The organism is Bacillus spongiae (assembly GCF_037120725.1).
GTDB classification, from domain to species: domain Bacteria; phylum Bacillota; class Bacilli; order Bacillales; family Bacillaceae_K; genus Bacillus_CI; species Bacillus_CI spongiae.
The window spans coordinates 1-57,671 of the sequence record NZ_JBBAXC010000019.1; the positions used below are offsets into that span (position 1 = coordinate 1).

A 57,671-nucleotide genomic window follows, 5' to 3' on the forward strand; every position below is an offset into this window, starting at 1 on the left:
TAACTTTATTTTATCAGAAGTGGTCCTTATTTTAATTCAAAAATAAACAAAGCCGGTGAAATTTTACTTATTGTAAAATTTCACCGGCTTTTTCATCTCAGAGGTGGGTTTTGTCCCAGCCTCATTTTTTATAAAAAGAACGCTTCTCTAAATAATTTTTTGGCATTCATTTGTATCATCACTAGTTTAGTGTATTGTATTAAGACAAAGCTCTATTACTCAAAAGCATATCGATAGAGCCCTAAATATAACGGAAAAAGAAATATTAACCCAATACTCCGTGCCCATATAGGAACTTCTTCATCGGTTGGATAAAATAGTGTAAATAGAATATCCCAAACTAATATGATGACAAAAGCCAACTTCCAAAAGGTTGAGTTGAGCATTTGAATATTTGTTACATACCCGAATAATCCTACCCAAGTAATAATGGAAAGGAAAAAATCAAACTTTAGAGAAGAAGTTTTATTTGCTTCTCTTCTGAAGGCAGCAATTGAAGCTGTTCCAAGCAAGGCTAAATAGAACGTCCATAATGTCATAGCAGTATCCCCTTTATTGTGAAATACTTTTATTATAAAGGGGAGTAATAACGACTACTAGGGAAGAATGTGAGTTTAGTTTAGAATGAGATAAAGTGATTCATTAATTGTTAATAGTAATAATGAGAGTGGTTGAGGAGTTTGAATGACCAAAGAAGCGTGTAAATAACCATCATCAGATTTTATGATACATTGAAAAATCGCCAGCTGCATCTTATAAAGGGAAATATGTGCTATACTAATGAAACGATAATGCAGTGATGATAAGGGGCAAACAGCAATGGATTCGAATAAACAAATGACATTACTACAGCAACAAAAGTGGCGAGTGATTGACCAAACGAGCTTAGGACCGATGTTCGGTGCACTTCAGTCTTTTGCGATGGACGATACACTTTGTACTTCTGTGGGTGTAGGGGATTCAGCACCAACGGCAAGGGCATGGGTCCATCACGATACAATTGTCCTAGGCATTACGGATACGAAACTTCCATATTTACAGAATGGTCTAGCTGAGCTAGAAAAAGAAGGCTACCAATACATCGTACGTAACTCAGGTGGCTTAGCTGTTGTTTTAGATGAAGGAGTGCTAAATATTTCACTTATTTTCCCAGATACGGAAAAAGGGATTGATATTGATCGTGGATATGATGCAATGCATCAACTTATTGTATACATGTTCAAGGACTTTGCTGTAAATATTGAAGCAAAAGAAATTGTCGGCTCGTATTGCCCAGGGAGCTATGATTTAAGCATTAATGGACGTAAATTTGCAGGTATATCTCAACGTAGAGTTCGAGGTGGTGTTGCAGTTCAAGTTTATTTATGTGTAACAGGAAGCGGAAGTAAGCGTGCAGAAGTTATTCAACGCTTCTATGAAGAAGGAAGTAAAGGAATAAAGACCAAATTTGAATACCCTTCAATTCGTCCAGAAGTTATGGCTTCTTTAACAGAACTGCTAGGGGTAAAGTTAAGTATACAGGACGTCATGCTTCGCTTTCTCACAACATTAAAAAGTGTTAGTGAAATGCTACTGCCTACAACTCTAGAAGGAGAAGAACTTGTCCTTTACGAGCAATACTATCATCGAGTAGTGGATCGTAATTCGAAAGCATTAACCATATAAAAAGGAAGCAGATATTTTTATCTACTTCCTTTTCTCCTATTTACAGAATTCTTCGTTCCTTTTAGTCTCGTTCGGACAAGATATTAAAGATACGAAGAATACTTAGTAATAAGTTAATAAAGTTTAAGTATAAACTTAATGCCATTAACGGAATCTCATCTAATGTCATACCGTATTGTTTCATTCGGTTAAAGTCATATAGAACAAACCCACTAAATACGAGAACACCAATAAATGAAAATGCTAACATACCAGAGCTATTAATTGGCACGAAGATATTATAGATACTAATCACAATAAGTGCTAACAATGCAGCGAACAACATGCCTCTTAAGAAAGTTAAATCTCGTTTCGTTGTCGTAGCGTAAAGGGCAAGGCCTGTAAATACCGTAAAGGTCGTTCCTACTCCAAGAAGAACTAAATCAGCCCCCATACTTTGTAAATAATAGTAAATGGCGGGGTACATTGTAATTCCTGAAATGAACGTAAAGGTATATAAAAAAGTATAGGAAATGGCCTTTTTTCTTCTCAAAAAGAAGGCAAACAATAGCATACCAATCTCGATAGCGACAAGTGGAAGAAAGAGAGCGGGAGGAACGAACATACCGGCAATCATACCGAGAACGGCAAAGGCTAATGAGACGGCAAATGCTCTTAATACAGCAGCAAGTGGTGCTTGAACGGCTTCTTGATACATTCAACATTCTCCTCAAATTATCATTTTTTTCTATATATGAAATGATAACGTAATTATGATAAAAAATATAGAGTGAGTTTGTAAATATAAAAGAAGCTGATGAATTCATCAGCTTCTTTTATATTTATATTTGAAGTAATAACGTTACCACTTCTCATTCTTAACTCAAAGAGGGGAATGTTGAAATGGCCTCTTATTACTCTGCCATTTTTTCTAAGTTCCCATTTCGGTCCATCTTGAACGTTGGGGTTTGACGATCCTCTTCATCGAATAATACGAGTTTACGAGCACGGTTCATAATTTGCATAAGTGTTTCGTAGTCTTCCTGCATTGTTACAGAATTTTTTTCGAGTTCATTTACCTTGATTTGTAACTCGTTTTTTTGCTGCTTATGTTCGGCTATTTCGTGCTTTAAGCGTTGGTTTTCACTTTTTAATATATCTGTTTGATAATGTGAAGAGCCAAGATTTTGCAAGAATAGAATGACTTTTTCTAATGTCATATCTCCCTTTGTGTCAGAAGTTATATTACTTTCATCTACTAAATTAATTGGTTCAACGTACTCTTCCGCCTGCATGTCTAAGGAGAAATCTTGTGTCTCAGGCTTGATTTCAGCACTTGTCTCTACTTCCACCTCTAAAGCTTCAAGTTCAGCGAAGGACGGAGTCGGCGGTTGATAGAGTAGTTTTTTCTTGCCTCCTTGATCTTTTCCAAGGATACGTTGGCGTTGTTTTCGTTGCTTTTTTGCTAGTTGAAGAGCTTTTTCATATTGATGACGCACAACGGCATTCCAACGAAATCCGCATGCAGCAGATGTGCGATTCAATTTATCACCAACTTCTTCAAAAGCATTTAATTGGGTACTTCCTTCTCTTACGTGTCTGAGAACTGTTTCCGCTAGCAGTAAGTCATTTTCTTCCGACCAAGCATCTTGTCTTGTTTTCATTAACTCATCTCCCATTTCTTAAGGATTTTTCTTATCAACAGTTTGACCAGAGACGGGTTTTTTTATACCAATATTCGAAAATTCCTATTTTCTAGTAGTTTGGTTGGATAAAACTCATTTTTTTCGTTACGCACCATAAGATGGAACTTGCATTACCTTTCGATAAACTGTACAATTTCCTAAGTGAAGATAGATTAGTATGAAGGTCGTCGAGATCTTTTTTATTTTTTATAAAGAAAGGGTTGTTGTCATATGGCAAACGAATTTCGCGTTTGCGATGACTGTCAAGCCGTTAATTTAAAGACACTGATACCAAAGCTTAAGGAAATAGACTCATGTGCGTCTGTAGAAATTGGATGTCAATCCTATTGTGGTCCAGGTCGTAAAAAAACTTTTGCTTTTGTAAATAATCGCCCCGTAGCGGCTTTGACAGAAGAAGAATTAATGGAGAAAGTGAAAAAGAAATTAAAGAAATAATAATAAGTCAATAGAATAATCGCCTTCCCCAAAATGTTAGGGGAAGGTGATTTTTTATCTCTTGTTTTATCCGATAAAACAGATGTGTGAAGCTGTGTCGAAAAATTTTATATGATGATCTAAGTTTCTATAATCAACAGCCTTTATCGTTGGACTTCGTATTTTATTCAATGTGGGTTGAGATGTATGATGAAGGAAAAATAGTTATAATAGAGTTAACAGAATCAACTTCAGTAGGAAGAGGGTTAACGATGGAGTACGCAAAGCAAAAACTAGATGAAGAAAAAGTATTTAAAGACCCTGTTCATCGCTACATTCATGTGCGTGATCGAGTGATATGGGATCTAATAGGAACAAGAGAGTTCCAGCGACTACGACGAATTAAACAGTTGGGCACGACTTATCTCACTTTTCATGGTGCAGAGCATAGTCGCTTTAACCATTCATTAGGTGTTTATGAAGTTATTCGTCGAATTGTGGATGATGTTTTTGTTGGTCGACCTGAATGGAAACAGGAATTTCGTCTATTGTCTCTTTGTGCTGCTCTTCTTCATGATATTGGGCATGGTCCTTTTTCACATTCATTTGAAAAGGTTTTTTCCCTTGATCATGAACAATTTACTCAGCGAATGATCTTAGAAAACACAGAAGTGAATTCAGTCCTACGTCGTGTAGATGAACAATTTCCTAAAAGAGTCGCAGAAATTATTGAAAAAACCTCTGAAAATAAGCTAGTGGTTAGTTTGATTTCTAGTCAAATTGATGCTGATCGAATGGATTATTTACAGCGTGACGCCTATTTTACGGGCGTAAGCTATGGTCATTTTGATATGGAAAGAATTCTCCGGGTTATGCGGCCTCGTGAAGATCAAGTCGTCATTAAACAAAGTGGTATGCATGCGGTTGAGGACTATATCATGAGCCGCTACCAAATGTACTGGCAAGTTTATTTTCATCCTGTGACGAGAAGTGCGGAGGTTGTGTTAACAAAAATATTGCACCGTGCAAAATGGCTTTATCAAAATGACTATGCATTTGAACAAAGGCCAACTCATTTCTTTTCATTATTCCAAGAAGACATTAAACTAGAAGATTACATCCAACTGGACGAGGCCATTATTCTTTATTACTTTCAAATGTGGCAAAACGAAAAGGATGATATATTACGAGACCTGTCAAATCGGTTTATGAATCGGAATTTATTTAAGTATGTAGAGTATGATCCAGCCAAGGAATATAAAAAAGCGATGGAACTTGAAAAGCTTTTTTACCAAATAGGAATTGATCCAGAATATTATTTGATTGTGGATTCATCTTCAGATTTACCTTATGATTTCTACCGCCCAGGGGAAGAAGAAGAAAGATTACCCATTCATTTATTGACCCCATCTGGAGAACTACAAGAGCTTTCAAGAAAATCACATATTGTAAGTGGGATATCTGGGAAGCGAAGAACTGACCATAAGCTTTATTTCCCACAAGATTTATTAAAAGATGATTCTTCTCATAAAAAAATAAAAAAGCAAATACGTGAGATTTTAGATTTATCATAGAGTAGTTTAGAAGTAGGAGATGAATAATGTGTTAAAAGATCATGCCAAAATACTAGGAGCGCTATTGTCTACTAGTGAAGTAGTTGGCCGAAAAAAGCTGCAAAAGATGATTTATATTTCGAAGAAACTATCGTTTCCTTTTCAAGAAAAATTCCAGTTTCATTTTTATGGGCCTTACTCCGAAGAATTGACACAAAGAGTAGAAGAGCTTTGTGATATGGGCTTTGTCAAAGAAATGAAAGAGAAAAAAGGTGGATATTATCAATATCGCTATACGGTCACAAAAGAAGGGCAAGACTTCTTAGAACACTATGAACAGGATATGCCCAAAATAGACAGGTGCTTCAATAACATGAATGAAAGGCCTTCCCGCTTTTTAGAGCTTGTTTCCACCGTATTATATTTTGATGAGCTTGGAAAAGAGGAAGTCATCGAGAAAGTATTTACGCTAAAGAGTAAGCAAAATTATACATTAGAAGAAATTGATGAAGCCTATGATTATATCCAATCGTTAAACAAGTTAAATGAATAAATAAACCTCGTCTCAAGACGAGGTTTATTTATTGTTATAGACAGTTGTAGAGCGCCGGAAAGAGTTACTTATCAGATAAACGCTTTCCACCAACAGCGTAGTGGTTTTTGCTCATCTCTTCGATGAAGACGACAATGTTTTCTTCTGGGGCACCGGTCGTTTCACTAACTGCACCTGTGACTTTTTCTACTAGTGCTTTTTTTTGTTCTTCTGAACGACCTTCTAGCATTTTAACCGTTATGTATGGCATTGATTCATTCCTCCAAACTTGAAAATTTGATACAATCAAAGTAAGTTGTTCAATACAAGTCTATTTATTTCATGGAAAGAATTCAAGCAACGACAAATATTAATTATCTGAAGGAGTAGAAGGATTTGGATTTTTTAGATAGCATTTTGCGATTTTCGCTAGAAGAATTACCGTTTATTGTCATTTCTCTAATTGTAGCCTTTACCATTCATGAGTTTGCTCATGCGTATACTGCTTATAAATTTGGTGATGATACGGCAGCAAAACAAGGAAGGCTAACATTAAATCCTGCACAGCATTTAGATCCGTTTGGAACCATACTGATTTTAATCGCAGGGTTTGGGTGGGCAAGACCTGTACCAGTTAATCGTTTTAATTTAAGTAGGCCACGATTACATAGTATTCTTGTATCATTAGCAGGACCGTTAAGTAACTTTCTAATTGCTTTCCTATCATACGGGATCTATTTAATTCTCGATAACTTTGGTGGGGTTTCGCAATCGATGATGTTTTTTAGGAGTTTATTTGAAATCATGGGTTATCTTAACGTACTATTATTTGTTTTCAACCTATTGCCATTTCCTCCCCTTGATGGATATCGAATTATAGAGGACATCGTTCCGGCAAGGATAAGACCAATCTTAACGAAATATGAACAATATGGAATTTTACTATTTTTGATTTTCATTATTACTCCACTAGATCAATATTTGATCTGGCCTTTTATAAATGGTGGAATATATATCGTATTTAGTGGTTTTTATAGCATTTATCACTTTATTTTATTGCCTTTCCTATAAAAATTCGAGGAGGAAATAGATATGGAAGAGAAGAAAAAGAAAAAAATGGGCTTTAATATTATAAAAGATGAACCGACAGATGGCCACGGTGGATTTGGTGTGGGTTCGTTAACTTTGGAAAATATTTCACCTGTCTTTGTTGATGTTGAAGAGAAAGATGCCTTTATTGATATCGGCGCCATGCATGCTCGAAGTACGGTCGAAAAGGGAATTAAGTTCACGACGAACCGCGAAGATTCCGAAGGAGGGAAAGCGTATTGGCTCGTGTGGGTAACGATAGATCGCAAAGCCGAAGGCCCTTATTACGCTGGAGTTACAGCGTGTGAAATGGTAGTGAATCGTGAGAAAAGAAGAGGATATAAGCTGTTGCCAGATCACGTTAATAAGATGGATAAGTCGATGAAGAGGCATATTATGGTCGAACATATGGACGATAGCTCTAAAATAGTTTTAGCAGATTTTCTAAAAAATCATAATCAAGAGATTTGGGATTTATCAAGCGAACAATTAAAAAAGGCACTAGCAATATAATTCCTATATTTGGAAAAAGAGTGAACAAAGTATGACATTTATTTGAAAGCTTCGTTCACATCTTGCTCACGCTTAAGAAACAAAGTAAACTAAAAGCACATCAGCACAGATGTAAAGCTAGGACATTGAAAACCTCGGGTTCCGCACAAACCCGAGGTTTTCTTTTTTTATTTTAATCATTCACCAGAACGAATTGTTTAAACATACCTACCTATAAGTGGTTTTGATTATCTTAAGAAGTCCATGAAGCGGTCAAATATAGATTTGTTTTCTTTTTTCTTCTCATTTGTGTCTGTTTTTTTTCTAGATCCAGGTGTCTCGATATGATCGAAACAGTGTTCTTTCGGTTCGGTCCCTTTCACGTAATACGTTTTTCGGGCTACTGGACAATCTTCAGTGGCAAGTTTTCCGTTATGAGGATCGACCATTACACTAATGACGTTATTTGATGGCGTAAAATCTTTAATAGGCGTATCTTGTAAGGCCTCTTCCATAAATTGTGACCAAACATGTTTAGCTGCTGTTAAGTCCGTCCTTAACTCTATCTTACGTCTATCATCGTACCCTGTCCATACACCTGCAGTTAATTGTGGTGAAAAGCCAATCATCCAGTTATCCCAGTTAGTAGTCCCTGACTTCCCTGCATAAGGTCGGGTTAATTCATTTAAAATAGTGTTTCCTGTTATATTGGCGTAGCCTGGTATATTTAAGCTGGGATCAAATGTGCCTTTCATCATATGAGTCATAACAAAAGCGAGATTAGGGTCGAGAATTTGCTCTTTTATTGACTTATGTTCATATAAAATATCCCCATTGGCAGCAACTATCTTTGTGATGAAAACAGGATTAATTTTTTTACCTCCGTTGACAAAGTGACTATATGCTGTAACCATATCTAGGACATTTGCCTCGTACGTTCCGAGAGCAGCAGATGGCTTTGCTTCAATCTTGGTTGAAATCCCAAATTTCTTTGCCGTTTTAACAAGAACGTCTTCCCCTAAAAACATATGAGTTTTTACTGCGAAAACATTGTCGCTCAAACCAATCGCTTGTGGCAAGGTAATCGGTCCATCTGCATAAAGATTCCCATAATTATGAGGGGTATATTCACTTTGTCCATCATCAAATAAAAAAGAAGTCAACTCACTACGCATAGTGGTAGAAGGGGTAAACCCTCTTTCTAATGCTGCGTAATATAAAATGGGTTTAATAGTAGACCCCGGTTGACGATAGGCTTGAACAGCCCGGTTATATTGACTTTCTTCATAATCCAATCCACCAACCATCGCGGTTATATGCCCATTTTTAGGATTGATAGCTGTTAATCCGACCTGAAGCCCGCTATCCGGCATATTTTCACTAATTGATTTTTCAGCAGCTTCTTGATGTTTTGTGTTAAGTGTCGTATAAACACTTAATCCGCCTAAATCTAGAGAGGTCTCATCTATTTTTAGTTGTTTATTCAAAATGTTTTTGACGCCATTTAGGAAATATCCATAATTCTCTTTCACATTATGAGCATGTTGACCAACATACACTAGTTTTTCATTTTTTGCTTGAAGCTGTTCTTCCTTTGTAATGATGTCGTCTTCTTCTAATTCTGCTAAAACGATTTCCTGTCTTTCTTTCGCTTTTTCTTCATTTACTAGAGGGGAATAATGATTGGGAGCCTTTGGCAGGCCTGCTAGCATCGCAGCTTGAGCAAGAGAAAGTTCATTGGCTTCTGTCCCAAAATAAAATTGACTTGCCGCTTCTATACCATAAGCACCATGACCATAGTAGATTGTATTTAAGTACCCTTCTAAAATGTCGGATTTACTATAATACATTTCTATTCGAATTGTAAGAGCTGCTTCTTTCAGCTTGCGTTGCCACGTTTTGTCATGGCTTAAAAAGAGGTTACGAGCGTATTGCTGAGTAATCGTACTTGCTCCTTGAACCTTTGCCATTGCTTTCATATCAGCGATAGCTGCTCCTGCAATTCGCCGATAGTCAAACCCATTGTGATCAAAAAAACTCTTATCTTCAATAGAAATGGTCGACTGAATCAAAGCGGGAGTAATATCATCTAATGATACCCAGTAGCGTTTTTCGCCATTATGACTTTCTCCAATTACTTCACCATCGGCAGAGTAATAGAGTGTGGATTGAGGAACGGCTAGGGGAGGCTTTCCTTTTATTTTGGCGTATAGTAATACACCAATGAAGGCAGACAATACCAAAGAGGTGATAATCATACCAATCATGACAAAAGCTCTAACATACTTTATTGTTCTTTTAAACCTTTTATTCGTTATTAGCTCCATATTTGTCACACCTTCTGTGAATAGTAGAGTTCCATCATTGTATTATTATGATGCTTCAAGCACGGTTTTAAACTTCAAGAAGTTTAAAATTTTGCTTGTAATTTTGCTAGATTCGATTATACTTTTTCTGATGTTTGCATTTAGATTATTAGGGAAGGATAAAGGTGATTTCCTACTAAATACAGAAAATAAACAGTTCAATGAGAAAGGAAGATGAAAAATGGCTGGATTTTGGTTTACTGAAAAACAAACAGAAAATTTCGGAATAACGATGAAAATTAATCGTACTTTACATACAGAGCAAACGGACTTTCAAAAGCTAGAAATGGCGGAAACGGCAGAATGGGGGAACATGCTTTTTCTTGATGGGATGGTTATGACCTCTCAAAAAGATGAGTTTGTTTATCATGAAATGGTAGCACACGTTCCGCTGTTTACTCATCCAAACCCAGAAAAAGTGTTAGTCGTAGGCGGCGGAGACGGCGGGGTTATTAGGGAAGTGTTAAAGCACCCAAGTGTCAAAAAAGCAGTACTCGTTGAAATTGATGGAAAAGTCATTGAATACTCCAAGCGATATTTACCAGAAATTGCTGGGGAGTTAGAAAATGAACGCGTTGAAGTAAAGGTAGATGATGGCTTTATGCACATAGCACAAAGTGAAAATGAATACGACGTGATTATGGTTGATTCAACTGAACCGGTTGGTCCAGCTGTTAATTTATTTTCTAAAGGGTTTTATGCCGGCATTTCAAAAGCATTAAAAGAAGATGGAATTTTCGTTGCACAGACGGATAACCCATGGTTTAAAGCCGATTTAATTCAGACAGTACAACGAGATGTTAAAGAAATCTTTCCGATTACGAAGCTGTATACAGCTAATATTCCAACATATCCAAGTGGGTTGTGGACATTCACATTAGGGTCTAAACAGCATGACCCTCTTCAAGTCGATGCTGAACGTTTCCATGAAATAGATACGAAATATTACACGAAAGAATTACACTCGGCAGCCTTTGTCCTGCCTAAATTCGTAAAAGACCTAACAGAATAGAAAAGAAGGTGTATAATAATGCGATTTGATGAAGCATATTCGGGTAATGTGTTTATCAATAGTCACCCCTCTTATGAGGAGAGTTCAGTGGTACTATATGGCATGCCAATGGATTGGACTGTTAGCTATCGCCCTGGATCTAGATTTGGTCCAGCTCGTATTCGAGAGGTTTCGATTGGATTAGAAGAATACAGTCCTTACGTAGATCGTGAATTACAAGAAGTAAAATATTACGATGCGGGAGATATCCCACTTCCATTTGGTAATCCACAACGTAGCATTGTGTTAATTGAAGAATATATTGACACCTTATTAGCAGACGGAAAAATTCCACTTGGTATGGGTGGAGAACATTTAGTTTCGTGGCCAGTCATGAAAGCAATGGCTAAAAAATATCCGGATCTTGCGATTATCCATATGGATGCTCATACCGATTTACGAGAGGAGTATGAAGGGGAACCACTATCACATTCTACACCTATCCGTAAAATTGCCGAGCATATTGGTCCGAACAATGTATACTCTTTTGGCATTCGCTCTGGAATGAAGGAAGAGTTTCAGTGGGCAAAAGACAATGGAATGCATATCTCGAAATTCGAAGTACTGGAGCCATTAAAAGAAATATTGCCAACGCTCGCCGGTCGTCCAGTTTATGTGACAATTGATATTGATGTACTGGATCCAGCACATGCACCAGGGACTGGTACAGTTGATTGTGGAGGAATTACGTCTAAGGAACTACTGGCTTCCATTCACGCCATTGCTCAATCAAATATTGAGGTTGTTGGTTGTGATTTGGTCGAGGTTGCACCAATATATGATCATTCTGAGCAAACGGCGAACACCGCTAGTAAATTAATTAGAGAAATGATTTTAGGATGGATGTAATCCTGAACAAAAAAAGGGAGCAACTACTATTAGTGTGCTCCCTTTTTGCTAATTAATTTTTCTCCTTTTTTGTGTTTACTTCACAAATGATACAAATATTGTGAGGAAATATTCCTTTTTTTGCACAAGCATACTACCATCTATAGGTGGACTATGTTTTTCCCAAGAAGACAATTTCGGGAATGATTGCATTTTTCGTTAAACCTTTTTATACTTAATTAGTTATAAGGATAAAACTATTAAAAGGAGGTGAATTCATTGACAGAACATAAGCGCGATTACACTCCTGTCAAAATTCACCTAACGACAAGTATTAGCCAAGAAGGTGAGAAGGAAACCATTTCGTTCACTACGTTTGGACGGTACTATCAAAAAGCAGGTGCCTATTTTCTAAAGTATGACGAAGTATTAGAGGAAGGAACCGTTAAGACCATTGTGAAGGTGAAAGAGACAACTGGTTTAATTATGAGAAGCGGTGCATTAAAGATGAGGTTGGCTTTTGATTTAAGGACTAAGATGAATGGTTCTTACGAAAGTGCTCACGGAACCTTTTTATTGCAAACAACAACTAAAAAACTCTCACATACTATGCTTTCTGATACAGAGGGAGAAATCTTGTTAATATATGACCTATCGATGCAGGGAAGTGTGGTCGGAACGTATAAAATGAACATTACATATAAGGAGGATTTGGAAGCGTGAATATTGTTGAACAAGTACAAAAGAAGCTAAAGATAGAAATTAAAGAAGCGGTTTTAAAATCAGGTCTCGCATCTGAAGACCAAATTCCAAATGTGATTTTAGAAGCACCAAAAGAAAAGGCACATGGTGACTATTCTACCAATATGGCTATGCAATTAGCTCGTATTGCGAAGAAAGCACCGAGAATGATTGCGGAAGACATCATTACTCACTTTGATAAAACAAAAGCGTCAATTGAAAGCATTGAAATTGCTGGACCTGGATTTATTAACTTCCATATGAACAATCATTATTTAACAGAGCTCATTCCAACTATTCTAGAGAAAAAAGAACGCTATGGTGAATCCACTGCTGGAAAAGGCGAGAAGATTAATGTTGAGTTCGTATCAGCAAATCCAACTGGAGACCTTCACCTAGGGCATGCGCGTGGAGCAGCTGTCGGAGATTCCTTATGTAATGTATTAGAAAAAGCGGGTTATGATGTGACACGTGAATATTATATTAATGATGCAGGGAATCAAATTCACAATTTGGCCATGTCGGTAGAAGCGCGTTATTTTCAAGCGCTTGGTCACGATAAAGAGATGCCAGAAGATGGCTACCACGGAGCAGACATCATTGGAATGGGCGAAGAGTTGGCGAAGGAATTTGATGATAAATATGTTCAAGTTGATGAAAAAGAACGTTATGACTTCTTTCGATCCTACGGGCTGAAATATGAGATGGCAAAATTAAAAAAAGATCTAGAAACCTTCCGTGTGCCATTTAATGTTTGGTATTCAGAAACGTCTTTATATAACAACGGTAAAATCGATAATGCACTAAAGACGATATCAGAAAATGGACATGTGTATGAAGAGGATGGGGCAACTTGGTTCCGCTCCACCGAATTTGGGGATGATAAGAATCGAGTGTTAATTAAAAACGATGGGTCGTATACGTATTTAACACCTGATATTTCGTATCATCAAGACAAATTTGAGCGAGGTCATGACATATTAATTAATATTTGGGGAGCAGACCACCACGGTTATATTCCACGAATGAAGGCTGCTGTTGAAGCTTTAGGCTTTAACCCAGAGAAACTTGAAGTGGAAATTATTCAGCTTGTTCACCTTTATAAAAATGGTGAAAAAATGAAAATGAGCAAACGGACAGGAAAAGCCGTTACGATGCGTGAATTGGTGGATGAAGTTGGTTTAGATGCGGTTCGGTATTTCTTTGCCATGAGAAGTGGCGATACACATATGGATTTTGATCTGGATTTAGCCGTTTCACAATCGAATGAAAACCCTGTTTATTATGCTCAATATGCTCACGCTCGTATTTGTTCGATTATACGTCAAGCAAAGGAACAAGGCATAGAAGTAGAAGGGAAAGCGGACTTTTCGCTGCTAAGTAAGGAAAAAGAAGTGGACCTACTGAAGAAGCTAGGTGATTTTCCTGTCGTTGTTGCTGACGCCGCATTAAAACGTACACCGCATCGTATTGCAACTTATGTTAATGAGCTTTCATCTGCCTTCCATAGCTTTTATAATGCTGCGAAAGTGTTAGATGATAAGAATCTAGACCTTACACAAGCTCGTTTAAGCTTAATAAGCGCAGTTCAAATTACTTTACAAAATTCATTGGCATTAATTGGTGTTTCAGCTCCAGAAAAAATGTAATGAAACTCTTAAAACGGTTTATATTGTGATTCAATTAGTTGGATAAAGTAGAGGATAATGCGTTCCTTTATTCATTAGTAACAAAATTGGGTTTTGACTGCTTCCACCGTTGTAACGCAAGTGGGGGAGTGGCAATAGGTATAGTACTGCAACAAACGAACCCCATTAGTGAGTATTCAAAAATGGGGGTCCTACCTATAAGAGTATTGAAAAATAAGTGCTTTCTATAACGGAAGGAACTATAAAGGATAAATTGAACCTGACACTTTGTACATCATAATAGATGTGAAATTAGGAAATGCTAATTTTAATCGAAGTGATGGAGGCTACAAAATGAAAGTAATACTACTCGCTATAGTGACAGGCTTTATTGTAGGGTTTATTTTTGCTTTATTAAAGCTCCCAATTCCTGCTCCTCCTGCTTTAGCAGGGGTTATGGGGATCGTGGGTGTATACTTGGGCTTCAAAGCCTATGAGTATGTTCAAACTTTACTTAGTTGAATGGACGAAATTTGTTGTAGTATCTAATCGGATAGGGAAAGGAATAGCAGAGTATTGCTTCTAAAAGAGCTACTCTGCTTTTTCCTTTAGCATTTTTCCACATCCCGTCACTCTATCATTCCACGTGCTAAAAACCTTCATAAAGGAATTTGCTCTTGTCGATATTCTTCTTACATAAGGTTTTGAATGAAGAATTGCTCTTTATTGTTAATAAAGCTAGGGTAGTAGCTAAAAAATGATCTTCTATTTGGAAAGAACTAGGTCCTCCACTTTTATTTTCATTATGCTTTGAGTTAGAGATGAGTACTACAAAAGATACTATAATAAATCAGACATGATATGAGCTATCTGCTCTTTAAAACGAATCCACAGTCCGACGTGCTTTAATTCATCCAAAGTCAATAGATGTGACTTCTTCATATCAATTTCAACTGTTTTCATGACGGTAGAGATAACAGTAGGATCAAACACTAAATTCATCATTTCAAGGTTTATAAAGAAACTTCGTTTATCAAAATTAACTGTTCCTAAATCAGCTATAATATGATCAACAATGATTACTTTTCCGTGAAAAAAGCCATTTTTATACTGATGAACCTGCGCACCGAGCGGGAGAAGCTTACGGAAAAACCTAAATGATGCCTCTTTAACAAGTGGATGATCAGGTTCATAAGGAACAAGAATAGATAGTTTTACGCCACGGTTTAAAGCTGAATATAAAGCCTCCTCTAATACTTTAGAAGGGATAAAGTAGGGGGAACCGATGATTAAAGTATGTTGTGCATTTTCAATAAGATTCTTATAAAAGATTTCTATATTGACACCTTCACTTGGGAAAAGTTGGTGCGTACTTGCTCCTTTATTAAGAGGAGGGAATAGAGAGGAATCCTGAAAGAGAGCTGTATTCCCCCAATCGATAAGAAATTCAGTTTGTAGGTCTTTCGTTCCTTCCCCTGTTATACGGAGGTGATAATCTCGCCAAGGGCAAAGCTTTTCTTTTCCCTCATCAATATACTCTTTTCCAACATTAAAGCCGCCAATATAGGAGATTTCCCCATCAATTACCGTTATTTTTCGGTGATTCCGCTTTTGAATAGAAAAAAGTAGAAAGGGGAGCTTTGGTGTTAAAGAGAATTGAACCTGCACTCCTTTTGATTTGAGACGATCTATGATGTTTCTTTTTATTTTATAGCTCCCTAATCTGTCCATCATTAAGCGTACAGTTACCCCTTCAGAAGCTTTCTTTTCTAATAAGTTAAAAAATTCCTGGCTAAAGGAATCATTTTCTACAATGAAAAACAATGTATGGATACTTTTGTTTGCCTGTTCGAAATCAGCCAACATTTGCTTGAAGAGCTCAGGGCCACTCGCGAAAAATTGAATATTACTCTTTCGTTTTGAGTAAGTGCGCTTTTTTTTGTTCTTTTCATAAAAGTACTTACCTAATGAAAAATCAACGATGATCCATATTCCAAGTATTAATAGGATGAAAAGTATCAGTACCCACCACATAATAATTCCCTCTTTCTTACTAAATATCGCTTAGTATGCCCACATTTAAGATTACTTAAAGAAATTGATTGTAAACTATGTGTTTGTTGAAAGAAAAAATAAGGAAAAGCATAAAACATATTGACTGAATGCTCATTCATTATATAATGGAACTAAGGAACATTCTGAAAATTTTAATGTTTGTAAAAGTTTATACAACAAAGGGGGAAAGGTTATGAAACCTTTAAAGGGGGAGAGTGCTAAATGAATATATTACTCATTGTAAACTGGCTTGCGTTTTTATTTGTAACCGCTTACGCCGTTAGTTTATTTGTATATGTTGTGAAAACGAGAATAGCGTTCATTAAGCTAGGTAAGAAAGTAGAATTCGAACAGAATATTAAAGAGCGCTTAAATAAAATTTGGGTAAATGTATTTGGACAGAAAAAACTATTGAAGGATAAGAAAAGTGGCATTATTCATGTCATGTTCTTTTATGGTTTTATATTAGTACAATTCGGTGCGATCGATTTCATTTGGAAAGGGTTAGCTCCTGGGTCTCACCTTCCGCTAGGTCCTTTATACCCAGGCTTCACTTTCTTTCAAGAAATTGTAACACTTACGATCTTAATTGCTGTAATTTGGGCGTTTTATCGTCGTTATATTGAAAAGCTAGTACGTTTAAAGCGTGGATTAAAAAGTGGACTTGTCCTCATTTTTATCGGAGGGTTAATGTTATCTGTTCTAATTGGAAATGGAATGGGGTTAATCTGGCATGGGGAAGAACTAACTTGGTCTGAGCCAATTGCTTCAGCTATTGCTGCTGGAACAGGATGGTTAGGGGAAACAGGAGCAATCGTTATCTTTTACATTGCCTGGTGGGTTCACTTACTGTTCTTATTAGCCTTCTTAGTTTATGTTCCACAATCCAAGCATGCTCATTTAATTGCTGGGCCTGCAAACGTGTATTATAACCGCTTAGATAACCCTGGTAAACTAAGTAAAATTGATTTTGAAGATGAGACACAAGAAACATTTGGAGTAGGAAAAATAGAAGAATTTACACAGCATCAAATGATTGATTTTTATGCATGTGTTGAATGTGGTCGCTGTACGAACATGTGCCCAGCAACTGGGACAGGGAAAATGCTATCGCCGATGGATTTAATTGTGAAATTACGTGATCATCTTACGAATCATGGGGCAGCAGTGACATCTAAACAGCCTTGGGTTCCAACCTTCGCATTTTCTAATACAAAAGGAAATCAAATTGCTTTAGCGAGTAGTTCTCAAGGGGCGGAAGAGGCAGCTGCAGGGTTGGCATATAGTCCAAGTTTAATTGGAGATGTCATTACTGAAGAAGAGATTTGGGCTTGTACAACTTGCCGTAATTGTGAAGATCAATGTCCGGTAATGAATGAACATGTCGATAAAATTATTGACCTTCGTCGCTATCTTGTTTTAACTGAAGGAAAAATGGATGCTGACGCACAACGTGCTATGCAGAATATTGAGCGTCAAGGAAATCCTTGGGGATTAAATCGAAAAGAGAAAGAAAATTGGAGAGACGCACGCGAAGATGTTGTCATTCCGACTGTGAAAGAACTTAAAAAACAAGGTGAGAGCTTTGAATACTTATTTTGGGTCGGTTCAATGGGCGCTTTTGATAACCGAAGTCAAAAAATTGCACTTTCGTTTGCAAAGCTACTGAATGAGGCAGGTATTAAGTTCGCTATCTTAGGGAATAAGGAGAAAAACTCTGGTGATACACCTAGACGTCTAGGAAATGAATTTTTATTTCAAGAGCTTGCTACCGCAAATATAAAAGAGTTTGAGAAAAATGAAGTTAATAAAATAATTACCATTGACCCACATGCCTATAACATCTTTAAAAATGAATACCCTGACTTTGGGTTTGAAGCAGAGGTCTATCACCATACTGAGCTTCTTGCTAAATTAGTGAAGGAAGGGAAGTTAACCCCTCAATATGAAGTGAATGAAAAGATAACGTTCCACGATTCTTGTTATCTTGGAAGATATAATGAAGTTTATTCACCTCCTCGGGAAATTCTTCAAGCCATTCCAGGTGTGGAACTAGTGGAAATGGAACGTAACCGTGAGAAGGGGATGTGCTGTGGAGCTGGTGGTGGATTAATGTGGATGGAAGAAGATACTGGACACCGCGTTAATGTTGCCCGAACGGAGCAAGCGTTAGAGGTGGAACCATCTGTCATTTCTTCGGGATGTCCTTATTGTTTAACAATGCTTTCAGATGGAACGAAAGCGAAGGAAGTTGAGGAAAACATCTCTACCTACGATGTTGCGGAACTTCTTGAAAAAGCTGTTTACGGAAGTAACGAAGGTGCTCTGCACTAACTTCATTATTTAATAATATCGTGATACTCGCTGTTGCCTGTTAACTAAATCGGGACTCCCGCTCATAACGGGCATCGGCGTTTTAATAGAAATAGGTGACAGGTTCTTTGTATTTGCTATTGTTGTGTTTAACCGCTGATCTGTCTAGCTTATAAAGCTGTGGCAACAACAAATAAATAGGCAGATATATATAAAAATTTAGAATTTTTAGCAAAAAATATATAATTTTTTATGATTCTTTTTTATAATAAAAGAGATAATAAGGAATTTATTGGGGCAAAGCGCCCCGTCTTTCTGAGAATAAAGTGAGCGAGCGTTCAGTCGGTAATTTATGAAAGCGTTTACGAATTAAAAGGAGGAATGAAAATGGGGAAAACAGTTATTTTAGACGGTGCAAGAACACCTTTTGGTAAGTTTGGTGGAGAACTAAGTTCTTTAACAGCAGCTGAACTTGGCGGTATTGCGATGAAAGAAGCATTAAAGCGGTCAAATGTTGAAGGAGAAGAGGTTGGTGAAGTAATTTTTGGTACTGTGCTTCAAGGGGGACAGGGACAGATTCCTTCTCGTCAGGCTGCACGCCATGCCGGAATACCGTGGGACGTTCAAACTGAAACAATTAATAAAGTATGTGCATCTGGTATGAGGAGTGTCACACTTGCGGACCAAATTATTCGTGCAGGAGATGAGGAAATTATCCTAGCTGGGGGTATGGAATCAATGTCGAATGCGCCCTATGTTCTTCCAAAAGCTCGCTGGGGACTAAGGATGGGTGATAGTCAGGTAAAAGATTTAATGCTTCACGATGGTTTGATATGTTGCTTTGAAGGTGTTCATATGGGCATCTATGGAAACCGTACAGCAAAAAAGTTTGAGATATCACGCGAAGAACAAGATAAATGGGCATTAAGAAGTCACCACCGTGCAATTGAAGCTACGGAGAAGGGGGTCTTTGCAGAGGAAGTGGTTCCTGTAGAAATACCACAACGGAAAGGGGATCCACTCATTGTAAAGCATGATGAAGCACCGAGGAAGGATACGACTATGGAACGCCTACAAAAGTTGAACCCGGTGTTTGAACATGATGGATCCATTACAGCAGGAAATGCACCTGGAGTCAATGATGGAGCAGCAGCCCTTGTTCTGATGAGTGAAGAACGAGCTAAAAAAGAAGATAAAACACCACTTGCTGTTGTGATAGGCCATGCTACCGTTGCTGTAGATGCTCAAGACTTCCCGGAAACACCAGGTCTTGTTATTAACAAACTCCTAAAGAAAACGGGGAAAACAGTTGATGAAATTGATTTATTTGAAATTAACGAAGCATTTGCTGCAGTAGCACTTACAAGTGGTAAAATAGCGAATCTTCATGAAGAGAAAATTAATGTCAACGGAGGTGCTGTTGCGCTAGGACACCCAATTGGAGCTAGTGGAGCAAGAATTATTTTAACACTAGCATATGAACTAAAGCGCCGTGGTGGTGGACTTGGTGTTGCGTCTATTTGCTCTGGAACTGGGCAAGGTGATGCCATCATGATTGAGGTACCGAAGTCTAAATAATGAAAACGCAAAGGTAGGGGGGCACTACCGATAAATGGTCAGAATTAAGGGGGAAATGGTATGAATATAAAAAAAGTAATGGTCATCGGTGCAGGGCAAATGGGCTCGGGTATTGCTCAAGTTTGTGCTCAAGCGGGTTTTGAAGTGAAATTGAATGATCTAAAGGAAGAGTATATTGAAAGAGGTATGGCCGTCATTACGAAAAACCTCACTCGATCTGTTGATAAAGGAAGGCTGTCACAAGAAGAAAAAACGAAAATTCTTTCTTATATAACCCCTTCATCTTCATTAGAAGATGCTAGTGATGTGGATATTGTCATTGAAGCGGCAATAGAAAGTATGGACATTAAAAAAGAAATTTTTCAAAAGCTAGATAAAATTGTTGGGAAGGAGGCAATTTTAGCAACGAATACATCTTCACTTCCCATTACAGAAATAGCCGCAGTGACAGAACGTCCTGAAAAAGTAATAGGTATGCATTTTATGAATCCCGTTCCTGTAATGAAATTAGTAGAAATCATCCGTGGGCTGGCGACTGATGATGAAGTATATCAAGCTGTGGAGGACATGACGAAAGCATTGCAGAAGGTACCTGTTGAAGTAAATGACTTTCCAGGGTTTGTTTCAAATCGGATTTTAATGCCAATGATTAATGAAGCGATTTATACATTATACGAAGGAGTTGCGACAAAAGAAGCGATTGATGATGTAATGAAGCTCGGAATGAACCATCCAATGGGTCCGTTGACGTTGGCTGACTTTATTGGTCTTGATACGTGCTTGTACATTATGGAAACGTTACATGACGGATTTGGTGATGATAAGTATCGTCCATGTCCACTTCTAAGAAAATATGTAAAAGCGGGTTGGTTAGGTAAAAAGAGTGGTAGAGGGTTTTACACTTATGAGAGATAACGGCTAATGGATAGAGAAATATGCATTAGCAATCGAAGCGTTAATAGACGAACTAAGGGGGATAACAGATGGATTTACGCTTGACAGAAGAACAAGAGATGATGAGAAAGATGGTACGAGATTTTGCTCAAAGCGAAGTCGCAGCCTATGTAGACAGGATGGAAGAAGGGGAGTTTCCTCGAGAGTTAATTGGAAAAATGGCGGACCTTGGGTTAATGGGGATAACCATTCCAGAAGAGTATGGCGGGTCAGGTATGGACTTTATCTCTTATATTTTAGCTATACATGAGCTTTCGAAAGTAAGCGCTACCATCGGAGTGATTCTTTCTGTCCACACTTCCGTTGGAACAAATCCAATTCTATATTTCGGAAATGAAGAGCAGAAGAAAAAATATGTACCTAAGCTTGCTTCTGGTGAATATTTAGGTGCGTTTTGCTTAACCGAGCCATCTGCTGGTTCAGATGCAGGAAGCTTAAAAACGAGAGCTGTGAAGCAAGGTAAACATTATGTACTAAATGGTAGTAAAGTATTTATTACCAATGGTGGAGAAGCGGATACGTATATCGTATTTGCAAAGACGAACGCTGAGCTTGGAACAAAGGGAATTTCAGCTTTCATTGTAGAAAAAGGGACAGACGGTCTTGTAATTGGAAAAGATGAAGAAAAAATGGGCCTACATGGGTCTAAGACGGTACAACTGACATTTGACAATATGGTCGTACCTGAGGAAAACCTACTCGGACAAGAAGGAGAAGGATTTAAGATTGCAATGGCCAACCTTGATGTGGGTCGAATCGGGATTGCTGCTCAAGCATTGGGAATAGCAGAAGCAGCTTATGAACATAGTGTGGACTACGCTAAAGAACGAAAGCAATTTGGCAAACCAATTGCTTTGCAACAAGGTGTTGGTTTCAAGCTTGCCGACATGGCCACAAATATAGAAGGGGCCAAACTGCTGGTTTATCGTGCAGCAAATCTTCGTGCAAATGATTTGCCATGTGGAAAAGAAGCTTCTATGGCAAAACTATTTGCCTCTCAAACAGCTGTGGCTACAACAATTGAAGCAATACAGGTGTTCGGCGGCTATGGTTATACAGAAGAGTATCCAGTAGAACGATTATTCCGTGATGCAAAAGTAACGGAGATTTATGAGGGTACAAGTGAAATTCAGCGTGTAGTATTAAGCAAACATCTTATAAAATAATCGGCTTAACATACCAGTATGAAGAAAAGTAGGAGGAGAGAAAATGGATTTTCGTTTATCAGAAGAGCATGAAATGATTCGAAAAATGGTACGAGATTTCGCGGTAAATGAAGTGGCTCCTTCAGCATCTGAACGTGATGAGGAAGAGAGATTTGATCGAGAAATCTTTGATAAAATGGCTGAACTAGGATTAACAGGAATCCCTTGGCCAGAAGAATATGGTGGCATTGGTAGCGATTATTTAGCATATTGCATCGCTGTTGAGGAGTTGTCTCGTGTATGTGCTTCTACAGGTGTAACACTTTCTGCACATACGTCATTAGCAGGGTGGCCAATATATAAGTTCGGTACAGAAGAACAGAAACAGAAGTATTTAAAACCGATGGCAAGAGGAAAAGAAATCGGAGGGTACGGTTTAACTGAACCAAGCTCAGGTTCAGATGCAGGTGGAATGAAAACAACAGCACGCTTGGAAGGGGATCATTACATTTTAAATGGTAGTAAGATTTTCATTACAAATGGCGGAATTGCGGATACATATGTTGTATTTGCTTTAACAAACCCGTCTGAGAGACAGCGTGGTACAAGCGCATTCATCATTGAAAAAGGTTTTGAAGGATTTTCTGTTGGGAAGAAAGAAAAAAAACTTGGGATTCGCTCATCTCCAACGACTGAAATCATATTTGAAGATTGTAAAGTACCGAAAGAAAACTTACTTGGCACAGAAGGTGATGGTTTTAAAATTGCGATGAAGACTTTGGACGGTGGCAGAAATGGCATAGCTGCACAAGCAGTTGGTATTGCCCAAGGGGCTCTAGACGCATCGATTGCCTATGCTACGGAACGTGAGCAGTTTGGTAAGTCTATTGCTAGGAATCAAGGTGTATCCTTTAAGCTTGCCGATATGGCCACAAATATAGAAGCGTCAAGACTATTAACCTATCAAGCGGCATGGTTAGAGTCAGAAGGGCTTCCATATGGAAAAGAGTCTGCAATGTCCAAGCTTTTAGCGGGCGATACAGCAATGAAGGTGACGACTGAAGCAGTACAGATTTTTGGAGGCTATGGTTACACAAAAGATTATCCGGTTGAGCGTTACATGCGTGATGCAAAAATTACGCAAATATATGAGGGTACACAAGAAATACAAAGACTTGTTATTTCTAGAATGATTACGAAATAGTTTGTGAGTACGTGTTATAGCTAATGGAACAGAGCATAAAGGGGATAATGCTTTGTTTAATGAAAAAGTAGAGAGAACTTTAGAATTATAAATTTAAGAGACAAACAGTGGCTACTGTCTTGTTTCAATCGGCAGTAGCTACAGCATTAAAATGATGAATGTGTACAAAAATGGGGCATTTTCTATATTGCGGATAAAGGAAATTGGGAGAAAACATGACAGGGGGCATAGAAAGGGTGAGGAAGAAAAGGGAGGTTCACGCTTCTGTTAAAGACCAAAAGCTTATTCAAAGGCGAAGAGACGAGATGATTAGGGGAGCGGTGACGCTTTTCAAAGAAAAAGGGTTTCACCGTTCAACGACAAGAGAAATTGCGAAAGCAGCAGGTTTTAGCATTGGAACGTTATATGAATATATTGGCCAAAAAGAGGATGTCCTGTATTTAGTTTGTGACAGCATTTACGATGGGGTAAAAGAAAAACTAGAAGAAATGAATGTAAATGCAGGGACGATTGAAAATTTAAAGTTAGGGATTGCTCATTACTTTCGTGTAATGGACGAAATGCAGGATGAAGTATTGGTCATGTATCAAGAAGTAAAATCACTATCAAAGGACGCTCTTCCTTATGTACTAAAAAAAGAACTTGAAATGGTCAGCATGGTGGAGGCATTAATCAAAAGTTATATGGATCATGAGCACATTGATTACCGCCAACAAGAAGTACATATCCTTGCACAAAATATTTTTGTTCAAGGGCAAATGTGGGCTTTCAGGCGCTGGACTTTACAAAAGAGCTATACACTAGATGAGTATATAGAATTACAGACCAATTATTTGTTATCTGGAATCCAAATGAAAGCAGGGGATGGAAAGTGAGCACAATAGAAATCTATCAGCCAAAGCATGCTATTCGCTTCGTTACCGCATCAAGTTTATTTGACGGTCATGATGCATCCATTAATATTATGAGAAGAATATTACAGTCTAGTGGAGCTGAAGTCATTCATCTTGGACATAACCGCTCTGTTGAAGAGGTTGTCAATGCTGCTATTCAGGAGGATGTACAAGGAATTTCAGTGTCTTCGTATCAAGGTGGACATGTTGAATATTTTAAATACATGTATGATTTATTAAATGAAAGAGGAGCAGGTCATATTCGTATATATGGAGGCGGCGGGGGGGTTATACTTCCGCGGGAGATCGATGAGCTCCATGAATACGGAATTGCTAAGATTTTTTCCCCAGAGGATGGTAGACAAATGGGTCTACAAGGTATGATTAATCTCATGCTAGAAGAGTGTGATTATTCAACGATTGGTGAAGATGCTCATCAAGAAATAGAAAAGTTAGTAACAGGAGAAATAACGGCGGTTAGCAAGCTTATTACATTAGCGGAAAACGGTGTTAATCAAAAAAGCCAAGCGGCCACAATAGAAAAAATGTTTGAAGAAGTAGAAGCGTTAGCAAATAAAATTCCTGTTTTAGGGATAACCGGAACGGGAGGAGCGGGGAAAAGTTCCCTTACTGATGAGCTAATCCGACGTTTTTTAAATGAAATGCCGAATAAAAATGTCGCTGTTTTATCCATCGACCCGACGAAGCAAAAAACAGGGGGAGCGTTACTTGGTGACAGAATTCGTATGAATGCCATCTTTAGTGATCGGGTTTATATGCGCTCTCTTGCAACAAGAGGATCAAAATCAGAGCTTTCCCTTGCCATTCGTGATGCCATAAATGTTGTGAAAGCAGCTAAATTTGATCTTGTTATAGTTGAAACGAGTGGGATTGGTCAAGGGGATGCAGAAATAACGGAAATTTCCGACGTTTCGATGTATGTCATGACGAGTGAATTCGGTGCACCTTCGCAGCTTGAAAAAATAGATATGATTGACTTTGCAGAGCTAATTGTCGTCAATAAATTTGAACGAAAAGGCTCTGAAGATGCTAAGAAGCAAGTTCAAAAGCAATATCAGCGCAGTCATGAATTATTTGACAAACAGGTAGAAGAAATGCCGGTCTATGGTACGATTGCAAGCCAATTTAATGATCCAGGAACGAATGCTTTATTTGCTGCCCTTGTTGAAAAAATGAATACAAAATTGGGGTTAGACTGGTCTTCGACCTTCTCAAAGGATGTACAAGTTGAAAAGCAAAACGTGATTATTCCACCAGATCGTCGATACTATTTGAGAGAGATTGCTGATACTGTAAAAGGCTATCACCGCCAAAGTGACGAACAAGTCAATTACGCTCGGCAACTGTTTCAAATAGAAGGCACAGAAAAATTATTGGAAGGGAAAGGGGAAGGCCTTGAAATTCTTTCCTCGTTAGCAGCGTTAAAAAAAGAAATAGAAGGAAAACTCACAGCTCAATCCAAAAAAATCCTTCAATCGTGGGAGGACTTGGTTCACCGCTACAAGCAAAATCAATATGTAACCAAAGTTCGTGGGAAAGAAATCATAACAGAACTTAAAACAAAAAGTCTTTCAGGTCTTGAAATCCCTAAAGTTTCTTTGCCTCAGTATAAGGATTATGGAGAAATTCTAAAATGGGTATACCGCGAAAATGCTCCTGGTATTTTTCCATTTACTGCAGGGGTATTCCCATTTAAACGTAAAGGAGAGGACCCGAAACGTCAATTTGCAGGGGAGGGTACACCAGAAAGAACGAATAGGCGCTTTCATTATTTGTCGAAAGATGATGATGCGAAGCGATTAAGTACAGCGTTTGATTCAGTCACATTATATGGTGAAGATCCTGCCTATCGTCCTGATATTTATGGGAAAGTCGGAGAAAGTGGTGTGAGTATTTGTACGCTGGATGACATGAAAAAACTATACGAAGGTTTTGATTTATGCCATCCATCTACCTCTGTCTCTATGACCATTAATGGTCCAGCACCTATTATTTTAGCGATGTATATGAATACGGCTATTGACCAACAACTAAAAATGAAGGAAGAAATGCTTGGTCGTGCCTTAACGAGTGCGGAAGTTGAAGAAGTAAGAATAGCAACTTTAAAGGTGGTAAGAGGTACTGTTCAAGCCGATATTCTAAAAGAAGATCAAGGGCAAAATACCTGTATTTTTTCAACAGAATTTGCTTTGCGTATGATGGGTGATATTCAACAATATTTTATCGACCATCAAGTAAGAAATTATTATTCCGTTTCGATTTCTGGGTATCATATAGCTGAGGCAGGAGCTAATCCAATTTCGCAGCTAGCTTTTACACTTGCGAACGGATTCACTTATGTAGAATACTATTTAAGCAGAGGGATGAAGATTGATGATTTCGCCCCGAATTTATCCTTCTTTTTCTCGAACGGACTCGACCCAGAATATAGTGTAATTGGTCGTGTTGCACGTCGCATTTGGTCGACGGTAATGAGAGATAAGTACGGTGCTAATGAGCGAAGTCAAAAATTAAAATACCATATTCAAACATCAGGGCGTTCTCTTCATGCTCAAGAGATTGATTTTAATGATATTCGTACAACTCTCCAAGCCTTAATGGCTTTGCAAGATAACTGTAATTCGCTTCATACTAATGCCTATGATGAAGCGATTACAACACCAACAGAGGAATCGGTGCGCCGCGCAATGGCGATTCAAATGATTATTTCAAAAGAGTTGGGTTTATCTAAAAATGAAAATCCACTTCAAGGTTCCTTTATTATTGAGGAATTAACCGATTTAGTAGAAGAAGCTGTTTTAACAGAATTTGAACGGATAAATGATCGTGGAGGCGTTCTTGGGGCAATGGAAACTCAGTATCAACGAGGGAAAATCCAAGAAGAATCCATGTATTATGAAATGCAAAAACATTCTGGAGAACTTCCGATTGTCGGTGTAAATACGTACTTAAACCCGAATCCACCTTCCAGTGAAGAATTAAACTCAATGGAAATTGCGCGTGCAACGAAAGAAGAAAAAGAGGCTCAAATTAATCATTTGATGAGCTTCCAGGCTCGCAATCACGAGGAAGCAGAGCAGAAGCTATACGCCCTTAAGCAAGTTGCAATGAACGGTGGCAATATTTTTGAAGAATTAATGGAAACGGTCAAAGTGGCTTCTTTAGGTCGAATTACTCAAGCTCTATACGAAGTGGGTGGACAATACCGCCGAAATATGTAAAGGATTGAAGGCAAGGAGTCGTTTCCTTGCTTTTTCCTTATTTATGAGGGGGAGGGGTAGGGAAAAAGACTCCCTTTTTCCATGTTGAAAATATAAATAGGAATATAAAGTTTGTACCAATAGTTGACGTCGAACAAGCAATACAAAAAGAGATGAAATGGTCTTGACTAAATTTAGGAATGAACTTGGACTATTGTTGAACTGAATAATAAGGTGAGCGACAAGAACTGATTTGGTACTTTAGTTTTGGTTTCAGGCGGATTTTGGAAGCGATTTAATATATAATTAATATTAAATTGCGTCATAATCTTTTATAATAAAAGATAATAGAGGTGGAACAATAGCTATAGGAAGTGATATTGTGAAACGAACGATAATTTTTTTAGTCGCCATTATCATATTTATTTATATAAGCATATATCTTTATAATCAGTTATTGGGTGCCATCCCTTTATTACTATTATCTATTTTATTCTTCTATTTAGCTTATCGAGAAAGGAAAAAGGGGAAAAAAAAAGCGGAAATTCCCGTAAATTAAGAAGTACAAGCTCTACTGAAAAGAAAAAATAAAAGAACCATAGTTTAATCTAGCATAAACTCATTGTAATTGATTATAATGAGTTATATGTTATATTTAGGCTTGTGTTATTATGCCCTTCTACTCCTTAAATAGAGTATGAAATAGAGAAAGGAAGTGCAAGAATGAACCTGAAAGGTTTATCAAAAGAAGAATTAAAAGAAACTTCTTTTATTGAGTTGGCTCATGATATTCTGACAAACAAAAAGCAAGCGATTCCGTTTAGTGAACTACTACAAGAGTTTATGGAATTGCTAGATTTAACTGACGCAGAAGTGGACGATCGTTTAGCACAGTTTTATACAGACTTAAATGTAGATGGTCGTTTCCTTGCTTTAGGTGAGAATAAGTGGGGTCTTCGAGCGTGGTATCCAATTGACCAAATAGAAGAAGAGACGGTTCCAACCATTAAAACTCGTAAGAAAAAAGCAAAGGTAGTTAATGAAGAAGAATTTGACGATATTGCCGTCGAAGAAGAAGAGCTTGATTTTGATGATTTAGATGATTTCGAGGAAGAAGAAAATCTTCTAGATAATGATGACGATGACGATTTTGAAGACGATGACGATGATTTTGAAGGTGACGCAATTATCGAAGGTGAAGAAGAAGACTTTGATGATGAAGAAGATGATGAATAAAGCATTCACTTCTTGACATCTTTTCAATCGGGTTGTACTATTACTTTTGGGCTCCTTAAAAAAGGACGGTAAATAAATGACCAGCGCTCCCTTAATTATTTAAGGGGGCGCTTTTTTATTTTTCACCCTTGGGTAAACTATTGAATAATTAGCTACATTACAATTAATGTAGGTTTATTTTGAAAGGGGAAAGATTGATGACAAAGTATATTTTTGTAACCGGTGGGGTTGTTTCCTCACTAGGTAAAGGGATTACAGCTGCTTCATTAGGTAGACTATTGAAAAACCGTGGATTAAAAGTAACGATTCAAAAATTTGATCCGTATATAAACGTCGACCCAGGGACAATGAGTCCATATCAGCACGGAGAAGTCTTTGTTACAGGGGATGGTGCAGAAACAGACTTAGATTTAGGGCACTATGAGCGTTTTATCGACATCAACTTAACGAAATATAGCAACGTAACAACAGGAAAGATATATTCCACTGTTCTTCGTAAAGAGCGCCGTGGTGATTATTTAGGAGGAACGGTACAAGTTATTCCACATATTACAAACGAAATTAAAGAACGTGTATTCCGTGCAGGGCGTGAGACTAACGCCGATGTGGTGATTACCGAGATTGGTGGAACTGTAGGGGATATTGAGTCACTTCCATTCCTTGAAGCCATTCGTCAAATAAAGAGTGATATTGGTCGTGACAACGTCATGTATCTACATTGTACACTCGTACCATTCATTAAAGCAGCAGGTGAAATGAAAACAAAACCAACTCAACATAGCGTGAAGGAATTACGTAGCTTAGGCATTCAGCCTAATGTTATAGTCGTTCGTACAGAAATGCCAATATCTCAAGATATGAAGGATAAGATTGCGTTATTTTGCGACATTGATTCAAAAGCAGTAATTGAAGCATTAGATGCCGATACATTATACGCTGTACCACTTGCCTTACAAGATCAGCACCTTGACCAAATCGTTTGTGATCATTTGAAATTAAAAACTAATGAGCCGGATATGACAGAATGGAACGGTTTAGTTAATAAGGTTCGTAATCTTGCCCATAAAAGAACCATTGCCCTAGTAGGTAAGTATGTAGAGTTACAAGATGCCTATATTTCAGTTGTAGAGGCATTAAAGCATGCAGGGTATAATTTTGATACAGACGTGCAAGTAAAGTGGTTGAACTCCGAGCTTATAACGGAGGAAAATGTTACTGAGGAGTTATCTGATGTCGATGGTATTCTAGTGCCAGGAGGCTTTGGTGACAGAGGAGTAGAAGGGAAAATCGTTGCTACAAAATATGCACGTGAAAATAAAGTTCCTTTCCTTGGAATTTGCTTAGGTATGCAGCTTGCATCTGTTGAGTTTGCTCGTAATGTTGTTGGACTGAAAGGAGCTCATTCTGCAGAGTTGAACCCTGACACACTTTATCCTGTTATCGACTTACTTCCTGAACAGAAGGATGTAGAAGATTTAGGGGGAACATTGCGACTAGGTCTATACCCATGTAAGTTAACGGAAGGTTCAAAAGCGCAACAAGCATACGGCGATGAAGTGATATATGAGCGCCACCGTCATCGTTATGAATTTAATAATTATTACCGTGAAAAAATGGAGCAATCAGGATTTATCTTCTCAGGTACGAGTCCAGATGGTCGATTAGTAGAAATTATTGAACTTGAAGACCATCCTTGGTTTGTCGCTTCGCAGTTCCATCCAGAATTTACATCGCGCCCAACTAAGCCTCAACCGCTATTCCGTGACTTTGTAGGTGCATGTATGACAGTCAATCAATAAGTTTTTCCTATATGAAATAGCAGGTTAGATCTGCATCATGACAATTAAATGCTACGTTCAAAACAAAAGCCCGATCTCTTCATGAGAAAGGGCTCTTTTGTTTCCTAGGAATTAATCTAGTTCTAAGTATTCTTCTACCATTTCGTCAAGAGTAAACTTTAGTGCAAAATAGATATATAACCCAGCCATACTTGAAGGAAAACCAATACGATTCCCACTTTCATCCGGTAGGAGACCTTTTGTCAGCATCGTATCAATATGGATTGTTGCAAGGTTTTGTAACGTTTCCTCTCCTTCTACTTTGCCAGATACCGCAACAAATTCAACACCTCGATCTTGTAAAGCGTAAGCAAGTTTAACAGCATCTTGATCATTAGAGAATCTAGAAAATAACAATACCCGATCGGCTGATGTCAATTCATCTATATTCTTAAGTGGATAAGCTCCTTTTAATGGCTCAGCTCCGGAGGTGGCTTCCAGAACAACCCCTTCTAACTCTGCAAATCCCTTCAAAAAGGTTCGCCCTTCCCCTACTGTTGCTTGAGCAAGAAGCCTTGCGCCATCTTCAATTAAGAATTCTCCTTTGGAGGAAATGCGATTGAATAAACCGTTTAGTTGAGTTGAAAACATTTTCATCATTTTCAGCCCTCCTTTCACAACTTCGACAAACATATTCATCCCTATTATAATTGATTGGAAACGATTCTCGCAAAAAAGAAGGAATTAGAAGCGGTAGAATAGAATTGTACTTAAGAATGGAGCAATATCGATCGATTACGTTGAAAGAGGTGACCTGATGAAAGAAAAAATTCTCATTGTAGACGATCAATTTGGAATTCGTATTCTTCTAAATGAAGTTCTTCAAAAAGAGGGTTATCAAACATTTCAAGCTGCTAATGGAATTCAAGCGCTTGATTTTGTTGATAAGCATTCCTTTGACCTTGTGTTATTAGATATGAAAATACCAGGTATGGATGGAATTGAAATACTTAAACGAATGAAAAAGAAAGAAAAAGATATACGTGTAATCATTATGACGGCATATGGGGAATTAGATATGATTCAAGAAGCAAAGGATTTGGGAGCAATCACCCATTTTGCCAAACCATTTGATATTGATGAAATTCGTCAAGCTGTAGAAAAGTATGCCGCTTCGCCTTCAAAAGGTTAAGCAAAAAACAAAAAAGAAGTCAGTTAATAGAGGGAAGCGTTTACATCTTTTGAGTGGTAGGAATAGAGAGGAATATTCAAAAGATATAAAATTATATATTTTTTAACAAGTAACATAAGTCATTGGTAAAACACTTGTGAATTTGGTATCATACTAATGAATTCCTTTCAAGAAACGAATAATAAGTTGAAACGATGTTTTTTTACTTCACCTGTTTCGTCTCTTGATAATACTAAGGAGGAAAATAAGATGCCTTTAGTGTCAATGACTGAAATGCTAAACAAAGCAAAAGCAGAAGGCTACGCTGTAGGACAATTTAATTTAAATAATCTTGAGTTTACTCAAGCTATTCTGCAAGCGGCAGAAGAAGAGAAATCTCCAGTTATCCTTGGAGTTTCTGAAGGTGCTGCACGTTACATGAGTGGATTTAAAACAGTTGTGAAAATGGTAGAAGGATTAATGGAAGATTTAAGTATTACTGTACCTGTGGCTATTCACCTTGACCACGGATCAAGCTTCGACAAGTGTAAAGAAGCAATTGATGCTGGTTTTACATCTGTTATGATTGATGCTTCCCACCACCCTTTTGATGAGAATATTCAAACGACTTCTAAAGTAGTTGAGTATGCCCATTCTAAAGGTGTTTCTGTAGAAGCAGAGTTAGGAACAGTAGGTGGACAAGAGGATGACGTAGTAGCAGATGGTGTTATATACGCAGACCCTGCCGAGTGTAAGGAGCTAGTTGAACGTACAGGTATCGATACGTTGGCACCAGCACTAGGTTCCGTTCATGGTCCTTACAAAGGAGAACCAAATCTTGGATTTAAAGAAATGGAAGAAATCGGATCAGCTACAGGTGTACCTCTAGTCTTACATGGTGGTACTGGAATTCCAACAGCTGATATTCAAAAAGCTATTTCTTTCGGAACAGCGAAGATTAATGTAAATACTGAAAATCAAATTGCTTCAGCAAAACGAGTACGCGAAGTACTAGCGGCGGATACAGAAGTTTACGATCCACGTAAATATATGGGACCAGCTCGTGAAGCAATAAAAGAGACTGTTATCGGTAAAATGAAAGAATTTGGTTCATCTAATAGAGCATAATTAGACCTTGTTAAGAGGTTGTGAAGTGTGAAAGAAAGCCATAGTTTTTACTAGTTCTCTAGTATAAGTTGACTAATATGAGGAATATTAGCTTTGTCTGATAGCTAGAGAATACAATTAATTGGATACAACAAGAGTAGAGGCCGCCTTATTATAAGGCGGTTTCCATGTATTCTCGTTTTTTTTGAATGTATTTCATTTAATGGATTTTTTCGGGTTTTAAGTAAGCGCTTTACAAAAAATGACGAATTGGAGAATGGATATAATGAAATTTTTTATTGATACGGCTAACATGGAAGAAATTCATGAAGCGTTTAAATGGGGGGTTTTGTCTGGGGTAACAACCAACCCATCATTAGTTGCGAAAGAAAAAGGGGTATCCTTTCATGATCGCTTAAAAGAAATAGCGGAATTAGTGCCAGGTTCAATTTCAGCAGAAGTTATTGCTTTAGATGCTGAAGGGATGATAGAAGAAGGTAGAGAACTGGCTAAAATTGCGAAGAATATAACCGTAAAAGTTCCGATGACACCAGAAGGGTTGAAAGCTGTTTCTGTTTTTAGTAAAGAAGGAATTAAAACGAATGTAACCCTTGTATTTAGTGCAAATCAAGCACTTTTAGCGGCAAGAGCGGGTGCTACGTATGTTTCGCCATTTTTAGGGCGTTTGGATGATATCGGTCAGGATGGTTTACAACTCATTGCAGAGATAGCTGATATATTTTCAATTCACAATATTGAAACGGAAATTATTGCAGCGTCGATTCGCCATCCGCAGCATGTTTCAGGAGCAGCTCTTAGAGGAGCTCATATTTCAACGGTTCCATTTAACGTATTGTCGCAATTATTTAAACACCCATTAACAGATAAAGGAATTGACGCTTTCCTTAAAGACTGGAATAATCGCTAAGTCGATAAAATTTTAATTTTTAGACATTTGTAATGTGTTTATTCTTTTCTTTATTTTTGTATAAACTAGAAAATATTACAATTTCTTTATTCGTATATTATGAACGAACACCTTGTTAAATCCTTCTTAGAATATATTTTCATAATGATCTGAAAACGACAAGGTATAAAATGATCATCATAGGAATATGGAAGGGAGTCAAATATGGAAAAGCTAAAAATTGCAGGAGGCTACCCACTAAAAGGCGCTGTTAAAATAAGTGGTGCCAAAAACAGTGCTGTTGCCTTAATTCCAGCCACGATTTTAGCCGACTCTCCGGTGACAATTGAAGGTTTGCCTGATATATCAGATGTTTATATGCTTAAAGGCTTGCTAGAAGAAATCGGTGGAAGTGTTGAGCTTGATTCTGGGACGATGACAGTGAATACGGATGATATGACTTCGATGCCACTTCCTAGTGGCAGAGTGAAAAAGCTTCGTGCTTCTTATTATTTAATGGGAGCGATGCTAGGAAAGTTTAAAAAAGCCGTCATTGGCCTTCCTGGTGGGTGTCATTTAGGTCCCCGCCCAATCGATCAGCATATAAAAGGTTTTGAAGCGTTAGGTGCAGAAGTCACCAATGAGCAAGGAGCGATTTATCTTCGTGCAGATGAACTAAGAGGAGCACGTATTTATTTAGATGTTGTTAGTGTAGGAGCTACGATTAATATAATGTTAGCGGCTGTCAGAGCAAAAGGTCAAACCATTATAGAAAATGCAGCAAAAGAACCTGAAATTATCGATGTCGCTACTCTCCTTACGAATATGGGGGCAAAAATCAAGGGAGCGGGTACAGATGTTATCCGAATTGATGGTGTTGAACATTTGAGCGGATGTCGCCATACTATCATCCCTGACCGGATTGAGGCAGGCACCTTCATGATATTAGCAGCTGCCGTTGGAGAAGGAATCTTAATTGACAATGTCATTCCATACCATATGGAATCCTTGACAGCAAAGCTCCGAGAAATGGGAGTTCCCGTAGATGCGGGAGATGATCAAATCTTTATTGGGAAGTCAGAGGAATTGAAGGCTGTAGATATTAAAACATTGGTTTACCCTGGATTTGCTACGGATTTACAACAACCCTTTACTTCTCTTTTAACTAGAGCAAAAGGGTCTTCGATTGTGACAGATACAATTTATTCGGCTCGGTTCAAGCATATCGATGAACTTAGAAGAATGAACGCCAATATAAAAGTAGAAGGGCGTTCTGCTATTGTGAATGGCACAGTTCAATTGCAAGGAGCGAAAGTGAAGGCAAGTGATTTAAGGGCTGGAGCGGCTTTAGTGATAGCTGGTTTAATGGCTGAAGGAGTTACTGAAATTACTGGGCTTGAACATGTTGACAGAGGTTATAGTGATTTAGAGGCAAAGCTTGAAGGAATTGGTGCTACCATTTGGAGAGAACAACTAACGGCTGAAGAAGAGGAACAACTTGAAAACTCGTAAGTAAGTTTCTATCTATGTTAAATGTGTTACAATAATTTATTTTTGTGTTATACTAAATAAGAATAATGCATGGCAATGTAACACGGGAGGAATTATTGATGGAACGAAGTTTATCAATGGAGTTAGTAAGAGTAACAGAAGCCGCAGCCTTAGCTTCAGCGAGGTGGATGGGTAGAGGAAAAAAAGACGAAGCAGATGATGCCGCAACGTCAGCCATGCGAGATGTGTTTGACACCATTCCGATGAAGGGAACAGTGGTCATTGGAGAAGGAGAAATGGATGAAGCACCAATGCTTTTTATTGGTGAAAAATTAGGTACAGGCTATGGACCAAGAGTAGATGTTGCAGTTGATCCTTTAGAAGGTACGAATATTGTTGCTTCAGGAGGATGGAATGCTCTCGCAGTTCTTGCGGTAGCTGATCATGGGAATTTATTGCATGCACCTGATATGTATATGGATAAAATTGCAGTAGGACCAGAAGCCGTAGGATCTATAGATATTAATGCATCTGTTATCGATAATTTGAAAGCAGTTGCCAAAGCAAAGAATAAAGATATCGAAGATGTTGTGGCTACCGTTTTGAATAGACCGAGACATGAACATATAATTAAGCAATTAAGAGAAGCGGGTGCTCGTATTAAATTAATTAATGACGGTGATGTTGCAGGCGCCATTAATACGGCATTTGACCATACTGGGGTGGATATTCTCTTTGGATCAGGAGGAGCGCCTGAAGGTGTTTTAGCTGCTGTTGCGCTTAAATGTCTAGGAGGAGAAATTCAAGGTAAACTGTTACCACAAAATGACGCTGAACTTACTCGCTGTATTTCTATGGGCTTAGATGTCAACAAGATATTAAAAATGGAAGACTTAGTTCGTGGAGATGATGCCATTTTCGCTGCAACTGGTGTAACAGATGGGGAACTTTTACGAGGGGTTCAATTAAAAGGGTCACACGGTCTTACTCACTCTGTTGTTATGCGTGCGAAATCAGGAACGGTCCGGTTTGTTGATGGACGTCATAGCTTGCAAAAGAAACCTAACCTTGTAATTAAGCCTTAATCATTTCTTTGAAAATACTACATTAATTGACAAAGGGGACGGCTAACAATGATTGCCACCCCCTTTTTTTCAACTTTTCTTATAATCATGATTGATTATCTTCTCGAATTATGGTTAAAATAGTTATTGCTATAATCCTTCATCATATAAAAGATAATACTACTTCTCGTCTATCTTCTTTTATCATTCGCCTTAAAACATTTCAATATGAAATCTTCATTACTATCATGTACAATTTGTAATTGACTGATTAGAACAAATAAGGCCTCAATGGATTTAGAGAACTTTTTTGAATAAAATAAAGTGTGGTGTCAACATGAATGAATTAACTATTTCACGTTTAGAAAACATGAAACTAAAAGAGTTGTATGAGCTTGCGCGTGAATTTCGCATCTCATACTACAGTAAACTAACAAAAAAAGAACTTATATTTGCTATTTTAAAAGTTCGAGCAGAACGCGAAGGCTATTTCTTTATGGAAGGCGTTTTGGAAATTATTCAATCAGAAGGATTTGGGTTTTTACGTCCAATTAATTATTCCCCAAGCTCAGAAGATATTTATATTTCCGCTTCCCAAATTCGCCGTTTTGACCTTCGTAATGGAGATAAAGTATCTGGGAAAGTTCGCCCACCAAAAGAGAATGAACGTTATTTTGGTTTACTACATGTCGAAGCTGTTAATGGTGATGATCCAGAAAGTGCAAAAGAGCGTGTTCACTTCCCTGCGTTAACTCCACTGTATCCAGATCGTCAAATCACGTTAGAAACGACCCCTTCTAAATTGTCTACGCGTATTATGGATATCATGTCTCCAGTAGGTTTTGGGCAGAGGGGACTGATTGTTGCCCCTCCAAAAGCGGGAAAAACAATGCTTATTAAAGAAATTGCTAATAGTATTACGACTAATCATCCTGATGCAGAGCTAATCGTTCTATTAATTGACGAACGACCTGAAGAGGTAACGGATATTGAACGGTCGGTTGATGCAGATGTTGTCAGTTCGACATTTGACGCTGTGCCAGAGAATCATATAAAAGTAGCGGAGCTTGTCCTTGAACGTGCGATGCGACTTGTAGAGCATAAGAGGGATGTCATTATTTTAATGGATAGTATTACTCGTTTAGCACGTGCTTACAACTTAGTGATCCCTCCAAGTGGACGAACACTGTCAGGCGGGATTGACCCTGCTGCTTTTCATCGTCCAAAACGCTTCTTCGGTGCCGCTCGTAATATTGAAGAAGGTGGTAGCTTAACTATTTTAGCTACAGCGTTAGTGGATACAGGCTCACGAATGGATGATGTCATTTATGAAGAGTTTAAAGGAACAGGTAACATGGAGCTTCACCTAGATCGATCACTAGCGGAGAGACGTATCTTCCCAGCAATTGATATTAGACGATCTGGAACACGGAAGGAAGAGTTGCTGATAAAACCGGATCATCTCGATAAACTTTGGGCAATTCGCAAATCGATGACGGATTCACCTGACTTTGTAGAGCGATTCCTCCGAAAACTTAGACATTCGAAAACGAACGAAGAGTTCTTTGGTAAATTAAATGAAGAAATGCAATCATCTGGACGAAGATCTTAAATGTAGGACTATATAAAATTTCCAACGATCTTCAAGAAAGACAGGTTGCATTTAAAATGAGTGCTTGCTATAATGATGTCAGTGTATTTTTAATGTAATGCAGTTTTCTCTGACTGCATTGGAATATAACTCTGTTTCGAATGATTCAGGGCGAGAGGAGATGAAACGAATGAAAGCTGGAATTCATCCAAATTACAAGAAGATCAATGTGAAATGTGCATGCGGAAACGAATTCGAAACTGGTTCTGTAAAAGAGGAGCTTCGCGTTGAGGTATGTTCAGAATGTCATCCATTCTACACAGGACGTCAAAAATTCGCTACAGCGGATGGACGTGTTGATCGCTTTAATAAAAAATATGGCCTTAAGTAATAAACTGGTTTTAAAGACAGGCAAGCAGAAAGTGTCCTTGCCTGTTTTTTATTGCGATAGGTTATTGGAAAAAGAGGCAGTCTAAAGTAGACTGTGCCTTTTTTTTTCTGTCATTGTTCTTAATAAAAGGATCGAATGATATTCGAACCCCTTAAAGCTATACTTGAACGAGGAAGGAGAGCCGTTTCATGTATGTCATGAAGCAAACAGGTTGGGTGGAAGTGATTTGTGGAAGTATGTTTTCTGGCAAATCAGAAGAACTCATTAGACGAGTGAGAAGAACTCAATTTGCTAAACAATCTATTATGGTATTCAAGCCAAAATTAGATAATCGTTATAGTGAGGAGTCTGTTGTCTCGCATAACGGTACATCTGTCATTGCAAAGCCAGTGGAGGATTCTACTGATATCGAAAGAATGGTCACAGCGGATATCGATGTTGTTGCGATCGACGAAGTGCAATTTTTTGATGAACACATTGTTTCTGTGGTACAGAAATTAGCGAACGGAGGTCATCGCGTCATTTTAGCAGGGCTTGACCAAGATTTTCGTGGAGAGCCATTTGGACCCATGCCACGATTAATGGCTATTGCAGAGCAAGTTACGAAACTTCAAGCTGTTTGTGCAGTTTGTGGCTCTCCAGCTAGTCGTACACAAAGATTAATTGAGGGAAACCCTGCTTGTTATGATGATCCCGTCATCTTAGTCGGTGCCTCAGAGGCATATGAACCAAGATGTCGACATCACCATGAAGTTCCAAAGGGTGTAAGTATTCATGCGCAACAAGCATTAGATAACATGTAATCCAGCAAAGTTTTGCTGGATTATTTATTTTTGATTTGAATATCTCCTATTGCTAGGGAAACCCTACATATAGGAGGTGAAGAGTATGTGGAAATGGTCCCTGTTTATTGCTTCTGCTCTGTTCATTAATGGATGTGGAATGGCAAATGATTCTACTTATTCAAATGTGGAAGATGAAGATGGACATCAATTTATGACAGAAAATATTGCTAATAATGATACAGAAGCACGTTCGCCAACTGACCAAAATCCCAATTTGCTTAATTTGAGCGAGAAGCAACCAAATACAGGATCAGAAATTGATAAAGCTAGAGAAGTGGTTGAACTGTATACAGAATATGAGCCAGGCTCTGTGTGGATTAACGGTCAACAAATGTGGGTTACGGTTCATACTAATAAGCGGTTAAGCACTAGTAAGAAAGAATCCCAGGAGGCTAAGCTTCATAAACAACTAGAGACTGCTCTTCCTAGTTATAATATAAATGTCAAAATTGAAGAGAAGTAGAGAAAAAAGCGACTGAATTTTATTCAGTCGCTTTTTGAATAAGAATAAATTGGACTCATTCTCATTATGGAAAAATCACTTGCTTTTAGTTCAGCCTAGCAAAAAATGTGTATTCCTTTGATGTAAATAGTTCATTTTGATTAGGTATTAAGAATGATATTGAGAACAAGTTTAGTCATCAACACATTATGATAAACTTGCCTTAGTTTAAGGTGATAATAGGAAGGCTTAATTACCAAAACTTCGTTCCTTAAGTGAACGATTATAGTGTTACATATCATAGGATAAAGTAATACATTGCTAACATAAGCTAAATGAAAATAAGAGTAAGACAGGATAGAATGTTGTCATTGAGTGAGGAGTATACTATACTTATACTGTTATGGACTAAAATTTGAGGTGAATAACTGTGTTTGATCGTTTGCAAGCAGTAGAAGACCGTTATGATAAGCTTAATGAACTTCTAAGCGACCCAGAAGTTGTAAATGACCCAAAAAAACTTAGAGATTATTCTAAAGAACAATCTGACATTCAACAAACGGTAGAAGCCTATCGTGAGTATAAAGATTTAAAGGAGCAGTATGACGAAGCAAAGCTCATGCTCGACGATAAGTTAGATGCTGAAATGAAAGAGATGGTTAAAGAAGAAATCTCTGAATTAAGTGAGCAAATCGAAGGATTAGAAGAGCGTTTAAAAATATTATTAGTTCCGAAGGATCCTAATGATGATAAAAACGTTATTATGGAGGTACGAGGAGCAGCAGGTGGAGATGAGGCTGCATTATTTGCCGGTGACCTTTACCGTATGTATAGCCGTTTTGCAGAAATGCAAGGCTGGAAGACAGAAGTAATTGAAGCTAGCCCTACAGGCCTTGGCGGATATAAAGAAATTATTTTTATGATCAACGGTAATGGTGCTTATTCAAAAATGAAGTATGAAAACGGTGCACATCGAGTTCAACGTGTACCTGAAACAGAATCAGGCGGGCGTATTCATACGTCAACCTCAACAGTTGCGTGCTTACCAGAAGCAGAAGAAGTTGAAATTGATATTCATGAAAAGGATATACGTGTTGATACATTTGCATCTAGTGGACCAGGGGGACAAAGTGTAAATACGACTATGTCTGCTGTGCGCTTAACTCATATTCCAACAGGTACCGTCGTATCTTGCCAAGATGAAAAGTCACAAATTAAAAATAAAGAGAAGGCAATGAAGGTACTTCGTGCACGTGTATACGATAAATTTCAGCAAGAAGCAAGGGCTGAATACGATGCTCAACGTAAATCAGCGGTTGGTTCAGGGGATCGATCTGAGCGAATTCGTACGTACAATTTCCCGCAAAATCGAGTAACAGATCACCGCATCGGTTTAACGATTCAAAAACTTGATCAAATCCTTGAAGGAAAAATGGATGAGGTCGTTGATGCATTAATTTTAGAAGATCAATCTAAGAAATTAGAGAGTATGGAAGATTAATGAATCACGGTAAAGTGTTTGAAGCCCTCAACTGGGCTTCTTCTTTTTTAAAGGGAAAAGGACTCAGTGAAAATGCGGGAGAGCTCTTTTTATGTCATTTATTAAACTGGAGCCGTTCAACTTTATTTGCCAATATGAGGGAAGAACTTCCGGAAGAAATTGCCACTCTGTTTCATCAAGGAATGGTGGAACATGGTAAAGGAGTTCCAATACAATATTTAATGGGATATGAATTTTTCTTTGGACGCTCCTTTTTAGTAAATGATAGTGTTTTGATTCCAAGGCCTGAAACGGAAGAACTTGTTTATCATACTTTAAAGAAGATTAACTCATTGTTTTCGTATCATCAAAAAGTAAGATTAGCCGACATTGGGACAGGTAGCGGGGCAATAGCTATTTCAATGAAGCTTGAAAATCCTTTATTGACGGTTTATGCTTCGGATCTATCAGAAGCTGCATTAAAAGTTGCTTGTGAAAATGCGGATATACTGAAAGTAGATATTCCGTTTTTCCATGGGAATTTACTTCAACCATTTGCGGAGAAAGGGTTGAAATTGGATATTGTGATGAGCAATCCTCCCTATATTCCAAAAGGGGACCGAGAATGGATGAGTAAGGTAGTTACGGAGCATGAGCCGTCATCGGCACTGTTTGCAGGGGAAGATGGTTTAACGATTTACCGTCAATTTATGAAAGAATTACCGGATGTACTAGCTCAAAAAGCATTGGTAGGCTTTGAAGTTGGAGCAGGTCAGGGACCGACGGTAGCAGCTTTATTCCACGAAACCTTTCCAAATGCAAAAGTAGAAGTCTTAAATGATATTAATGGAAAAGATAGAATGGTGTTTTGCACAATAGAATAATGGATCGATGACAAACCTCTGTTTTAAATAGAGGTTTGTTTTTTATATACGGAGAAAGTAGTAGGACTGAGGAATGATGACTCATAAGCTCTTACTCTAGCAATAAAACTTTAAACATTACTAGTTTAAAAAATCTGAATTTTGCCCACAATGGTTATTAAAGGGGGCGGAAAGAATGAAAATGAAATTGGTTGTTTGGTTGTATATGGTAATGTTATCGTTAACGACGATACTGAGTTTATATATTCCGAAGCAAGAAGCCGCTGCAGATGAAATTATGGTGATACCAGATGAAGCAATTCGTTTACGTATCTTAGCAAATAGTGATTCCAATCAAGATCAGGCGTTAAAGAGAATGATTCGGGACGAGGTTAATAAACAAATTACGTTATGGGTAGAGAATTTAACGAACATTGATGAAGCGCGTGCAACGATTCAAAGAAATCTCCCTGCCATTGAACAAATAGCATTGGATGTAATGAATGAGGAGGATGTACAGCAAGCACTTTCGATAGACTTTGGAGAGGTTCAGTTTCCTACTAAGCTTTATGGTAATTATTTATACCCGGCTGGTGAATATGAAGCTATTTTAATTACTCTTGGGGATGGACAGGGAGCAAACTGGTGGTGTGTCTTATTTCCTCCACTATGCTTTTTAGATTTTTCGAGTGGTACAGCAATTAGCAAAGGGTTTGAATCAAATGTGAAAGCAAGTGAAAAAGAAGAGAAAATAGTAGAAGAAAAAGTGGAAACACCAGCTACAATTATAGAAAAGGAAGAACCACCTAAAATTATAGAAGACGAAGAACCAGAAGTGAAATTCTTTATTGTTGAGTGGATAAAGGGATTATTCGCATAAAATAAGGGCTCTTTTTAATCAAGAGTTCTTTTTTTTTGTCTATTACATAAACATGAATTGAGAGAAAAGGAAGGAGAGGGAATGGTAGGATGAATACAGTTAAGAGGGCTAAATCAGATGATAGAGAAAGGGTAGAACGTTTTTTAGTGCAAGCCGGATTAAATATAGAAGGCATCGATGATATACTAGACAATTTTTTTCTGTTAGAAAACAGTCAGAAAAGTATAGTTGGTACTTTAGGTGTTGAAATAAAAGGAAATCGAGGACTATTACGTTCTTTAGCCATTGCTCCATCTGTTCCAGAGGAAGATTTATTTACCTTATTTGAAACGGCAAGAGTTGATTCACGTGATCGAGGACTTTCGACAATTTTCTTAGCTACGAGTAAAGCGACATCCGTAGCACTCTTTCAATTTTTAGGATTTGAATTATTAGATGCTTCTTCTTTTCACACGGAATTGCATTCATTTGAATATTTTCATCAAATAAAAAATGTGGACAACTGCTTTTTAATGAAATGTAAACTAGCATAGCCATGCACAGAAAATAGTGGATAATGGGATTAAAAAGCTGTATTTTCAGAAATTTATTCACATCTATCCACAGAGTTATACACATTATTGCCTTTTTTTTTCACATTATGTGGATAACACTTGTAAAGTTACCTTTCATCTTTTATACTTGCAAAGGAATAATTTTATGGTAATAGGATATAATATCTTTTTTATACTAGATTATAAAAGGTAAGAGCATGCAAGAAATAAGGTGAAGAGATGATAAACACAAAACGTTGGAATGTGGATACTTTTGTGGATAAATTTATTTTTTATCCACAAATTGTCGAAGCAGCTCAGATTTTAAGAGAAAATGATGTTATTGCATTTCCTACTGAGACAGTTTATGGATTAGGAGCAAATGCCTTAAATCATGAAGCTGTTAGTAAAATTTTTAAAGCAAAAGGAAGGCCGAGCGATAATCCATTAATTGTTCACATTGCTAAAGAAGAACAGTTGGTTGATCTCGTAAAGGAAATTCCGCTTTCTGCGAAAAAACTTATTCGGGCTTTTTGGCCAGGTCCGTTGACTATTATTTTCCCTAAAAAGCAAGAATCATTACCAGATAATGTGACAGCAGGCTTAGATTCTGTAGCAATCAGGATGCCAGATCACCCAATTGCTCTTTCGTTAATTGAAGCAGCAGATATTCCGGTGGCAGCACCTAGTGCCAATTCTTCTGGTAAACCGAGTCCCACGACTGCACAACATGTGATGGATGATTTAAATGGAAAAATTGCTGGAATTGTGGATGGTGGAATGGCAGGTATCGGAGTGGAGTCAACTGTTGTGGATTGTACTTCAGATGTACCCGTTGTCCTTCGTCCTGGTGGTATTACAGAGGAGCAGCTAATAAACGTTGTGGGAATAATTGAGATGGATCCTTCTTTAAATGATGGGGAAGGAACTCCAAAATCCCCTGGGATGAAGTATACACACTATGCTCCAAACGCACCTGTTATGATGTTTGATGGTAATGTGGAAGAATTACAACAGGCTATAATAACTTTACAAGAACAAGGGAAAAAGGTTGGTGTTTTCGCGACAAAGGAATTGGCTGAAATGCTACATGGTGCAAAGGTTATTTCGTGTGGCACGAAAGGGGATTTGTCGACCGTGGCACATAATTTATATAAAACGTTACGAGCATTTAATAAGACGGATGTTGATATTATATTAGCAGAGGCTTTGCCAAAGAAGGGTGTCGGTCTTGCGATTATGAATCGCTTAGAGAAAGCAGCTGGTCAGCATTATTACAATAGGTGACGATTAATAGGAAGAATAGGACAGGGAGTATGGTCTCCCTGTTTTTGTATGTAAAGAGGGTTATACTTAACGTTCATGTTTATCGAGATTTGACATAGGCTACTTGTTCCGCTGTAGTGCCAGTTTGTTCTTTTTCTAATTGGAGGTGCATAGGATTTTCTTAGGCACGTCCAAAGGAGGAGAAAGAATGGCGGCTTATTTCGCAGAATTAATTACACTTATTATAATGGCGTTCGCCTTAGGTATGGATGCATTTTCCATTGGAGTAGGGATGGGAATGTTTCAGCTTCGATTAAGACAAATCGTTTACATAGGGATAACGGTCGGAATGTTCCATGTTGTGATGCCTTTAGGTGGAATACTAGCAGGTCAATTCTTGTCCAGTACCTTTGGTACTTTAGCTTCTTTTGTAGGAGGAGCATTGTTAATGTTGCTTGGGTTACAGATGTTTTGGGCTTCATTTCAAGAGGCTGATGAATCTGTTATCACGCCAGTGGGAGGCGGAGTATTTATTTTTGCCTTAAGCGTGAGCCTTGATAGTTTTTCAGTAGGCCTCACTCTTGGGATATATGGAGCGAGAGTCGTTTTGGCCATTATGTGTTTCGGTATAATAGCCACGATGTTAACGTGGAGTGGTCTCTTAATTGGACAAAAGGTTGGAGGATGGCTAGGGAGATATAGCGAGGCATTGGGTGGAATGATTTTATTTTTCTTTGGTGTCAAATTATTATGTGGTGGGTAATCGTGATGGTTAAATTTTGTTAACTGAATGGGAACCTTTCACCGTCATGTTCTAATGGCGGTTTTTTGCGATAGTTATAATTTTCAATGTAAAATAGAGAAAGAAAAAAGAAGAATGAAGGAGGATATTAACATGAAAATATTATTTGTATGCACGGGTAATACGTGCAGAAGTCCAATGGCAGAAGCCCTATTAAAGCATTATAAACAGGAATGGGAAGTGAGATCAGCAGGTGTATATGCAATTGACGGAGGTGGTTCTTCATATGGTACTAAACAAGTTCTAAAAGAGAACGATATAATACATGAGCATTCGTCACGTTTGTTACGTCAAGGAGATATAGACTGGGCAGATTTCATTTTTACGATGACTGAAAATCATAAGTATGCAATTTTTCACCAGTTCCCAGAGTCGGTCAAAAAGTTGTTTACGCTCAAAGAATTTACTAAGAATCATCCACATGATTATGATATATCAGATCCTTTTGGTGGCAGCGTTGATGTGTACCGTCACACTTATAAAGAGTTAGATGTACTGATTAAGGAGTTACAAATGAAGCTAGAAAATCAAGAGTAAGCGAGAGGGGAAATAAAATGAAAAAAAGGGATAAAAAACGCTATAAATTTGGGTTAAGAACAAAGCTTGTTCTGTTTACAACTGTATTAGCCATCATTACTTATTCTTTCAGTGCGTTCTTTATGTACTATATTCATCCTAACTTCGCAAATTCAATGAATGAAAGTATGTTTACCACAATAACACTAGGATTAGGAGTATTTTGGTCAGGGGTGTTAGCTTTTTTCGCTGCGGGGCTTATTATACATCCACTTCAAAGGCTGGAGAAAGTTGCGATACGTGTAGCAGAAGGAGATATTTCGAAAGATGTAGACCTATCCAAGTCTGACGATGAAATTCGCTCATTAGGAATGGCATTTAATGGAATGTTACGTTCGATTCGTGATATGGTCCATAATATTGAAGCAAATTTTAGTAAAACAAATGAGAGTGTTGTCCATATATCAGAGGCTTCTTCTTATGCAGCTAAACATGCCGATGCTATTTCCAAAACGATTGCTGAGATTTCGGCAGGAGCAGAGAGCTCCGCTATCAGTATTCAAGGTACTGCCGAATCAATTGAAGAAATAACGCGAATTGCTGAAGAAGTTCAATCTCGAGCGAAGGCTTCACAAGTTTCCTCAGTAGAGATGTTAAAAGAACTAAATGAAAGCAATGATGTTATTCACTCACTTATACATGGGATGGAGCGTTTGGCCAAAGGAAATGAAACTTCTTTAGAAGCCGTTCACCGACTAGAAACTAACGCCAAGAAAGTTGAGCGTATTATTGGTCTCGTAGGGGATATTGCTGCTCAAACGAACCTATTAGCACTTAATGCTTCAATTGAAGCGGCTCGTGCTGGGGAACAGGGAAAAGGTTTTGCTGTTGTAGCGGAGGAGGTACGCAAGCTTGCGGACGAGAGTGGGACCGCCGTTCAAGGAATTTCAGATTTAATCCAAAATATTCAGAAAGAAGTGTATGCTGTAGTTCAGCAAATCACTGAACAAGTAAAGTCAGCAAATGAAGAAGCTCAAAAAGGAAGTAAAACGCATAAAGTTTTTGACCATATGACTGAAACAGTTCATGAAGTTGCTCACTCTGTTGAGCAAATTACAGCCTTAGTTAACGAACAAATGGAAAGTATACAACGTACATCCAGACAATCACAAGATGTATCAGCAATTGCTCAAGAAACATCAGCAGGGTCTTATGAAGTAACAGAAGCGACGAAGGAACAAGCGGCAGTTATGCAAAATGTAGAAGAATTAATGAGTGATTTAAAAACTCAAGCAGAACAGCTAAAGAAAACGATTTCGACTTTTCAGAGAGAATAACAAATAAAGGCCTCGAATCCTAATCGAGGCCTTTGTTTGTTCGTTTTCTGTTAAATCAAGTACGATATTGTTGATTCGTATTACCGTAAGAAAATAGAACTATATTATACTGGAACGTTTTTTAAAATATACTCCTCAACCACTTTCGCTACACCATCTTGCTGATTGCTGTCAGTTACAAAGTCTGCTTTTGCTTTAATATCACCAGGCGCGTTGCCCATCGCAACACCTAGTCCAGCAAATTCAATCATAGATAAATCATTATAACTATCCCCAATAGCAATCACTTCTTCACGAAGAATGCCTAGCCTTTGAATGAGAAAATTAAGGCTGGCCCCCTTTGTTACGCCTAGTGCTGTAAATTCTAAGAAAAAGGGTTTTGAACGCATAACACTTAACTCGTCAGCAAGCTCTTTTTGGAGCGTTTTCTCTGTAGAAACTAGCTTATCAGGTTCGTTTAGCATGAGAGCTTTTACAACGGATTCTTGTACATATTCTTTGAAGTTTGTGACCGTTTTAACTGGTAGACCGGTCAGATCACTTTCAATTACAGCGTATGGATTAGGTGAATCCGTTATAATGCAATCATCCACATAAGTTAAAATCCCCGCGTCTTCTCGAACACTTAAATCATATAACTGATGAACCATTTCAGGTGAAAGGGTCGCGCTATATAACTCTTCGTTAGTTTGACAATCAATAATTTTTGAACCATTAAAGGATAAAATATAACTTCCGTATTTTTCTAATTTTAATTCCTTAGCAACAGCGCGCATCCCTTCTGTTGGTCGCCCAGATGCTAGAACTACTTTAACTCCTTGGTTTTGTGCTTCCATGAGTGCTGCTTTTGTTCGTATAGATATCGTTTGGTCGTCCTGTAATAACGTATCGTCTAAATCAAGAACAATCATTTTATAGTGAGTCATCATCGTTCGCTTCCTTCCTAGTTGCTTCACGGTATTAATCCTACAACATATGTGAAAAAAATAGTAGAGATAATTTGTGACTCTTTTTGTGGAAAAGAGACATTTCCTTTTATATTTTTAAATCAATATGTCAAAATAAAGACAAGGACACCTAAAGGAGGAAGAAAACAATGAAAGTAGCATTAGCATCTGACCATGGTGGCGTATTGTTACGCAATGAGATCAGAAACTTACTAGATGAAATGAATATTGAATATGAAGATTTTGGATGTGAGTGTGAAGGATCTGTTGATTACCCTGACTATGCATTACCAGTTGCGGAAAAGGTAGCAAACGGAGAGTTTGATAAAGGAATCGTAATATGTGGAACGGGAATAGGGATGAGTATTGCTGCAAATAAAGTAAAAGGCATTCGATGTGCACTTGTTCATGACTTGTTTAGTGCAAAAGCAACAAGAGAACATAATGATACGAATATGCTGGCAATGGGAGAGCGGGTCATCGGCCTCGGTCTCGGAAGAGAGATTGCTCGTGTATGGCTCTCAACAGAGTTTGAAGGTGGTCGCCATGAAAATCGCATAAACAAGATAAGTCAATACGAGAATAAATAGTAGGTGAGACAACTATGCAAAATCACTTAGATAAATGGCGTTCTCAAGTAAGCGTTATTTTACACGAATTTCAAGAGCAAGCACATTTGAAGCCTGGACAACTCTTTATTGTAGGTTGCTCAACTTCTGAAGTGGTAGGAAAAAAGATTGGTACGGCAGGCACAAATGATGTAGCTTCTATGTTGTATCAAGAACTTTTTTCTTTTGCTAAACAATATCACCTTTATCTTGCGTTTCAATGCTGTGAACATTTGAATCGAGCACTCGTTATAGAGAAAGAGGTTGCCGAAAAAATGGGTTTTGAAGAAGTCACGGTGGTTCCCGTCAGAACAGCAGGAGGGGCAATGGCGTCCTATGCTTACGAACAAAAAAATGACTATATTGTCGTTGAACATATCGTTGCTCATGGAGGGATCGATATTGGAGATACGTTTATCGGTATGCATGTAAAGCATGTTGCAGTACCTGTTAGGGTATCACAAAAGACAATTGGGAACGCACATGTTACTTTAGCTCGCACGAGACCAAAGCTAATTGGTGGAAATCGGGCTGTGTATGAGAATCGTTTCGGAACCGAAAAATGTACTTAAAAGAGTTCAATAATTAAAACGACCAAATAGAGAGGGGGTGAAATACCTCTCTATTTAGTCGTTTTAGGAAAAAGGAGAGGTTAGATGAACACAACCATCTATTTTGTTCGGCATGCCCACTCTATATATACTCCAGATGAAGAGGGAAGACCTTTATCTGACAAGGGGTTTTGCGACGCAAAAAAAGTAGCGTCAATGCTGGAAAATAGAGAACTACATTCCATAATCTCGAGTCCTTATAAACGAGCACAACAGACGGTTGAAAAGCTTGCTGAAATAAAGAGCTTAACGATTAATGTAATAGAGGATTTTAAAGAGCGAAGGTTAGCAGAAGAGGCAGTTGAACATTTTGATTCTGCTATTAAAGCGGTATGGAAAGATGAATTATTTGCTTATGAAGGTGGGGAATCCAACCTTGAAGCGCAAAGAAGAGGTGTTTTGGCCATGGAAAATGTACTTGAACACAATCGTGGCAAAAACATCGTCATTGCTACACATGGAAACCTAATGGTACTCATCATGAAGCATTATCATAATCAATTTGATTATGATTTTTGGAAACAGCTCACTATGCCGGATATTTATCAGTTAACCTTTCAAGGAAATCAATACGTTGAAGCCAAAAGAGTGAGTGGAGCTGACGTTTTATTCTAATTAATCTCAACTAGTAGCATGTTTACTTTTTGCTTAGTTCTTTGTTACAGCTCGTCGCATACTCCTAAATAATGGATCGTCTACTTTTGATGAGAGTAATGATGAAAATCGAACAGTGGGACTAAAATGACATGTTTCTATTAGGTTATTTTGTTGTAGCGCTGTTATCAAATCTAATGAGGCAAAATCGAGCAGATATTTGTCAGGAAACATTTAATGCAATTATAGGGAAATAACAATTATCTTAATAATTTTCACCAATTCTCTATTTTTCCTTACAAAATAGGCATTATTGTCTATTTTTTCTCGTTTCTATGTTCTAGATTGTTGAAAATGATCTACATTAACTCTTTATCGATAAAATGCAAGGAACAGCTTTTTTAACATATGTGGTCATGTTAAAATATAAAAGGTTACATAGGTTGATATATTACTAGAAAATAGTAAGTAGTTTGCTTTTAAATTGAAGGGGGATTTCTACGATGAAACAGTTAGCTAATCAAGATCCACAAGTGTTTGCTTCAATTCAAGATGAACTTAAGCGTCAACAGTCCAATATTGAATTAATTGCCTCAGAAAACTTTGTTAGTGAAGCCGTAATGGAAGCTCAAGGCTCAGTTCTGACGAATAAATATGCTGAAGGATATCCGGGTCGTCGATATTATGGTGGTTGTGAACATGTCGATGTAGCTGAGAATATAGCACGAGACCGTGCGAAAGAGATTTTTGGTGCAGACCATGCCAATGTTCAGCCACATTCTGGTGCCCAAGCTAATATGGCGGTTTACTTTACGGTATTAGAACCAGGTGATACGGTGCTTGGAATGAATCTTTCCCACGGCGGTCATCTTACACACGGTAGTCCAGTAAATTTCAGTGGGGTTCAATATAATTTTGTCGAATATGGCGTCGATAAAGATACACATCAAATTAATTATGAAGATGTTCGTCAAAAGGCGATAGAGAATAAACCGAAGCTTATTGTTGCTGGGGCAAGTGCGTACCCGCGCACAATTGATTTTGCGAAATTCCGTGAAATTGCTGATGAAGTAGGCGCGTACTTAATGGTAGATATGGCTCATATTGCTGGTCTTGTTGCAGCGGGAGTACATCCAAGTCCAATTCCATATGCAGATTTTGTGACAACAACGACTCATAAAACCCTACGAGGACCTCGTGGTGGAATGATTTTATGTAAAGAAGAATGGGCAAAGAAAATTGATAAATCCATCTTCCCAGGTATTCAAGGTGGTCCACTTATGCATGTCATTGCGGCAAAAGCAGTTGCTTTCGGTGAAGCCCTTCAAGATTCCTTTAAGGAATACACACGTAATATCGTGTCCAACGCAAAACGTCTAGGAGAAGCCCTACAAAAGGAAGGTCTTGATCTCGTGTCTGATGGAACGGATAATCATTTACTTCTCTTAGATTTACGTTCGCTTGGTTTGACAGGTAAAATTGGTGAAAAAGTCCTTGATGAAATCGGCATAACTGTAAATAAAAACACTATTCCATTTGATCCTGAGAGTCCCTTTGTGACAAGTGGTATTCGAATTGGAACAGCTGCTGTGACAACACGTGGATTTGGTCTCGAAGATATGGACGAGATCGCAGCGATTATTGCTTTAACGTTAAAAGAGCATGAAAATGAAGAAAAGCTGACTGAAGCCAAGCAGAGAGTTGAAAGGCTTGCGGAGAAATACCCCCTATATCATAGTTAAAGAAAGGAGTGCCATTCGGCCTCCTTTTTCTTCATTTATAAAGAATGCACCTTGTTCGCTTTAAACTATTACAGATCATTTTACAGTGTAAGCGGTTGCTTACATATTTATTGAAAACTTCATCGAATTATGGGTGTTAAGGAAGCAGTTTTTTGGTAGAATAATACGAAGTGTGAACAGTTGGACTGTTTTAAGCAGAACGAGAAAATAGCTTCACAACTAAAACTCAAAGGAGAGAGTAAACTATGGGTAAAGTCGTCGTTTTTGATCACCCTTTAATTCAACATAAACTAACACATATTCGTGATATTGACACAGGCACGAAGGAGTTTCGTGAACTAGTGGATGAAGTAGCTACATTAATGGCATTCGATATTACTCGAGATTTACCTTTAGAAGAAATTGATGTTAAGACGCCGGTTGCTACCGCTAAGTCAAAAGTGCTTTCTGGAAAGAAACTTGGAATCGTTCCGATCCTCAGAGCAGGAATTGGAATGGTGGACGGTATATTGAAATTAATTCCGGCTGCCAAAGTAGGACATGTCGGTCTATACCGTGATCCAGAAACACTACAACCGATAGAATATTATGTGAAGCTCCCTACTGATGTAGAAGAGCGTGATTTCATCGTTGTTGATCCAATGCTTGCAACAGGTGGTTCTGCTGTAGAAGCAATCCATTCATTAAAAAAGCGAGGTGCAAAAAACATTAAATTTATGTGTTTAATTGCAGCTCCTGAGGGTGTAGATACTTTAAAGGAAGCACATCCAGATGTAGATATCTTTATTGCTGCACTAGATGAAAAGCTAAACGAAAAGGGCTACATTGTTCCTGGTCTTGGTGATGCTGGAGATCGATTGTTCGGAACGAAATAACCAAAAGTTGGTGTGAGAATATGGATAAAAGGATTAAGGTGATGACTATTTTCGGAACAAGACCTGAAGCAATTAAAATGGCTCCGCTTGTTCTGGAACTTGAAAGAAATCCTGATCGATTTGAATCAATTGTGACGGTGACTGCTCAGCATCGTCAAATGTTAGATCAAGTATTAGATATTTTTGAAATTACTCCAGATTATGATTTAAACATGATGAAAGACAGACAAACGTTAATTGATGTTACAACGAAAGGGTTAGACCTTTTAGACCATATTATGAAAGAAGTTACGCCAGATATTGTTCTTGTCCATGGCGACACGACGACAACTTTTATTGCGAGCCTTGCAGCCTTTTATAATCAAATTCAAGTAGGGCATGTGGAAGCTGGCCTTAGAACGTGGAATAAATCTTCTCCATTCCCTGAAGAAATGAACCGCCAATTAACGGGTGTTTTAGCCGACCTTCATTTTGCGCCAACAGAAAAAGCAGCTAATAACTTACGAAGAGAAAATAAAAAGGAAGATTCAATTTATATTACAGGCAATACAGCAATTGACGCACTGTCTTCAACTGTAAAGAACGAATATGCTCATACTATATTAGATAAGGTAGGGCAGGATCGGTTAGTCCTTTTAACAGCCCATCGAAGAGAAAATCTAGGGCAGCCGATGAGAAATATGTTCCGTGCTATTAAGCGACTTGTAGCTGAGTTTAAGGATATTCAAGTGGTTTATCCTGTGCATTTAAATCCAGCTGTTCGTGAAGTGGCAAATGAAGTTCTCGGTAATTGCGAAAGAGTTCACTTAATTGAGCCACTTGATGTAATAGATTTTCATAACATTGCTGCTCGTTCGTACTTAATTTTAACTGATTCTGGCGGTGTGCAAGAGGAAGCCCCCTCACTTGGCGTTCCAGTTTTAGTATTACGTGATACAACCGAACGACCTGAAGGGATAGAAGCAGGCACCTTAAAGATGGCAGGTATAGAAGAAGAAGCGATTTATACGTTAGCCAATGAATTATTAACCGACGAAATCGCCTATAAAAAGATGGCGAAAGCGGCGAATCCATACGGTGACGGAAAGGCTGCAATAAGAATTACGGAAGCGATAGCTGCTCATTTTAGCCAATTGGATAATTAAATAAAGAAATAGAAGGCGCATGAATAGTGCGCCTTTTTTACATTTAATACAATGTAGTGAAGGAAAACTATCAATAAGAATGAAAGAATGTTAATTAATAATAACTCTACCCTTTTGAAGATCCAAATCATTGTATAGGGGTGTTACTGAAAATTAGAAATTAGTAGATAATGTTTGCTAAATAATGGACAGTGATAGTAGAATAATTAAAATAATTTTTGATGGTAAAAAGGAAGAAGACAAAATAGGGATAATGATTGTTGTAATGGCTTATCTTCCTTTCATATTCCGAATACATAGACGGTAAGATAACTTAGAAAAAGAAGTGAAAAGGTTTCAGGCTGAAAATGATGTTATTAAAGTAAAGGAAAATGATAGGGGTTAACGAAATTTATAATTATTACGATTTTCTTGGAGGTATGAATATATGAATGTTCAGTACATTAAAGTAGCAGAACCTAATAATAGCTTAGTAGATATATTTAATAAGTGGGAAAACGATCCTGCTTTGATTCCCCTCATTCGCCCTAATCAAAACAAGTCAGAATTGGAATGCGAGCAAAACATTACGATAGATAGTTTAATTCAGCGACTTAAGCACGTTCACATCTACTTAATCTATTTAGGTGATCAGTTAATTGGAGAAATGAATTATATGGTCGATCCTGCCCACCTGTACAAAAAAGAGCCTGGAACTGCTTGGATAGGAATTACGATTGGTGAGCCTGAAGGCCGTGGCAAAGGGATTGGTTATGAAGCGATAAAATATTTAGAAGAGGAAATTAAGAAGCAAGGGCTTAAACGAATAGAATTAGGTGTATTTGAATTTAACAAACAAGCACGGAAGCTGTATCAGAAACTGGGCTACAAAGATATTGGCCGTATTAATGAGTTCACCTATTGGCAAAATAAAATGTGGGATGATATCCGCATGGAGAAGTATGTTGACAATCTTTAGTATATTTCGCCATCCTTCTCTTCAAAAAAGAGGTAGTGAATGAATTTATTACCCAATACTGCAATAACAATGGTTAGTTCTTTTTCATAATAAACAACCGTTTTCCTCTTAAGGGAAAAACGGTTGTTTATTTATTTTTTTAGGGCTTCCCTTTATTAGTGATTATATTAGGTTTGTGAGATTTTCTATTACACTATCACTAATCTCTCTTGTTCTTCCTCATTAAATATATAAGTGAGTAAAGCCATTCTTATGTACAGCCCATTTTTGGCTTGTTCAAAATATACGGCCCTTTTATCCTTATCTACAGCAACATCAATCTCTTTGTTTCTAGGTAAGGGGTGCATTAAAATTGTAGTAGGGCTAAATTTTTCAATAATCTTTTTAGTAATGACAAAAATACTGTCCCTTATTGATTCAGCTTCTGTTCGCTCATTTTGTAATCTTGTTTGATAGATAACATCTATATCCAATGGTAATTCATCTAAGCTTCTGCATTTGATATATTTGATTTTGTGCTTTAATAGTAATGAATCGTAAGTAGTAGGAAGTTCAAATTCTTCATTGCTAACACCATAAATAGTTATATTTTCAAATAAGCATAATGCATGTACAAGTGAATGGACGGTTCTCCCATATTTCAAATCGCCTATTATGGCTATAGAAAGATTATCTAGCTTTTTTTTATAGGAATGTATTGTATAAAGATCTAGTAATGATTGAGTAGGATGTTCCCCTGAACCATCTCCGGCATTAATGATAGGAACTTCTGAAATGGAAGCAGCAATCTGACATGCTTCCGTTTGTTTATGTCGCATAATGATTCCATCGCTATACCCTTCAACGATTCTTATCGTATCGGCTATACTTTCCCCCTTGTTAGATGAAGAATTCAGCTCTCCATTTTCAACGGTTAAAAGGTGCCCTCCTAGTCTTTGGATAGCTGATTCAAATGATAAACGTGTTCTAGTACTTGGTTCAAAGAAAAGCGTCGTAATGATTTTACTTGACAAAATATTGGAGTAGCTTTTTGGATGTTCTTTAATATCATCCGCTAATGTAAATAACGTTAATAACTTACTTCGTTCAAATTGACTTCCACTTACAAAGCTTTTAACCGTACTCATACGTAAATCCAACTCCTAGTGATTATTTGTTAAATAGATTAGATCCATAAATTTTTACCGTAAATGGAACTTCTTATATTCACTTTTAATCTTGGAAACTTCCTCTTTAATCCATGCAAGTATAGTTATAAGCATCAGGTCTCTTATTCAGTATGTTTTTAATGTTGGGGGTTCATATGCATTGAACTTATCGAGTATTCTCATTGGATCTTCCTCTACGATAGCCATAGTACGATACTTTTTATGTAAAAATTCTTCATCGGACATATGATTAAATAATGCGATAAGAGGGTCATAATAATGATTAATATTTAAGAGCCCACACGGTTTTTGATGTAGACCTAATTGAGCCCACGTAAAAACTTCAAAGAACTCTTCTAACGTTCCTGGTCCGCCAGGCAAAGCCATAAATCCATCTGCCAACTCTGCTATTTTTGCCTTTCTCTCATGCATAGAGTCGACGATAATTAGCTCAGACAAGTTTTTATGAGATATCTCTCTATTATCTAGAAAACCCGGCATTACACCAATGACCTTTCCGCCTTCTTCTAAGACGGAGTCTGCCACAGCCCCCATAATGCCAACACTCGCTCCACCATAAACAAGCGTAATGTTTCGTTTAGCTAGCTCTTTTCCTAGTTTTCTTGCTCCTTGAATATAGAGTTCAGATGTTCCATTACTCGATCCACAAAATACGGCTATTGTCTTCAATTGATCCCCTCCTAAATAATACTCATTGAAGATTATATATAATTTACCTTTATTTGTTAAGATGAAAGTATTTGAATGGAGGTTAGATAAGCATGAATATCGGTGAATTTCAACAATGGGTGAAAGACTATTATGAGAGTAGGGGGTGGTCTGAGTTAGATATTTTTATTCGTATCGGTTTTTTAGCAGAAGAGACAGGCGAAGTTGCCCGAGCTATAAGGGCCCTTGAAATAGGAAGAGATCGACCTGATGAAGTGACAGGGTCACTTGCGGAAAATAAACAAGAGTTAACAGAAGAATTAGGTGATGTATTAGGTAATTTAATTGTCATTGCAAACAAGTACAATATTCCTTTAGAAGAAGTATTTCAGAACCATAAAAAGAAACTAGAAGATCGCTATTCGAAAAATTAGGCTAAACAAGTTTATTTCAGAAAGGATGGGACAGCATCCTGTAATGAAGGAAAATGTGGCTTTAACAAAAAATAATGAAATCATGGCCATATATCAAACTTCAGCATGATACGCTATAATATGAAAAACCGACGGTTCAGGGGGATTTTATGGATATTTTTGATATAGCAAGGCTAGCAGGGGTTTCGAGGAAGACGGTGCAGCGTGTATTAAATAACTCGGATCAAGTACGACCTGAAACGCGTGATCGCATAATAAAGATTATGGAGGAGAATCACTATCATCCAAATGTTTCAGCAAGAAGACTGGTGAAGAAAACAACTCATACGATTGGGCTTTTTATCATTCAAGACCCTGCGAAGGATCGTATTTATTCCGATGATCAATTTTACAGTGTAGTAATTGGGGCTATGATTAATGCTTGCTCTTTGCGGGGCTATAATGTACTGGTGATGATGACTGAATTAAATGATCCCGTTTCGGTATTAAAACTTTACCGTGAAAAAAGTATCGATGCAGGCATCATCATAAGTTGGAGCAACGTGCAAGCGATTGTGGACCAAATCCTATCAGCCAACTATTTGGTAGGGGTCTTTGATCAAAACAACTTGTCGAGGAGGGACTCTTCCATTCCAATACCTATATTACAAAATGAAGCGGGGGCAGTGGAGGCTACGAATCACTTCATTCAACTAGGTCACAAAGAGATTGGGATTATTACAGGTGATGAAGATAACTTGGCTGCTATGGAACGATTTGAAGGCTATCAAAAAGCGCTTGTGGGAGCAAAAATTCCTTTAAAATCAAGTTACGTATACAATGGACAATTTACA

Annotated in this window: 56 protein-coding genes and 2 pseudogenes (1 of these 58 running past the window's edge); 48 read left to right on the forward strand and 10 right to left on the reverse strand. The window is 37.8% G+C overall.

Annotation, left to right across the window (positions count from 1 at the left end; translation table 11 throughout):
* Positions 1-215: 215 nt before the first annotated feature.
* Positions 216-539, reverse strand: coding sequence for a hypothetical protein (locus WAK64_RS18450; protein ID WP_336588481.1), 324 nt, complete (start codon positions 537-539; stop codon positions 216-218).
* A 280-nt stretch (positions 540-819) separates the two neighbouring features.
* Here WAK64_RS18450 and lipL point away from each other — a divergent pair, with 280 nt between their 5' ends.
* Positions 820-1,665, forward strand: a complete 846-nt coding sequence (gene lipL / locus WAK64_RS18455; protein WP_336588482.1) for an octanoyl-[GcvH]:protein N-octanoyltransferase — start codon at positions 820-822, stop codon at positions 1,663-1,665.
* 61 nt (positions 1,666-1,726) lie between these two features.
* On the opposite strand, the gene WAK64_RS18460 is transcribed toward lipL, so the two are convergent.
* A complete protein-coding gene (locus WAK64_RS18460; RefSeq protein ID WP_336588483.1) occupies positions 1,727-2,362 on the reverse strand; it encodes a Bax inhibitor-1/YccA family protein in 636 nt (211 codons plus the stop codon).
* Positions 2,363-2,558: 196 nt separating this feature from the next.
* The gene (locus WAK64_RS18465; RefSeq protein WP_336588484.1) at positions 2,559-3,308 is read right to left on the reverse strand and encodes an RsfA family transcriptional regulator; all 750 of its coding nucleotides are present in this window, start codon (positions 3,306-3,308) and stop codon (positions 2,559-2,561) included.
* Between the two features lie 252 nt (positions 3,309-3,560).
* Here WAK64_RS18465 and WAK64_RS18470 point away from each other — a divergent pair, with 252 nt between their 5' ends.
* From WAK64_RS18470 to WAK64_RS18480, 3 genes are all read left to right on the forward strand, one after another.
* Positions 3,561-3,785 (forward strand): YuzB family protein, encoded by a 225-nt coding sequence (locus WAK64_RS18470; RefSeq protein WP_336588485.1) that lies wholly within the window; start codon positions 3,561-3,563, stop codon positions 3,783-3,785.
* A 251-nt stretch (positions 3,786-4,036) separates the two neighbouring features.
* Positions 4,037-5,338, forward strand: coding sequence for an HD domain-containing protein (locus WAK64_RS18475; RefSeq protein WP_336588537.1), 1,302 nt, complete (start codon positions 4,037-4,039; stop codon positions 5,336-5,338).
* Positions 5,339-5,366: 28 nt separating this feature from the next.
* Positions 5,367-5,870, forward strand: coding sequence for a YwgA family protein (locus tag WAK64_RS18480; RefSeq protein WP_336588486.1), 504 nt, complete (start codon positions 5,367-5,369; stop codon positions 5,868-5,870).
* Positions 5,871-5,934: 64 nt separating this feature from the next.
* Here WAK64_RS18480 and WAK64_RS18485 read toward each other — a convergent pair whose 3' ends face one another.
* The gene (locus tag WAK64_RS18485) at positions 5,935-6,156 is read right to left on the reverse strand and encodes a 2-hydroxymuconate tautomerase (protein ID WP_336588538.1); all 222 of its coding nucleotides are present in this window, start codon (positions 6,154-6,156) and stop codon (positions 5,935-5,937) included.
* An 89-nt stretch (positions 6,157-6,245) separates the two neighbouring features.
* Between WAK64_RS18485 and WAK64_RS18490 the strand changes: the two genes are divergently transcribed.
* Both WAK64_RS18490 and WAK64_RS18495 read left to right on the forward strand, forming a co-directional pair.
* Positions 6,246-6,920, forward strand: coding sequence for a site-2 protease family protein (locus WAK64_RS18490; protein WP_336588487.1), 675 nt, complete (start codon positions 6,246-6,248; stop codon positions 6,918-6,920).
* Between the two features lie 21 nt (positions 6,921-6,941).
* Positions 6,942-7,451, forward strand: coding sequence for a YwhD family protein (locus WAK64_RS18495; protein WP_336588488.1), 510 nt, complete (start codon positions 6,942-6,944; stop codon positions 7,449-7,451).
* A 227-nt stretch (positions 7,452-7,678) separates the two neighbouring features.
* Here WAK64_RS18495 and WAK64_RS18500 read toward each other — a convergent pair whose 3' ends face one another.
* The gene (locus WAK64_RS18500; RefSeq protein WP_336588489.1) at positions 7,679-9,757 is read right to left on the reverse strand and encodes a transglycosylase domain-containing protein; all 2,079 of its coding nucleotides are present in this window, start codon (positions 9,755-9,757) and stop codon (positions 7,679-7,681) included.
* A gap of 220 nt (positions 9,758-9,977) precedes the next feature.
* Between WAK64_RS18500 and speE the strand changes: the two genes are divergently transcribed.
* The 5 genes from speE to WAK64_RS18525 all read left to right on the forward strand — a co-directional run bounded on the left by speE (position 9,978) and on the right by WAK64_RS18525 (position 14,566).
* Positions 9,978-10,808, forward strand: coding sequence for a spermidine synthase (speE, locus tag WAK64_RS18505; protein WP_336588490.1), 831 nt, complete (start codon positions 9,978-9,980; stop codon positions 10,806-10,808).
* 18 nt (positions 10,809-10,826) lie between these two features.
* Positions 10,827-11,696 (forward strand): agmatinase, encoded by an 870-nt coding sequence (gene speB, locus WAK64_RS18510; protein ID WP_336588491.1) that lies wholly within the window; start codon positions 10,827-10,829, stop codon positions 11,694-11,696.
* A gap of 258 nt (positions 11,697-11,954) precedes the next feature.
* Positions 11,955-12,398, forward strand: a complete 444-nt coding sequence (locus WAK64_RS18515; protein WP_336588492.1) for a YwiB family protein — start codon at positions 11,955-11,957, stop codon at positions 12,396-12,398.
* Positions 12,395-14,065: an arginine--tRNA ligase gene (argS, locus tag WAK64_RS18520; RefSeq protein WP_336588493.1), complete on the forward strand. Its 1,671-nt coding sequence runs from the start codon at positions 12,395-12,397 to the stop codon at positions 14,063-14,065. The genes WAK64_RS18515 and argS overlap by 4 nt, the downstream gene beginning before the upstream one ends.
* A 333-nt stretch (positions 14,066-14,398) precedes the next feature.
* The gene (locus tag WAK64_RS18525) at positions 14,399-14,566 is read left to right on the forward strand and encodes a XapX domain-containing protein (protein WP_336588494.1); all 168 of its coding nucleotides are present in this window, start codon (positions 14,399-14,401) and stop codon (positions 14,564-14,566) included.
* Between the two features lie 318 nt (positions 14,567-14,884).
* On the opposite strand, the gene cls is transcribed toward WAK64_RS18525, so the two are convergent.
* Positions 14,885-16,078, reverse strand: a complete 1,194-nt coding sequence (gene cls, locus WAK64_RS18530; protein ID WP_336588495.1) for a cardiolipin synthase — start codon at positions 16,076-16,078, stop codon at positions 14,885-14,887.
* 243 nt (positions 16,079-16,321) lie between these two features.
* Here cls and WAK64_RS18535 point away from each other — a divergent pair, with 243 nt between their 5' ends.
* From WAK64_RS18535 to WAK64_RS18580, 10 genes are all read left to right on the forward strand, one after another.
* A complete protein-coding gene (locus tag WAK64_RS18535; protein WP_336588496.1) occupies positions 16,322-18,433 on the forward strand; it encodes a 4Fe-4S dicluster domain-containing protein in 2,112 nt (703 codons plus the stop codon).
* A gap of 366 nt (positions 18,434-18,799) precedes the next feature.
* Positions 18,800-19,990, forward strand: coding sequence for an acetyl-CoA C-acetyltransferase (locus WAK64_RS18540; protein WP_336588497.1), 1,191 nt, complete (start codon positions 18,800-18,802; stop codon positions 19,988-19,990).
* Between the two features lie 60 nt (positions 19,991-20,050).
* Positions 20,051-20,905, forward strand: coding sequence for a 3-hydroxybutyryl-CoA dehydrogenase (locus WAK64_RS18545; RefSeq protein ID WP_336588498.1), 855 nt, complete (start codon positions 20,051-20,053; stop codon positions 20,903-20,905).
* A 68-nt stretch (positions 20,906-20,973) separates the two neighbouring features.
* A complete protein-coding gene (locus WAK64_RS18550; RefSeq protein ID WP_336588499.1) occupies positions 20,974-22,110 on the forward strand; it encodes an acyl-CoA dehydrogenase in 1,137 nt (378 codons plus the stop codon).
* Positions 22,111-22,153: 43 nt separating this feature from the next.
* Complete coding sequence (locus tag WAK64_RS18555) at positions 22,154-23,293, forward strand: acyl-CoA dehydrogenase (RefSeq protein WP_336588500.1); 1,140 nt, start codon at positions 22,154-22,156, stop codon at positions 23,291-23,293.
* Between the two features lie 236 nt (positions 23,294-23,529).
* A complete protein-coding gene (locus WAK64_RS18560; protein WP_419465971.1) occupies positions 23,530-24,168 on the forward strand; it encodes a TetR/AcrR family transcriptional regulator in 639 nt (212 codons plus the stop codon).
* A complete protein-coding gene (gene icmF / locus WAK64_RS18565) occupies positions 24,165-27,428 on the forward strand; it encodes a fused isobutyryl-CoA mutase/GTPase IcmF (RefSeq protein WP_336588502.1) in 3,264 nt (1,087 codons plus the stop codon). The genes WAK64_RS18560 and icmF overlap by 4 nt, the downstream gene beginning before the upstream one ends.
* Before the next feature lie 361 nt (positions 27,429-27,789).
* Complete coding sequence (locus WAK64_RS18570) at positions 27,790-27,966, forward strand: hypothetical protein (RefSeq protein ID WP_336588503.1); 177 nt, start codon at positions 27,790-27,792, stop codon at positions 27,964-27,966.
* 164 nt (positions 27,967-28,130) lie between these two features.
* A complete protein-coding gene (gene rpoE / locus WAK64_RS18575) occupies positions 28,131-28,643 on the forward strand; it encodes a DNA-directed RNA polymerase subunit delta (protein ID WP_336588504.1) in 513 nt (170 codons plus the stop codon).
* 197 nt (positions 28,644-28,840) lie between these two features.
* The gene (locus tag WAK64_RS18580; protein ID WP_336588505.1) at positions 28,841-30,442 is read left to right on the forward strand and encodes a CTP synthase; all 1,602 of its coding nucleotides are present in this window, start codon (positions 28,841-28,843) and stop codon (positions 30,440-30,442) included.
* 111 nt (positions 30,443-30,553) lie between these two features.
* Here WAK64_RS18580 and WAK64_RS18585 read toward each other — a convergent pair whose 3' ends face one another.
* Positions 30,554-31,081 carry a DUF2529 domain-containing protein gene (locus tag WAK64_RS18585; RefSeq protein WP_336588506.1) on the reverse strand — a complete coding sequence of 176 codons (528 nt, stop codon included), beginning with the start codon at positions 31,079-31,081 and terminating at the stop codon, positions 30,554-30,556.
* A 154-nt stretch (positions 31,082-31,235) separates the two neighbouring features.
* Here WAK64_RS18585 and WAK64_RS18590 point away from each other — a divergent pair, with 154 nt between their 5' ends.
* The 18 genes and pseudogenes from WAK64_RS18590 to WAK64_RS22510 form a co-directional block, all read left to right on the forward strand.
* On the forward strand, positions 31,236-31,613 hold the full coding sequence (locus WAK64_RS18590) for a response regulator (protein WP_336588539.1): 378 nt from the start codon (positions 31,236-31,238) through the stop codon (positions 31,611-31,613).
* A 249-nt stretch (positions 31,614-31,862) separates the two neighbouring features.
* Positions 31,863-32,720 carry a class II fructose-bisphosphate aldolase gene (locus WAK64_RS18595; protein ID WP_336588507.1) on the forward strand — a complete coding sequence of 286 codons (858 nt, stop codon included), beginning with the start codon at positions 31,863-31,865 and terminating at the stop codon, positions 32,718-32,720.
* Positions 32,721-32,985: 265 nt separating this feature from the next.
* The gene (gene fsa / locus WAK64_RS18600; protein WP_336588508.1) at positions 32,986-33,627 is read left to right on the forward strand and encodes a fructose-6-phosphate aldolase; all 642 of its coding nucleotides are present in this window, start codon (positions 32,986-32,988) and stop codon (positions 33,625-33,627) included.
* 204 nt (positions 33,628-33,831) lie between these two features.
* On the forward strand, positions 33,832-35,118 hold the full coding sequence (locus WAK64_RS18605) for a UDP-N-acetylglucosamine 1-carboxyvinyltransferase (RefSeq protein WP_336588509.1): 1,287 nt from the start codon (positions 33,832-33,834) through the stop codon (positions 35,116-35,118).
* 98 nt (positions 35,119-35,216) lie between these two features.
* Positions 35,217-36,182: a class II fructose-bisphosphatase gene (gene glpX, locus WAK64_RS18610; protein ID WP_336588510.1), complete on the forward strand. Its 966-nt coding sequence runs from the start codon at positions 35,217-35,219 to the stop codon at positions 36,180-36,182.
* 316 nt (positions 36,183-36,498) lie between these two features.
* The gene (rho, locus tag WAK64_RS18615; RefSeq protein ID WP_336588511.1) at positions 36,499-37,773 is read left to right on the forward strand and encodes a transcription termination factor Rho; all 1,275 of its coding nucleotides are present in this window, start codon (positions 36,499-36,501) and stop codon (positions 37,771-37,773) included.
* Between the two features lie 169 nt (positions 37,774-37,942).
* Positions 37,943-38,143: a 50S ribosomal protein L31 gene (rpmE, locus tag WAK64_RS18620; protein WP_336588540.1), complete on the forward strand. Its 201-nt coding sequence runs from the start codon at positions 37,943-37,945 to the stop codon at positions 38,141-38,143.
* Positions 38,144-38,331: 188 nt separating this feature from the next.
* Complete coding sequence (locus WAK64_RS18625; RefSeq protein ID WP_336588512.1) at positions 38,332-38,946, forward strand: thymidine kinase; 615 nt, start codon at positions 38,332-38,334, stop codon at positions 38,944-38,946.
* Between the two features lie 85 nt (positions 38,947-39,031).
* Positions 39,032-39,451, forward strand: a complete 420-nt coding sequence (locus tag WAK64_RS18630) for a hypothetical protein (protein ID WP_336588513.1) — start codon at positions 39,032-39,034, stop codon at positions 39,449-39,451.
* Between the two features lie 409 nt (positions 39,452-39,860).
* Positions 39,861-40,931 (forward strand): peptide chain release factor 1, encoded by a 1,071-nt coding sequence (gene prfA, locus WAK64_RS18635; RefSeq protein WP_336588514.1) that lies wholly within the window; start codon positions 39,861-39,863, stop codon positions 40,929-40,931.
* On the forward strand, positions 40,931-41,794 hold the full coding sequence (gene prmC / locus WAK64_RS18640; protein WP_336588515.1) for a peptide chain release factor N(5)-glutamine methyltransferase: 864 nt from the start codon (positions 40,931-40,933) through the stop codon (positions 41,792-41,794). The genes prfA and prmC overlap by 1 nt, the downstream gene beginning before the upstream one ends.
* Positions 41,795-41,969: 175 nt before the next feature.
* Positions 41,970-42,653, forward strand: a complete 684-nt coding sequence (gene spoIIR / locus WAK64_RS18645; RefSeq protein ID WP_336588516.1) for a stage II sporulation protein R — start codon at positions 41,970-41,972, stop codon at positions 42,651-42,653.
* An 89-nt stretch (positions 42,654-42,742) separates the two neighbouring features.
* Positions 42,743-43,186 carry a GNAT family N-acetyltransferase gene (locus WAK64_RS18650; RefSeq protein ID WP_336588517.1) on the forward strand — a complete coding sequence of 148 codons (444 nt, stop codon included), beginning with the start codon at positions 42,743-42,745 and terminating at the stop codon, positions 43,184-43,186.
* 243 nt (positions 43,187-43,429) lie between these two features.
* Positions 43,430-44,473: an L-threonylcarbamoyladenylate synthase gene (locus tag WAK64_RS18655; protein ID WP_336588541.1), complete on the forward strand. Its 1,044-nt coding sequence runs from the start codon at positions 43,430-43,432 to the stop codon at positions 44,471-44,473.
* 187 nt (positions 44,474-44,660) lie between these two features.
* Positions 44,661-45,215, forward strand: coding sequence for a manganese efflux pump MntP (locus WAK64_RS18660; RefSeq protein WP_336588518.1), 555 nt, complete (start codon positions 44,661-44,663; stop codon positions 45,213-45,215).
* 132 nt (positions 45,216-45,347) lie between these two features.
* Positions 45,348-45,791 carry a low molecular weight protein arginine phosphatase gene (locus tag WAK64_RS18665; protein ID WP_336588519.1) on the forward strand — a complete coding sequence of 148 codons (444 nt, stop codon included), beginning with the start codon at positions 45,348-45,350 and terminating at the stop codon, positions 45,789-45,791.
* 167 nt (positions 45,792-45,958) lie between these two features.
* Positions 45,959-46,165, forward strand: a pseudogene (locus tag WAK64_RS22505) (HAMP domain-containing protein); the annotation flags it as partial.
* A 384-nt stretch (positions 46,166-46,549) separates the two neighbouring features.
* Positions 46,550-47,107: pseudogene (locus tag WAK64_RS22510) on the forward strand (methyl-accepting chemotaxis protein); the annotation flags it as partial.
* Between the two features lie 104 nt (positions 47,108-47,211).
* Here WAK64_RS22510 and WAK64_RS18675 read toward each other — a convergent pair.
* Positions 47,212-48,033, reverse strand: a complete 822-nt coding sequence (locus WAK64_RS18675) for a Cof-type HAD-IIB family hydrolase (RefSeq protein WP_336588542.1) — start codon at positions 48,031-48,033, stop codon at positions 47,212-47,214.
* A 170-nt stretch (positions 48,034-48,203) separates the two neighbouring features.
* On the opposite strand from WAK64_RS18675, the gene rpiB reads away from it, so the two are divergent.
* The 7 genes from rpiB (at position 48,204) to WAK64_RS18710 (ending at position 54,587) form a co-directional block, all read left to right on the forward strand.
* Positions 48,204-48,644, forward strand: coding sequence for a ribose 5-phosphate isomerase B (gene rpiB, locus WAK64_RS18680; protein ID WP_336588521.1), 441 nt, complete (start codon positions 48,204-48,206; stop codon positions 48,642-48,644).
* A 14-nt stretch (positions 48,645-48,658) separates the two neighbouring features.
* Complete coding sequence (locus tag WAK64_RS18685; protein ID WP_336588522.1) at positions 48,659-49,234, forward strand: TIGR01440 family protein; 576 nt, start codon at positions 48,659-48,661, stop codon at positions 49,232-49,234.
* Positions 49,235-49,318: 84 nt separating this feature from the next.
* Complete coding sequence (locus WAK64_RS18690) at positions 49,319-49,888, forward strand: histidine phosphatase family protein (RefSeq protein WP_336588523.1); 570 nt, start codon at positions 49,319-49,321, stop codon at positions 49,886-49,888.
* A 482-nt stretch (positions 49,889-50,370) separates the two neighbouring features.
* Complete coding sequence (glyA, locus tag WAK64_RS18695; RefSeq protein ID WP_336588524.1) at positions 50,371-51,609, forward strand: serine hydroxymethyltransferase; 1,239 nt, start codon at positions 50,371-50,373, stop codon at positions 51,607-51,609.
* A gap of 245 nt (positions 51,610-51,854) precedes the next feature.
* Positions 51,855-52,484, forward strand: coding sequence for a uracil phosphoribosyltransferase (upp, locus tag WAK64_RS18700; RefSeq protein ID WP_336588525.1), 630 nt, complete (start codon positions 51,855-51,857; stop codon positions 52,482-52,484).
* Between the two features lie 20 nt (positions 52,485-52,504).
* Positions 52,505-53,629: a non-hydrolyzing UDP-N-acetylglucosamine 2-epimerase gene (gene wecB / locus WAK64_RS18705; protein WP_336588526.1), complete on the forward strand. Its 1,125-nt coding sequence runs from the start codon at positions 52,505-52,507 to the stop codon at positions 53,627-53,629.
* Between the two features lie 427 nt (positions 53,630-54,056).
* Positions 54,057-54,587, forward strand: a complete 531-nt coding sequence (locus tag WAK64_RS18710) for a GNAT family N-acetyltransferase (protein ID WP_336588527.1) — start codon at positions 54,057-54,059, stop codon at positions 54,585-54,587.
* A gap of 188 nt (positions 54,588-54,775) precedes the next feature.
* Here the strand turns inward: WAK64_RS18710 and pyrB are convergent, their stop codons facing one another.
* Together pyrB and WAK64_RS18720 are read right to left on the reverse strand one after the other, a co-directional pair.
* Positions 54,776-55,714 (reverse strand): aspartate carbamoyltransferase, encoded by a 939-nt coding sequence (gene pyrB, locus WAK64_RS18715; protein WP_336588528.1) that lies wholly within the window; start codon positions 55,712-55,714, stop codon positions 54,776-54,778.
* A 147-nt stretch (positions 55,715-55,861) separates the two neighbouring features.
* Positions 55,862-56,425, reverse strand: a complete 564-nt coding sequence (locus WAK64_RS18720; RefSeq protein WP_336588529.1) for an LOG family protein — start codon at positions 56,423-56,425, stop codon at positions 55,862-55,864.
* Between the two features lie 92 nt (positions 56,426-56,517).
* Here WAK64_RS18720 and WAK64_RS18725 point away from each other — a divergent pair, with 92 nt between their 5' ends.
* Together WAK64_RS18725 and WAK64_RS18730 are read left to right on the forward strand one after the other, a co-directional pair.
* On the forward strand, positions 56,518-56,838 hold the full coding sequence (locus WAK64_RS18725) for a MazG-like family protein (RefSeq protein WP_336588530.1): 321 nt from the start codon (positions 56,518-56,520) through the stop codon (positions 56,836-56,838).
* A 149-nt stretch (positions 56,839-56,987) separates the two neighbouring features.
* Positions 56,988-57,671, forward strand: partial view of a LacI family DNA-binding transcriptional regulator gene (locus tag WAK64_RS18730; protein ID WP_336588531.1) — the 5' portion only. 339 nt of this gene lie beyond the right edge of the window; only the first 684 of its 1,023 coding nucleotides appear in the window; it begins with the start codon at positions 56,988-56,990; the stop codon falls past the right edge of the window.

Coding starts and splice junctions, on each gene's coding strand:
- WAK64_RS18545 (WP_336588498.1), top strand. CDS start 20,051: ATGAATATAAAAAAAGTAATGGTCATCGGTGCAGGGCAAATGGGCTCG.
- WAK64_RS18685 (WP_336588522.1), top strand. CDS start 48,659: ATGCAAAATCACTTAGATAAATGGCGTTCTCAAGTAAGCGTTATTTTA.
- prmC (WP_336588515.1), top strand. CDS start 40,931: ATGAATCACGGTAAAGTGTTTGAAGCCCTCAACTGGGCTTCTTCTTTT.
- glpX (WP_336588510.1), top strand. CDS start 35,217: ATGGAACGAAGTTTATCAATGGAGTTAGTAAGAGTAACAGAAGCCGCA.
- speE (WP_336588490.1), top strand. CDS start 9,978: ATGGCTGGATTTTGGTTTACTGAAAAACAAACAGAAAATTTCGGAATA.
- WAK64_RS18550 (WP_336588499.1), top strand. CDS start 20,974: ATGGATTTACGCTTGACAGAAGAACAAGAGATGATGAGAAAGATGGTA.
- WAK64_RS18625 (WP_336588512.1), top strand. CDS start 38,332: ATGTATGTCATGAAGCAAACAGGTTGGGTGGAAGTGATTTGTGGAAGT.
- rpmE (WP_336588540.1), top strand. CDS start 37,943: ATGAAAGCTGGAATTCATCCAAATTACAAGAAGATCAATGTGAAATGT.
- WAK64_RS18630 (WP_336588513.1), top strand. CDS start 39,032: ATGTGGAAATGGTCCCTGTTTATTGCTTCTGCTCTGTTCATTAATGGA.
- WAK64_RS18465 (WP_336588484.1), bottom strand. CDS start 3,308: ATGAAAACAAGACAAGATGCTTGGTCGGAAGAAAATGACTTACTGCTA.
- rpoE (WP_336588504.1), top strand. CDS start 28,131: ATGAACCTGAAAGGTTTATCAAAAGAAGAATTAAAAGAAACTTCTTTT.
- WAK64_RS18555 (WP_336588500.1), top strand. CDS start 22,154: ATGGATTTTCGTTTATCAGAAGAGCATGAAATGATTCGAAAAATGGTA.
- WAK64_RS18605 (WP_336588509.1), top strand. CDS start 33,832: ATGGAAAAGCTAAAAATTGCAGGAGGCTACCCACTAAAAGGCGCTGTT.
- lipL (WP_336588482.1), top strand. CDS start 820: ATGGATTCGAATAAACAAATGACATTACTACAGCAACAAAAGTGGCGA.
- WAK64_RS18660 (WP_336588518.1), top strand. CDS start 44,661: ATGGCGGCTTATTTCGCAGAATTAATTACACTTATTATAATGGCGTTC.
- spoIIR (WP_336588516.1), top strand. CDS start 41,970: ATGAAAATGAAATTGGTTGTTTGGTTGTATATGGTAATGTTATCGTTA.
- wecB (WP_336588526.1), top strand. CDS start 52,505: ATGGATAAAAGGATTAAGGTGATGACTATTTTCGGAACAAGACCTGAA.
- fsa (WP_336588508.1), top strand. CDS start 32,986: ATGAAATTTTTTATTGATACGGCTAACATGGAAGAAATTCATGAAGCG.
- WAK64_RS18470 (WP_336588485.1), top strand. CDS start 3,561: ATGGCAAACGAATTTCGCGTTTGCGATGACTGTCAAGCCGTTAATTTA.
- WAK64_RS18460 (WP_336588483.1), bottom strand. CDS start 2,362: ATGTATCAAGAAGCCGTTCAAGCACCACTTGCTGCTGTATTAAGAGCA.
- WAK64_RS18450 (WP_336588481.1), bottom strand. CDS start 539: ATGACATTATGGACGTTCTATTTAGCCTTGCTTGGAACAGCTTCAATT.
- speB (WP_336588491.1), top strand. CDS start 10,827: ATGCGATTTGATGAAGCATATTCGGGTAATGTGTTTATCAATAGTCAC.
- WAK64_RS18495 (WP_336588488.1), top strand. CDS start 6,942: ATGGAAGAGAAGAAAAAGAAAAAAATGGGCTTTAATATTATAAAAGAT.
- WAK64_RS18500 (WP_336588489.1), bottom strand. CDS start 9,757: ATGGAGCTAATAACGAATAAAAGGTTTAAAAGAACAATAAAGTATGTT.
- WAK64_RS18525 (WP_336588494.1), top strand. CDS start 14,399: ATGAAAGTAATACTACTCGCTATAGTGACAGGCTTTATTGTAGGGTTT.
- WAK64_RS18475 (WP_336588537.1), top strand. CDS start 4,037: ATGGAGTACGCAAAGCAAAAACTAGATGAAGAAAAAGTATTTAAAGAC.
- WAK64_RS18690 (WP_336588523.1), top strand. CDS start 49,319: ATGAACACAACCATCTATTTTGTTCGGCATGCCCACTCTATATATACT.
- WAK64_RS18725 (WP_336588530.1), top strand. CDS start 56,518: ATGAATATCGGTGAATTTCAACAATGGGTGAAAGACTATTATGAGAGT.
- rpiB (WP_336588521.1), top strand. CDS start 48,204: ATGAAAGTAGCATTAGCATCTGACCATGGTGGCGTATTGTTACGCAAT.
- pyrB (WP_336588528.1), bottom strand. CDS start 55,714: ATGAGTACGGTTAAAAGCTTTGTAAGTGGAAGTCAATTTGAACGAAGT.
- WAK64_RS18580 (WP_336588505.1), top strand. CDS start 28,841: ATGACAAAGTATATTTTTGTAACCGGTGGGGTTGTTTCCTCACTAGGT.
- WAK64_RS18585 (WP_336588506.1), bottom strand. CDS start 31,081: ATGATGAAAATGTTTTCAACTCAACTAAACGGTTTATTCAATCGCATT.
- WAK64_RS18675 (WP_336588542.1), bottom strand. CDS start 48,033: ATGACTCACTATAAAATGATTGTTCTTGATTTAGACGATACGTTATTA.
- WAK64_RS18710 (WP_336588527.1), top strand. CDS start 54,057: ATGAATGTTCAGTACATTAAAGTAGCAGAACCTAATAATAGCTTAGTA.
- WAK64_RS18595 (WP_336588507.1), top strand. CDS start 31,863: ATGCCTTTAGTGTCAATGACTGAAATGCTAAACAAAGCAAAAGCAGAA.
- WAK64_RS18650 (WP_336588517.1), top strand. CDS start 42,743: ATGAATACAGTTAAGAGGGCTAAATCAGATGATAGAGAAAGGGTAGAA.
- cls (WP_336588495.1), bottom strand. CDS start 16,078: ATGTGGTGGGTACTGATACTTTTCATCCTATTAATACTTGGAATATGG.
- rho (WP_336588511.1), top strand. CDS start 36,499: ATGAATGAATTAACTATTTCACGTTTAGAAAACATGAAACTAAAAGAG.
- upp (WP_336588525.1), top strand. CDS start 51,855: ATGGGTAAAGTCGTCGTTTTTGATCACCCTTTAATTCAACATAAACTA.
- WAK64_RS18540 (WP_336588497.1), top strand. CDS start 18,800: ATGGGGAAAACAGTTATTTTAGACGGTGCAAGAACACCTTTTGGTAAG.
- WAK64_RS18535 (WP_336588496.1), top strand. CDS start 16,322: ATGAATATATTACTCATTGTAAACTGGCTTGCGTTTTTATTTGTAACC.
- WAK64_RS18665 (WP_336588519.1), top strand. CDS start 45,348: ATGAAAATATTATTTGTATGCACGGGTAATACGTGCAGAAGTCCAATG.
- glyA (WP_336588524.1), top strand. CDS start 50,371: ATGAAACAGTTAGCTAATCAAGATCCACAAGTGTTTGCTTCAATTCAA.